The sequence below is a fragment of the Saccharopolyspora antiqui genome (assembly GCF_052246905.1).
Taxonomy (GTDB): domain Bacteria; phylum Actinomycetota; class Actinomycetes; order Mycobacteriales; family Pseudonocardiaceae; genus Saccharopolyspora.
Genome location: NZ_JBQQBO010000005.1, coordinates 167,753 through 224,016, shown reverse-complemented (window position 1 = coordinate 224,016; position 56,264 = coordinate 167,753). Strand labels below are relative to the sequence as shown.

The 56,264-nt window shown below is 69.0% G+C and carries 56 protein-coding genes, 1 tRNA gene, 1 pseudogene and 1 riboswitch (2 of these 59 running past the window's edge); of the genes and pseudogenes, 31 read left to right on the top strand and 27 right to left on the bottom strand.

Features of this window, described 5'->3' with window-relative positions:
- Together ACTWQN_RS11565 and ACTWQN_RS11560 are read left to right on the top strand one after the other, a co-directional pair.
- Window positions 1-237, top strand: partial view of an FHA domain-containing protein gene (locus tag ACTWQN_RS11565; protein WP_443203395.1) — the 3' portion only. The gene continues 564 nt to the left of window position 1, outside the view; the window shows 237 of its 801 coding nt (coding positions 565-801); its start codon lies off the left edge, out of view; its stop codon occupies window positions 235-237.
- Between the two features lie 120 nt (window positions 238-357).
- Window positions 358-777, top strand: a complete 420-nt coding sequence (locus ACTWQN_RS11560) for a hypothetical protein (protein ID WP_443203394.1) — start codon at window positions 358-360, stop codon at window positions 775-777.
- Between the two features lie 146 nt (window positions 778-923).
- Here ACTWQN_RS11560 and ACTWQN_RS11555 read toward each other — a convergent pair whose 3' ends face one another.
- From ACTWQN_RS11555 to ACTWQN_RS11535, 5 genes are all read right to left on the bottom strand, one after another.
- Window positions 924-1,721: an SAM-dependent methyltransferase gene (locus ACTWQN_RS11555; protein ID WP_443203393.1), complete on the bottom strand. Its 798-nt coding sequence runs from the start codon at window positions 1,719-1,721 to the stop codon at window positions 924-926.
- 288 nt (window positions 1,722-2,009) lie between these two features.
- On the bottom strand, window positions 2,010-2,204 hold the full coding sequence (locus tag ACTWQN_RS11550; RefSeq protein WP_443203392.1) for a DUF418 domain-containing protein: 195 nt from the start codon (window positions 2,202-2,204) through the stop codon (window positions 2,010-2,012).
- A gap of 156 nt (window positions 2,205-2,360) precedes the next feature.
- Entirely contained in the window at window positions 2,361-4,076 is a 1,716-nt protein-coding gene (locus tag ACTWQN_RS11545) for an NB-ARC domain-containing protein (RefSeq protein ID WP_443203391.1), read from the bottom strand.
- A 59-nt stretch (window positions 4,077-4,135) separates the two neighbouring features.
- The gene (locus ACTWQN_RS11540) at window positions 4,136-4,324 is read right to left on the bottom strand and encodes a hypothetical protein (protein ID WP_443203390.1); all 189 of its coding nucleotides are present in this window, start codon (window positions 4,322-4,324) and stop codon (window positions 4,136-4,138) included.
- On the bottom strand, window positions 4,321-5,268 hold the full coding sequence (locus tag ACTWQN_RS11535) for an SDR family NAD(P)-dependent oxidoreductase (protein ID WP_443203389.1): 948 nt from the start codon (window positions 5,266-5,268) through the stop codon (window positions 4,321-4,323). The genes ACTWQN_RS11540 and ACTWQN_RS11535 overlap by 4 nt, the downstream gene beginning before the upstream one ends.
- A 173-nt stretch (window positions 5,269-5,441) precedes the next feature.
- Here ACTWQN_RS11535 and ACTWQN_RS11530 point away from each other — a divergent pair, with 173 nt between their 5' ends.
- A complete protein-coding gene (locus ACTWQN_RS11530) occupies window positions 5,442-6,032 on the top strand; it encodes a TetR/AcrR family transcriptional regulator (RefSeq protein ID WP_443203388.1) in 591 nt (196 codons plus the stop codon).
- A gap of 102 nt (window positions 6,033-6,134) precedes the next feature.
- Window positions 6,135-6,665, top strand: a complete 531-nt coding sequence (locus ACTWQN_RS11525) for a DinB family protein (protein WP_443203387.1) — start codon at window positions 6,135-6,137, stop codon at window positions 6,663-6,665.
- 23 nt (window positions 6,666-6,688) lie between these two features.
- Here ACTWQN_RS11525 and ACTWQN_RS11520 read toward each other — a convergent pair whose 3' ends face one another.
- A complete protein-coding gene (locus ACTWQN_RS11520) occupies window positions 6,689-7,273 on the bottom strand; it encodes a TetR/AcrR family transcriptional regulator (protein WP_443203386.1) in 585 nt (194 codons plus the stop codon).
- 79 nt (window positions 7,274-7,352) lie between these two features.
- On the opposite strand from ACTWQN_RS11520, the gene ACTWQN_RS11515 reads away from it, so the two are divergent.
- On the top strand, window positions 7,353-8,237 hold the full coding sequence (locus ACTWQN_RS11515) for an NmrA/HSCARG family protein (protein WP_443203385.1): 885 nt from the start codon (window positions 7,353-7,355) through the stop codon (window positions 8,235-8,237).
- Between the two features lie 117 nt (window positions 8,238-8,354).
- Here ACTWQN_RS11515 and ACTWQN_RS11510 read toward each other — a convergent pair whose 3' ends face one another.
- From ACTWQN_RS11510 to ACTWQN_RS11500, 3 genes are read right to left on the bottom strand one after another with little or no spacing between them, the layout of a single operon-like run.
- Window positions 8,355-9,842, bottom strand: a complete 1,488-nt coding sequence (locus ACTWQN_RS11510; RefSeq protein ID WP_443203384.1) for an aromatic amino acid ammonia-lyase — start codon at window positions 9,840-9,842, stop codon at window positions 8,355-8,357.
- An 18-nt stretch (window positions 9,843-9,860) separates the two neighbouring features.
- On the bottom strand, window positions 9,861-10,454 hold the full coding sequence (locus ACTWQN_RS11505) for a cysteine dioxygenase (RefSeq protein WP_443203383.1): 594 nt from the start codon (window positions 10,452-10,454) through the stop codon (window positions 9,861-9,863).
- Entirely contained in the window at window positions 10,451-11,557 is a 1,107-nt protein-coding gene (locus ACTWQN_RS11500) for an amidohydrolase family protein (protein ID WP_443203382.1), read from the bottom strand. The genes ACTWQN_RS11505 and ACTWQN_RS11500 overlap by 4 nt, the downstream gene beginning before the upstream one ends.
- 122 nt (window positions 11,558-11,679) lie before the next feature.
- On the opposite strand from ACTWQN_RS11500, the gene ACTWQN_RS11495 reads away from it, so the two are divergent.
- Entirely contained in the window at window positions 11,680-12,684 is a 1,005-nt protein-coding gene (locus ACTWQN_RS11495) for a LacI family DNA-binding transcriptional regulator (protein ID WP_443203381.1), read from the top strand.
- A 100-nt stretch (window positions 12,685-12,784) separates the two neighbouring features.
- On the opposite strand, the gene ACTWQN_RS11490 is transcribed toward ACTWQN_RS11495, so the two are convergent.
- Window positions 12,785-13,159: a nuclear transport factor 2 family protein gene (locus tag ACTWQN_RS11490; RefSeq protein ID WP_443203380.1), complete on the bottom strand. Its 375-nt coding sequence runs from the start codon at window positions 13,157-13,159 to the stop codon at window positions 12,785-12,787.
- A gap of 134 nt (window positions 13,160-13,293) precedes the next feature.
- Between ACTWQN_RS11490 and ACTWQN_RS11485 the strand changes: the two genes are divergently transcribed.
- From ACTWQN_RS11485 to ACTWQN_RS11475, 3 genes are all read left to right on the top strand, one after another.
- Window positions 13,294-14,217 carry a DUF5996 family protein gene (locus ACTWQN_RS11485; protein ID WP_443203379.1) on the top strand — a complete coding sequence of 308 codons (924 nt, stop codon included), beginning with the start codon at window positions 13,294-13,296 and terminating at the stop codon, window positions 14,215-14,217.
- A gap of 517 nt (window positions 14,218-14,734) precedes the next feature.
- Window positions 14,735-15,607: a M28 family peptidase gene (locus ACTWQN_RS11480; protein WP_443203378.1), complete on the top strand. Its 873-nt coding sequence runs from the start codon at window positions 14,735-14,737 to the stop codon at window positions 15,605-15,607.
- 76 nt (window positions 15,608-15,683) lie between these two features.
- Window positions 15,684-17,090, top strand: a complete 1,407-nt coding sequence (locus ACTWQN_RS11475) for a M1 family metallopeptidase (protein ID WP_443203377.1) — start codon at window positions 15,684-15,686, stop codon at window positions 17,088-17,090.
- 127 nt (window positions 17,091-17,217) lie between these two features.
- Here the strand turns inward: ACTWQN_RS11475 and ACTWQN_RS11470 are convergent, their stop codons facing one another.
- Together ACTWQN_RS11470 and ACTWQN_RS11465 are read right to left on the bottom strand one after the other, a co-directional pair.
- The gene (locus tag ACTWQN_RS11470) at window positions 17,218-19,590 is read right to left on the bottom strand and encodes an ABC transporter permease (protein WP_443203376.1); all 2,373 of its coding nucleotides are present in this window, start codon (window positions 19,588-19,590) and stop codon (window positions 17,218-17,220) included.
- Window positions 19,591-19,595: 5 nt separating this feature from the next.
- Entirely contained in the window at window positions 19,596-20,288 is a 693-nt protein-coding gene (locus tag ACTWQN_RS11465; RefSeq protein WP_443203375.1) for an ABC transporter ATP-binding protein, read from the bottom strand.
- Window positions 20,289-20,421: 133 nt separating this feature from the next.
- Between ACTWQN_RS11465 and ACTWQN_RS11460 the strand changes: the two genes are divergently transcribed.
- From ACTWQN_RS11460 to ACTWQN_RS11450, 3 genes are all read left to right on the top strand, one after another.
- A complete protein-coding gene (locus tag ACTWQN_RS11460) occupies window positions 20,422-21,555 on the top strand; it encodes a sensor histidine kinase (RefSeq protein ID WP_443203374.1) in 1,134 nt (377 codons plus the stop codon).
- Entirely contained in the window at window positions 21,552-22,199 is a 648-nt protein-coding gene (locus ACTWQN_RS11455) for a response regulator (protein ID WP_443203373.1), read from the top strand. The genes ACTWQN_RS11460 and ACTWQN_RS11455 overlap by 4 nt, the downstream gene beginning before the upstream one ends.
- 131 nt (window positions 22,200-22,330) lie before the next feature.
- Window positions 22,331-22,696: a hypothetical protein gene (locus tag ACTWQN_RS11450; RefSeq protein ID WP_443203372.1), complete on the top strand. Its 366-nt coding sequence runs from the start codon at window positions 22,331-22,333 to the stop codon at window positions 22,694-22,696.
- Between the two features lie 68 nt (window positions 22,697-22,764).
- Here the strand turns inward: ACTWQN_RS11450 and argG are convergent, their stop codons facing one another.
- Both argG and ACTWQN_RS11440 read right to left on the bottom strand, forming a co-directional pair.
- Window positions 22,765-24,213 carry an argininosuccinate synthase gene (argG, locus tag ACTWQN_RS11445; RefSeq protein WP_443203371.1) on the bottom strand — a complete coding sequence of 483 codons (1,449 nt, stop codon included), beginning with the start codon at window positions 24,211-24,213 and terminating at the stop codon, window positions 22,765-22,767.
- Between the two features lie 120 nt (window positions 24,214-24,333).
- Entirely contained in the window at window positions 24,334-25,050 is a 717-nt protein-coding gene (locus ACTWQN_RS11440; protein ID WP_443203370.1) for a winged helix-turn-helix transcriptional regulator, read from the bottom strand.
- Window positions 25,051-25,140: 90 nt separating this feature from the next.
- Between ACTWQN_RS11440 and ACTWQN_RS11435 the strand changes: the two genes are divergently transcribed.
- From ACTWQN_RS11435 to ACTWQN_RS11425, 3 genes are all read left to right on the top strand, one after another.
- Window positions 25,141-25,446: a hypothetical protein gene (locus ACTWQN_RS11435; RefSeq protein ID WP_443203369.1), complete on the top strand. Its 306-nt coding sequence runs from the start codon at window positions 25,141-25,143 to the stop codon at window positions 25,444-25,446.
- A 107-nt stretch (window positions 25,447-25,553) separates the two neighbouring features.
- On the top strand, window positions 25,554-26,024 hold the full coding sequence (locus ACTWQN_RS11430; protein ID WP_443203368.1) for a DUF6632 domain-containing protein: 471 nt from the start codon (window positions 25,554-25,556) through the stop codon (window positions 26,022-26,024).
- A gap of 118 nt (window positions 26,025-26,142) precedes the next feature.
- On the top strand, window positions 26,143-26,463 hold the full coding sequence (locus ACTWQN_RS11425; protein ID WP_443203367.1) for a GYD domain-containing protein: 321 nt from the start codon (window positions 26,143-26,145) through the stop codon (window positions 26,461-26,463).
- Window positions 26,464-26,788: 325 nt separating this feature from the next.
- Here the strand turns inward: ACTWQN_RS11425 and ACTWQN_RS11420 are convergent, their stop codons facing one another.
- From ACTWQN_RS11420 to ACTWQN_RS11405, 4 genes are all read right to left on the bottom strand, one after another.
- Window positions 26,789-28,648 (bottom strand): alkyl/aryl-sulfatase, encoded by a 1,860-nt coding sequence (locus tag ACTWQN_RS11420; RefSeq protein WP_443203366.1) that lies wholly within the window; start codon window positions 28,646-28,648, stop codon window positions 26,789-26,791.
- 557 nt (window positions 28,649-29,205) lie between these two features.
- Window positions 29,206-29,277: transfer RNA gene (locus ACTWQN_RS11415), tRNA-Val, on the bottom strand.
- A 105-nt stretch (window positions 29,278-29,382) separates the two neighbouring features.
- Complete coding sequence (locus ACTWQN_RS11410) at window positions 29,383-29,847, bottom strand: peroxiredoxin (protein WP_443203365.1); 465 nt, start codon at window positions 29,845-29,847, stop codon at window positions 29,383-29,385.
- A gap of 129 nt (window positions 29,848-29,976) precedes the next feature.
- On the bottom strand, window positions 29,977-30,411 hold the full coding sequence (locus ACTWQN_RS11405) for a DUF3052 domain-containing protein (RefSeq protein ID WP_443203364.1): 435 nt from the start codon (window positions 30,409-30,411) through the stop codon (window positions 29,977-29,979).
- Between the two features lie 294 nt (window positions 30,412-30,705).
- Between ACTWQN_RS11405 and aceE the strand changes: the two genes are divergently transcribed.
- A complete protein-coding gene (gene aceE / locus ACTWQN_RS11400; RefSeq protein WP_443203363.1) occupies window positions 30,706-33,474 on the top strand; it encodes a pyruvate dehydrogenase (acetyl-transferring), homodimeric type in 2,769 nt (922 codons plus the stop codon).
- Between the two features lie 100 nt (window positions 33,475-33,574).
- Here the strand turns inward: aceE and ACTWQN_RS11395 are convergent, their stop codons facing one another.
- Window positions 33,575-34,216 carry a nicotinamide mononucleotide transporter family protein gene (locus tag ACTWQN_RS11395; RefSeq protein WP_443203362.1) on the bottom strand — a complete coding sequence of 214 codons (642 nt, stop codon included), beginning with the start codon at window positions 34,214-34,216 and terminating at the stop codon, window positions 33,575-33,577.
- A gap of 97 nt (window positions 34,217-34,313) precedes the next feature.
- A riboswitch (FMN riboswitch) is annotated at window positions 34,314-34,447 on the bottom strand.
- Between the two features lie 215 nt (window positions 34,448-34,662).
- Here ACTWQN_RS11395 and ACTWQN_RS11390 point away from each other — a divergent pair.
- Window positions 34,663-34,896, top strand: a complete 234-nt coding sequence (locus ACTWQN_RS11390) for a DUF3263 domain-containing protein (RefSeq protein ID WP_443203361.1) — start codon at window positions 34,663-34,665, stop codon at window positions 34,894-34,896.
- Between the two features lie 18 nt (window positions 34,897-34,914).
- On the opposite strand, the gene ACTWQN_RS11385 is transcribed toward ACTWQN_RS11390, so the two are convergent.
- Together ACTWQN_RS11385 and ACTWQN_RS11380 are read right to left on the bottom strand one after the other, a co-directional pair.
- Complete coding sequence (locus ACTWQN_RS11385; RefSeq protein ID WP_443203360.1) at window positions 34,915-35,793, bottom strand: peptidoglycan recognition protein family protein; 879 nt, start codon at window positions 35,791-35,793, stop codon at window positions 34,915-34,917.
- A gap of 136 nt (window positions 35,794-35,929) precedes the next feature.
- Window positions 35,930-36,661, bottom strand: a complete 732-nt coding sequence (locus tag ACTWQN_RS11380; protein WP_443203359.1) for a mechanosensitive ion channel family protein — start codon at window positions 36,659-36,661, stop codon at window positions 35,930-35,932.
- 222 nt (window positions 36,662-36,883) lie between these two features.
- On the opposite strand from ACTWQN_RS11380, the gene ACTWQN_RS11375 reads away from it, so the two are divergent.
- From ACTWQN_RS11375 to ACTWQN_RS11350, 6 genes are all read left to right on the top strand, one after another.
- A complete protein-coding gene (locus ACTWQN_RS11375) occupies window positions 36,884-38,098 on the top strand; it encodes a PucR family transcriptional regulator (protein WP_443203358.1) in 1,215 nt (404 codons plus the stop codon).
- Between the two features lie 187 nt (window positions 38,099-38,285).
- Window positions 38,286-39,206, top strand: a complete 921-nt coding sequence (locus tag ACTWQN_RS11370) for an ACP S-malonyltransferase (protein ID WP_443203357.1) — start codon at window positions 38,286-38,288, stop codon at window positions 39,204-39,206.
- On the top strand, window positions 39,203-40,183 hold the full coding sequence (locus tag ACTWQN_RS11365) for a beta-ketoacyl-ACP synthase III (protein ID WP_443203356.1): 981 nt from the start codon (window positions 39,203-39,205) through the stop codon (window positions 40,181-40,183). Before ACTWQN_RS11370 ends, ACTWQN_RS11365 begins: the two co-directional genes overlap by 4 nt.
- Window positions 40,184-40,249: 66 nt before the next feature.
- Entirely contained in the window at window positions 40,250-40,489 is a 240-nt protein-coding gene (locus ACTWQN_RS11360; RefSeq protein ID WP_242188891.1) for an acyl carrier protein, read from the top strand.
- A complete protein-coding gene (locus ACTWQN_RS11355) occupies window positions 40,486-41,730 on the top strand; it encodes a beta-ketoacyl-[acyl-carrier-protein] synthase family protein (protein ID WP_443203355.1) in 1,245 nt (414 codons plus the stop codon). The genes ACTWQN_RS11360 and ACTWQN_RS11355 overlap by 4 nt, the downstream gene beginning before the upstream one ends.
- 129 nt (window positions 41,731-41,859) lie before the next feature.
- Entirely contained in the window at window positions 41,860-43,308 is a 1,449-nt protein-coding gene (locus tag ACTWQN_RS11350) for an acyl-CoA carboxylase subunit beta (RefSeq protein WP_443203354.1), read from the top strand.
- Window positions 43,309-43,398: 90 nt separating this feature from the next.
- Here ACTWQN_RS11350 and ACTWQN_RS11345 read toward each other — a convergent pair whose 3' ends face one another.
- Window positions 43,399-43,968, bottom strand: coding sequence for a hypothetical protein (locus ACTWQN_RS11345; RefSeq protein WP_443203353.1), 570 nt, complete (start codon window positions 43,966-43,968; stop codon window positions 43,399-43,401).
- Window positions 43,969-44,113: 145 nt separating this feature from the next.
- On the bottom strand, window positions 44,114-44,590 hold the full coding sequence (locus tag ACTWQN_RS11340) for a DUF3145 domain-containing protein (protein WP_443203503.1): 477 nt from the start codon (window positions 44,588-44,590) through the stop codon (window positions 44,114-44,116).
- Between the two features lie 427 nt (window positions 44,591-45,017).
- Here ACTWQN_RS11340 and ACTWQN_RS11335 point away from each other — a divergent pair, with 427 nt between their 5' ends.
- Window positions 45,018-46,307, top strand: coding sequence for a hypothetical protein (locus ACTWQN_RS11335; RefSeq protein WP_443203352.1), 1,290 nt, complete (start codon window positions 45,018-45,020; stop codon window positions 46,305-46,307).
- Between the two features lie 92 nt (window positions 46,308-46,399).
- Here ACTWQN_RS11335 and ACTWQN_RS11330 read toward each other — a convergent pair whose 3' ends face one another.
- The 3 genes from ACTWQN_RS11330 to ACTWQN_RS11320 all read right to left on the bottom strand — a co-directional run bounded on the left by ACTWQN_RS11330 (window position 46,400) and on the right by ACTWQN_RS11320 (window position 48,752).
- Entirely contained in the window at window positions 46,400-47,074 is a 675-nt protein-coding gene (locus ACTWQN_RS11330) for a hypothetical protein (protein ID WP_443203351.1), read from the bottom strand.
- Window positions 47,075-47,178: 104 nt separating this feature from the next.
- Complete coding sequence (locus tag ACTWQN_RS11325) at window positions 47,179-48,213, bottom strand: hypothetical protein (protein ID WP_443203350.1); 1,035 nt, start codon at window positions 48,211-48,213, stop codon at window positions 47,179-47,181.
- Window positions 48,210-48,752 carry a SigE family RNA polymerase sigma factor gene (locus ACTWQN_RS11320; RefSeq protein ID WP_443203349.1) on the bottom strand — a complete coding sequence of 181 codons (543 nt, stop codon included), beginning with the start codon at window positions 48,750-48,752 and terminating at the stop codon, window positions 48,210-48,212. Before ACTWQN_RS11320 ends, ACTWQN_RS11325 begins: the two co-directional genes overlap by 4 nt.
- A 319-nt stretch (window positions 48,753-49,071) precedes the next feature.
- Here ACTWQN_RS11320 and ACTWQN_RS11315 point away from each other — a divergent pair, with 319 nt between their 5' ends.
- From ACTWQN_RS11315 to ACTWQN_RS11295, 5 genes and pseudogenes are all read left to right on the top strand, one after another.
- Window positions 49,072-49,896 carry an LLM class F420-dependent oxidoreductase gene (locus ACTWQN_RS11315; protein ID WP_443203348.1) on the top strand — a complete coding sequence of 275 codons (825 nt, stop codon included), beginning with the start codon at window positions 49,072-49,074 and terminating at the stop codon, window positions 49,894-49,896.
- A 195-nt stretch (window positions 49,897-50,091) separates the two neighbouring features.
- Window positions 50,092-52,236, top strand: a complete 2,145-nt coding sequence (locus tag ACTWQN_RS11310; RefSeq protein ID WP_443203347.1) for a carbon starvation CstA family protein — start codon at window positions 50,092-50,094, stop codon at window positions 52,234-52,236.
- A complete protein-coding gene (locus ACTWQN_RS11305; protein WP_443203346.1) occupies window positions 52,233-52,442 on the top strand; it encodes a YbdD/YjiX family protein in 210 nt (69 codons plus the stop codon). The genes ACTWQN_RS11310 and ACTWQN_RS11305 overlap by 4 nt, the downstream gene beginning before the upstream one ends.
- 215 nt (window positions 52,443-52,657) lie before the next feature.
- Window positions 52,658-53,088 (top strand): annotated as a pseudogene (locus ACTWQN_RS11300) (DUF5753 domain-containing protein).
- 24 nt (window positions 53,089-53,112) lie between these two features.
- Window positions 53,113-53,328 (top strand): DUF397 domain-containing protein, encoded by a 216-nt coding sequence (locus tag ACTWQN_RS11295; protein WP_443203345.1) that lies wholly within the window; start codon window positions 53,113-53,115, stop codon window positions 53,326-53,328.
- Between the two features lie 96 nt (window positions 53,329-53,424).
- Here the strand turns inward: ACTWQN_RS11295 and ACTWQN_RS11290 are convergent, their stop codons facing one another.
- Window positions 53,425-54,057 (bottom strand): LysE family translocator, encoded by a 633-nt coding sequence (locus tag ACTWQN_RS11290; RefSeq protein WP_443203344.1) that lies wholly within the window; start codon window positions 54,055-54,057, stop codon window positions 53,425-53,427.
- A gap of 464 nt (window positions 54,058-54,521) precedes the next feature.
- Here ACTWQN_RS11290 and pobA point away from each other — a divergent pair, with 464 nt between their 5' ends.
- The gene (pobA, locus tag ACTWQN_RS11285) at window positions 54,522-55,694 is read left to right on the top strand and encodes a 4-hydroxybenzoate 3-monooxygenase (protein ID WP_443203343.1); all 1,173 of its coding nucleotides are present in this window, start codon (window positions 54,522-54,524) and stop codon (window positions 55,692-55,694) included.
- Window positions 55,695-55,759: 65 nt separating this feature from the next.
- Window positions 55,760-56,264, top strand: the 5' portion of a protein-coding gene (locus ACTWQN_RS11280; RefSeq protein ID WP_443203342.1) for a class I SAM-dependent DNA methyltransferase. It continues 194 nt past the right edge of the window; 505 of the gene's 699 nt are visible here — the first part of the coding sequence; it begins with the start codon at window positions 55,760-55,762; its stop codon lies beyond the right edge, outside the window.

The following is a 56,264-nucleotide window of genomic DNA, read 5'->3' as shown; positions in this document are numbered from 1 at the left end:
ACGGCCCTGCAACTCGCCGAACTGCAACCGGCGGCCGGGTGGACGGCCAAACGCGTCGAGCACAACGTCGTCGCGGTCCGCACCCGGCTGTCCAAGGACGGCGTGGCGGGACTCACCCGGGACGAAGTCGGCGAGCCGGTCGGAAACAGCTTGAACCACAACCTGATTCGCGAACTGATGACCAGCACCACCCTAGTGCCACCGGATCTGCGCCTGCTCGACCAACTCGACGACTGATCAGCACACCAGCGTTTGGATGGCTTCGAGCGCGTGTTCCGCGAACTCCGCGCCGGGAGGGGTCCCGGCTGGCAGCGGTACACAAGTACGCGGAAGGTTCCCAATGCCAAGGAGTTACCGATGACCTCCCCGCAGCCCGCAGAACTGGCACCGAAGATCGTCAAGCCCATCCGGATCGTGATGTTCGTGCAGGCCGTGCTCGGCCTGGTGGCCGCGGTGTTCGTCCTGCTGCTGATGCTGTCGGACGACAGCGCCTTCGAGGGCGGCAACACCGTGATCGGCGTCTTCATGGTGCTCTCGATCGTGGCGGCCGCCGCGCTGCTGTTCTGCGCCATCATGCTGCCCAGCCGCCAGCCCTGGATCCGCGTCACCGTCATCGTCATCGAGGCGATCACGACGATCGACGGGCTGGTGACCCTGGTGTTCGCCATGAACCCGCTGGCGGCGCTTCGCGTGGTGTTCGGCGTGCTGGTGATCCAGGCGCTGCTCCGGCAGGACGTGCGGGCGTGGTTCGCCGAGCCGCAGACTCGGCTGCACTGAACCCGCCAGCTGGACCTGCCAGCTGGGCCTGCCAGCTGGGCCTGCCAGCTCGCTGAATGTGGCCGCACCGCGCGACGAAGCCCGCTGACCGGGACGAATCATCGCCAATCGCGACGCGACAGCAGGTCTCGATGCCGCGGCGGGCGCTACGGTTTGCGTGCGACGGCGGCGAGCAGTCGGCCAGCTTCCGGGTTGTCCTCCGCGTCGACGTTCCTCGCGTGCAACCAGGACGGGATCGGGACCAGTCCCGGTTCGAAGACGGTGAAATCGCCGAACAGCTCGATGATTTCGGCCTCGGCACGCGGGAAGACGTTGTTCTGGGTCTGCTGCATGAGCTCGGCGATGTTCTGCGTGGCGGTGTCCAGCGTCAGGTGCGTCATCGCCAGGAAGCTGCTCGGCGCCAGGATGTCGCGGTAGCGCCGCATCACCTGGAACGGATCCTTTTCCGGGGAGACGTAGTGGAACAACGTGACCGCGAGCAGGCCGACGGGTTGGGAGAAATCCAGCAGGCGCTTCGTTTGCGGCGCGTCGAGCACCCGGTCCACGTCGCAGGCGTCGGCGTGCACCATCGTCGCGCGGTCGTTGTCGGCGAGCAGCATCTCGGTGTGCGCCACCGCCACTTCCTCGTAGTCGACGTAGACCACGCGGGTGTCGGCGTCCGCTTCGTGCGCCACCTCGTGAACGTTGCCAGCGGTCGGAATTCCCGAGCCCAGATCCAGGAACTGCCGGATTCCGCTGCCGACCATGAGCCGCACCGCTTCCCGCAGGAAGGTCCGGTTCAGCCTGGCCATCGGGCGGGTGTAGGGATGCGCGGTCATCAGGCGTTCGGCGAACTCCCGATCCACCGCGAAGTTCTGCGCCCCGCCGAGCAGGTAGTCGTAGATCCGAGCCACGCTCGGCACGGTCACGTCCACGCGCTCGGGCAGCGACTGCGGCGTCCCCATGGCACCGGTCCTTCCTGTGATGTCGCGAAGCCCGTGGTCGCCGGGCGAACAGCATCCCGGGCACGGCCGCAACGGCGTTCGACCGGTCCGCAGCGTAGTACCTGGGGCACCACGCGTCAGCACGGTCCCAGCAGTACTGACCGAAATGGGCCGCACCAGTGGATTTGACCGACGAAGGACTCCCAACCTTCGCAATCCAGGTCTGCGGACGGCCCCATCCCGGTTCGTCAGCGGTTGCCGGTGCGGCCGGTCCGGCAGTGCTCGGGCCAGTCGCATCAGACGGCGAGGTCAGGCGGGTCGGCGGCGCAGCGTGACCCGCTGCCACCAGGTCACGCATCGCCAAGCCCACTCCAGGGGACCGTAGCCGAACCGCTTCAGCCACCAGCGGGAGAAGAGCCACTGGACGACGAGGATCGCGGTGGCCAGCAGCAGCATCCGATCGAACCCGGTGGACCGCGGGTAGAGCCCGATCCGCCAGGCCAATCACTGCGCTCGAAGATCAACCGATCGGCCAACAATTTCCGGCCGTTCGGCCAGGAGCACCGTTGCTGGGCCGCGCGGACCCGATCACGGGCAGCGCCGTCAGCTGGCGGCACCGACGATCATGATGCGGTCCGCTCCACCGGCTCGCGGTCGTGATCAGGAGGACTCGGCGGTGCGGCGCAGCAGCATCGTCGTCGCCGTCATGAGCGCGGCGGCGGAAATCGCTTGTGCGAGGACGAAGAACACCCAGGCGGCCGATGTCGACTCGGTCCCCCAGAAACCGCTGCCGAGGTAGGTGAACTGCGGACCGAGCAGCAGCGAACCGAGCAGGAACAGCAATTCCGGCGCGACGTAGGCCACGACCACCGAGGTGACGAAGGTCCGCTGCGCTTCGTCAGCACCTTCGGTCAGCACGGCGGCGACGCACAGACCTCCGATCGCGACCACCGGCAGCAGCGCCCCCAGCGCACCGATGCCCTCCATGATGGTGATGCTGCCGTAGTCGACGGGAATACCGGCGAACAGCAGGATGAACTGGACGGCGGCCGCGCCCAGCACGACGTAAGCGAGCGGGTGTCGGCTGGGCGGCACGATCCGCGTCGGGCGAGGCACACCGCGCCACGGCGCCAGCCGCATCGCGAGCACCACGGCGAAGATGCTCGCCGCGAAGAACTCCAGCCAAACCCAGACGTCCGCCGACTGGCGGATCGAACCGAGGGCGACCACGAGGACGTGGATCGCGCTCGCGGCGGCCAGCCCCGAACCGATCACGCCCAGCCCGCCGGTGCGCTCCATCAGTACGACCCCGGCGAACAGCACGGCCGATCGAAGCGCGAAGTACCCGATGCCGAGGAAGCTGGCAGCGACGATCATGTCGGTGGAGACGACCAACAGGGTCGCCGCGACCGCCACCGCCGCCGCGAAGAGCACCTTGGGACTGCTCAGCCAAGCCAGCTTGCCGACCCGGCTCCGCCAGTCCCGCTCGACCGGTGGCGGCTGCGATCGCCCGTGCGACCAGGCGAGCACCGCCGCCAGCCGCGCGGACAGGTTGCCGACATCCGACGAGCCGACCACCTCCCGCAACTCCCCGACCAGCGTGGCCAGCGGGACATCCGCGGCGTGCGCCGCCACCACGCTCAACGCGTGGGGCAGTCCCGCGCACAACGCGACCAGCTCATCCGCCGCCTGCTGCTCGGCCGCCGATCGATCCGCGCCCAGGCGGCGTTCGAGCAGTTCACGCGCCTCGCCGGGGTTGAGCGCGTCCAAGGTGAGCGAGCGGGCGCCCTCGGCGATCAGCCCGGTGAGCTGGCTGCGGCTGGTCACCACGACGAACGACGTCGAGCCGCCGGGCAGCAGCAGCCGCACCTGCTCGACGTCCTTGGCGTCGTCGAGCACCACGAGCACCCGCTTGGTCGCCAACAACGTGCGATACCGGGCGGCCTGGGCGGCCACATCCGACGGGATCTTGGTTTCTCCCAGCGCTTCCAGGAAACCCCGGAGCACATCGCCCGGTCGCACCGGCCAGCCGGAGGCCTCGGACCCCCGCAGGTTCACGTACAGCTGGCCGTCGGGGAACTGCTGCGCCACCTGGTTCGCCCAGTGCACCGCCAACGCGGTCTTGCCGATGCCGGGGGCCGCCTCGACGGCCGAGATCACCACCACGCGGGCGGCATCCCGCAGCATGGCGTTCAACGCGGCCAATTCGTCCGCCTGACCGGCGAAGGAGCCAACGGCCGGTGGCAACTGCCACGGCACCACCGGCTCCTGGGCCTGGCCGCCGAAGTGGAGATCGCCGTGCACGGCGCCCACCTGCGCGACCGGACCGTTGACCGTGCCGCTCTGCTCGTTGCGAGTCCCCGACTCATCATCCACGAGCAGCCCACCCCCATCCACCAGGCCCGATATGACCTTTCCGAGTGATCTTAGCGCCTTCACCCGGACTGGTTCGGCGTTCCGCTGTGGCTGGTGGAAGCGGCGATCTCGCGCGAGATCGCCGCTTGCGATGGGGAAAAGACGGCGGTGTCGCGCGAAATCGCCCGGCTTCGCACGGCGATGACATGCACGGCGCCGGATGGCGAGCGGCGTCTCGTGGTGGACTCCGCGACCGGGCGTTGGGTCACCCGGCCAGCGTGTCGTGCGAGACCTGCCACAGCCGGGCAGCAGCCTCCGGGTCGAGTGCGTACTCCGCGACGCCGTGGCGGGTTCCCGGCTGGTGCGGCTCCGCCTCGTTGCAGTCCTCGAAGTACCGGCCGCCCACTGCGTCGAGCAGCTCGGAGGTCGCGACCAGAACGGACGTGGCGGCACCCTGTTCAGGCGTCTTCCACTTGACCGCACGCGAACCGCCGGACTGCGCGCGCATCCGATCCAGTTCCGCGTCGTCGACGTAGCGCTGGAGGTTGGTCCGGATTCCACCGGGCATCAACGCGTTGACGGTGATCCCGTCGTCGGCCCACCGCTTCGTCGCCGCCACGGCGAAGAGCACGTTCGCCGTCTTGGACTGCGCGTAGGCGGCCCACGGATCGTACGGGCGCTGCCGGAAGTGGATGTCGTCGAAGACGACCGGCGAGCGCAGGTGCGCGCTCGAACTCACCGACACGACGCGAGCGCCGTTCGCCGCGGCCAGTGCCCGGTGCAGTCCGGTGGTCAGCGCGAAGTGGCCGAGGTGGTTGGTGGCGAATTGCAGTTCCCAGCCCTCCGGCGTGCGCATCTCGGGAGACGCCATCACTCCGGCGTTGTTGACCAGGATGTGCAGCGGGCCGTCCCAACCGGCGACGAACAGCGCGACGGATGCCTGGTCGGCGAGATCCAGCTTCGAGGTGAAGACCTTGTCGTTGCCGGTGGTCGTGATGATGTCTTCGGCGGCGCGCTTGCCCGCGTCCAGATCCCGGACGGCCAGCGTTGTTTCCGCGCCCGCCGAAGCGAGCGCCCGAGCGGTCTCGATGCCGATCCCGGACGCCCCGCCGGTGACTATGACGCGGTTGCCGGTGAGATCGACACCGGCAATCACTTCGGCAGCGGTCGAGTCGACGTCGAACGGAGTGGCGATGGGTGTGTTCGCAGTCATGCTCTTCCTGTCGTGCGTTGCGTGGCGGCCCCAGGGGCCGCATTGGTTCGAGAAGAAACGGAGGGTCCTCCGTTCGCGATCCAATATAATCGGAGCACCCTCCGATTAGCAAGCTCGTACTCTTGAGACCTGCCATTCGGCCACGAGGCCGACCGGACCGAAGAGGAGGAGCCGTGGCGACCACCGGAGCCCGACGGCTGCGCGCCGACGCCCAGCGCAACCGCGACCGGCTGCTCGATGCCGCCGTGCGGCGGTTCTCCGAGAACGGTTTGGACGCGACGCTCGATGCGATCGCCAAGGACGCGGGCGTCGGCATCGGCACGCTCTACCGCCACTTCCCCACCCGGGACGCGCTCGTCGAGGCCGCCTACCGCAACGAACTGGCGAAGCTGTGCGACGCCGCGCCGGAACTGCTCGCGGCCATGCCGCCGGACCAGGCGATCCGGACCTGGATGGACCGCTTCGTCGACTACATGATGACCAAGCACGGCATGGCCGATGCGCTGCGCGCGGTCATCGCTTCCGGCGGAAACCCCTACGCGGAAAGCCGCGACCGAATGGTGGCGGCGATCGGGACGCTGCTGCGGGCCGGGATCGCGGCCGGAACCGTGCGGCCGGACATCGAAGCGGTCGACGTGCTGGTGAGCATCAGCGGTCTGTCCCTCGCGGCGGGTCAACCGGCGCAACGCGACCAAGCCCGCCGCCTGCTCGACCTGCTGATGGACGGCCTGCGCTACCGCGCGACGGGCGAGCCCGAGCACTGACCAGCGGACCCGGCACCGCGAAACCCGCCTCCACAATGGACAGCTGGCCGAGGCGTCGAAATTCGCTTTCGGAACAAAAGGACCGCGTGACACGATCTGGCCATGTCCGCATCTCGTGGTGAACTGCTGCGCTGGCAGTTCGATCTGACCTGGTCGTTGTTCGAGCTCCACTTGGAGCAGTTGCGGTCCGGGGACTTCCGGTGGGAGCCCGCCGCGCTCTGCTGGACGGTGCACCAGGATGCGGACGGGACGTGGGTGCCGGATTGGGCGGAGTCCGAGCCCGATCCGATCCCGGTGCCCACGATCGGCTGGATCACCTGGCACATCGGCTGGTGGTGGAGCGTCACCCTCGACCACGCGCAGGGCCGGACACCGCGCGACCGAACCGAGATCAGGTGGCCCGGCGACGGCACGGCGACCATCGAGTGGTTGCGCGGTCTTCGAGCGGAGTGGCTGGCGGTGCTGGATCGGCTCACCGATGCCGAACTGGACGCCACCGCACCGTTTCCGTGGCAGAACGACCCGGAGATGACGGTGACCCACATGATCGGCTGGGTGAATTCCGAACTGATGAAGAACGTCGCCGAGATCGGCCAACTCCGACTGCTGCGCGCCGCTGAGACTCGCGACTGATCGTCCTGGTAGGAAACAGGATTTCACTCACGGGCGGGCATCGGGCGAAGGCCGTCGACGGCGTAGCCGACCAGGCGCTCGGCCTGCTCCGGCGGTAGTTGTTCGCCAGCCCACGCGACGGCGTTGATGAGCGCGAACAGGTCGGTGGCCGGGACGTCCGGGCGGACGGCTCCCGCCTGCTGCGCGCGGGCGAGAACTCGTTCACCGGCCTGGATGAGCGCCTGGCAGGCTGCGTGGAGTTCGGAATTCTCATAGCCCAGGCCGCTCATCATCGATGCGGCAAGACCCCGGTAGGTGTTGGTGTGGGCCACCGCCGCGTGCGCCCAGGCGACCAGCGCTTCCAGCGGCGACGGGTGGTCCAGCAATTGCCCGGCTTTCTCCGCCAACGCCTCGACCTGTTCCCGCAGCAGCGCTTCCAACAGGGCGTGGCGGGTCGGGAAATGGCTGTAGAGCGTGCCGATCGCCACGCCCGCGCGCCGTGCGATGTCTTCCAGCGAAGCCTCCGTGCCGTGCTCGGCGAACGCCTCCCTCGTCGCACCTAGCAGCCGATCGCGGTTTCGGCGCGCGTCCGCGCGCATCCGCCGCTGCGGTGCATGCCCGTTGGCCATCAGCACCCTCCTTGCTAAGTCGAGGACACCTCATTATATTTCCCGAGGCTCCCTCATGTTAACTCCCTCGGAGGACCTCGTGGACGAAGCAACCAAGACCATCCTCGTGACGGGTGCGACCGGGCGACAGGGCGGTGCGACCGCCAGACACCTGCTGGCTGACGGCTGGCAGGTGCGCGCCCTCGTCCGCGCCATCGACCGACCCGACGTCCAGGCGCTGAGCGAGGCCGGTGTCGAATTGACCGTCGGCGATCTGGACGACCCCGATTCACTCGCGGCGGCCGCCGTCGGCGTGCACGGCGTCTTCGGCGTCACTCCGGATGGCGCGGATCTGGAACTGGAGGTCCAGCGCGGCCGCAGGCTCGCCGAAGCCGCCAGAACCGCAGGCGTCGCGCACTTCGTCTTCGCCTCGGTCGGCGGCGCGGATCGCGACGCCGACATCCCGTACTGGCGCAGCAAATGGCGGATCGAGCAGCACATCCACGAGCTGGACCTACCGGCGACGATCTTGCGCCCGGTCCGGTTCATGGAGAACCACACGATTCCGGGGCTCCCGCTGGGCGGCATCCGCGACGGCGTGCTCCTGCACCTGTTCGGGCCGGACGTCCCGGTGCAGCTGATCGCGGCCGACGACATCGGCGCCTTCGCGGCACTGGCGTTCGGCAATCCCGAGGAGCACATCGGCCGGGCGATCGAAATCGCCGGTGACGAACTGAGCTCCACCGAGACCGTCGCGCTGATCGGGCAGGCCATCGGCCGCGAGATCACCTACCAGCAGGTTCCGGGCGCGGCCTCGGGGCTCAGCGACCGGGCCGCCCGCGCATTCGCCACCGAGCGGATCTGGCGCGCCGACATCCCGGCCCTGCGGGAAATCCACCCGGACCTGCTGACCTTCCCCGACTGGTTGCGACGCGGCGGTGCGGCGCGCATCGAGGCGGTGATCATCGCAGCCGCCAACGAATAGGCCGAGCCCGGATTGCGGATCAGGGCTCGGTAATGCGGGCTCGCAAGTGAAAACCCTGGTTCTTACCGGAAAAGCCACTCACGAGCCTCAGCACCGGGTGCGCGACGCCCGGGACCGCTAGCGGGTCGAAGCGAGTTCGTCGATGAGTGCCGCGGCGGCCGTGACGTCGTCGGACAACGGGCGGTCCTCGGTATCCGGGTCGAGCACCTGACAGGCCCGCTGGTAGATCGCTTGGACCGGTTGCGCTGGACTCGGCGTGCTCCCGCGCAACCGGTGGGCGCGAACCGCGGCCACGAGTTCGCAGGCCAGTACGAGCCGATAGGCCGCTGCCGCGCGCTGGGACTGCTTGGCCGCCTGCGAGCTGAAACTCGCGTGCTCCTCGGCCCCTCTGGACAGCACGATGTGGCCCAGGGTTGCCGGGAACGCGGCGGCCCGCAGCTCGGCGAGGGCGGAACCGGCGCCGTATTCGAGCAGCATGATTCCCGAACTGCCCGCCGGGCCGGACGCGAGGAACGGGCGCAGCCCGGTCAGCTCCGGTTCGGTGAGCATCGACAGCCGCCCCGCCGACAGTTGCGCGGTGGACAGCACCGCCAACCGCAGCCGATCCAGGGCGAGGGCGAGCTGGGCGGTGTGGAACCCGCCGTGGTGGCGTACCGCGGCCTCGGTAGTGATCAGCGGATTCTCGCTGGCGGCGTTGAGTTCCACGGCCAGCACCGATTCGACGTCGGCCATCGCCTCCAACGCCGGACCGTGCACCTGGGGCAGGCACCGCAGCCCGAACGGGTCCTGCACGCGGCGGCCGGAAATCACCTCGCCGCCGAGCAACGCCAGCAGCTCGGCGGCGACCCGCGACGCACCGGTGTGCGGGCGCGCGTCGTGCACCTCCGGTGCGAACGGCTCGGTCGAGCCGTCGACGGCGAGCAGCGTCAGCGCGGCGACCCCGACCGCCACGTCCAGCAGCCCGCGCACCGCGTCCGCCGCCAGCGCCGCCTGGCCGATGGTCAGGGCATTGCTGCTGATCAGGGCGAGGGCGTCGCCATCCGCCACGGCGACCGGCCTCGGTGGTGGGCCGCTGCCCGCCCACCTGCCCTCGCCCGCGAGCGCGAGACCGAGTTCGGCGAGCGGTCCGAGATCGCCGGTGCCGACCGCGCCGTGCTCGTGCACCTCCGGGTAGGCCCCGGCGTTGAGCGCGGCCACCATCGCCTGAGCGATGGCGGGTTGCAGACCGGCACCGCCGCGCAGCACCTGGTTCACGCGGACCGCGAGCATCGCGCGCACGTCCCGTTCGGGCAGCGGGTTCCCGATCCCGCTGGCGTGGCTGCGCAGCAGCCGCATCCCGTGCGCCGCGTTCCCGACCACCGCCTCCGAATGGTTGGCGCCCACACCTGTGGTGCGCCCGTACACCGCTTGCTCCGGCACCTGCCGGGCCGCCCGCCAGCAGCGCTGGAGCCGATCCAGCCCAGTGGGCGAAATACCGACCGCGACGTGCCCATCCGCGATCCGTTGAACGTCCACAATGGTCAATCGGGTTCCGTCGAGGAGCACCACGTCGCCTCCGGCGAAGTCGCCGGGCAGTACCGGGGCCGCACCCTGAACCACGGTCATGACGCCTCCCGCCAAGCTCTAGACGACCACCTTCGAGGACTCCTCGGTGTCGTCGATGGGACGCAACTCGTCGGCGTAGGACACCGAAACGCGCCGGAGCACACCGCCGGTCACGGCGTACTGGCCCATCCGCCACAGCGGCGGGGAGTAGGCGTGGATCGACACGCTGTTGCGCGCCTTGCCGGTGAGCCGGTGGATGTGATCGGGCCCGAAGCCGAACACGTAGCCCGCCGGAACCTCGGTTTCCACGCTCGGCCGCTCCACCGCCAGGTTGTGCTCGACCAGCGCGCCCCGGGTGACCGCGACGGCGAAGGAGGAGATGTCGTGGTCGTGCCAGCCGGTGTCGTTCTCCGGCGTCCAGCACAGCAGCCAGACGTCGACGTGCGCGTCCCGGTGCAGTGACACGTAATGCCGCTTGTCGTCGCTGAAGGCGACGTGGTCCTGCCACAATTCGGGCCGACCCGCCAGATCCGCGACCAGTCCCCGCAGCTCGGCTTGGTCGAGATCACGACCGGGCAGCGTCTTCAGCGTGCAGTCGACGTGCACCTCGTGCACCCGACTCGCCCGCCTCGCAGGCACGGCGTCGACGACCAGCGGCGGTTCGGCGATCACGGCAGTCCTCCTTCTAAGTGTCTGTATTTGGTCTTGTATTTGAAGCGGCGCAGCCGCTTAGCCCACCCTCGAAACCGGCACCGCCGCGGGTTCTCAGACGTCGTCTCGGGAGGACAGCCTCGACGTCGTGTATCGGCATACATGAGTCGGGGATCCCGGAGCGAGACGGCGTCTGAGGTTCCGCTACCCGCACCGCCATGCAAAACGAGTTCAGAAACAGGCATTAACAACCGGCGGGGATTGGTACAGCGGATGGCTCTGGCGGCGGCGGCGCCCAGTCCTGGGTCGGTCGGGTCGGCGTAGGGCCGGTCGCTGCCGAGCACGACCGGGTCGATCCCCAGCACCCGGATCAGCGCGTCCAGACCGCGCGGCCCGTAGGACGAGGTGTCGACGAAGACGTTCGGATCGATGCGGTCGAAAACCCCGCCCCTGGCCACCAGGCGCTCGTGGTGCACGGGCGCCAATCCGGCCCCGGCGGCGAAGCAGATCCGCAATTCCGGGAGCAGCGCACGGCCCGCGGCGTGCCAGGCCCACCACGCCGCCTGCAGCTGCGCCACGTAGTCGACCACCGGCGGCCACCAGCCTGGCAAGCCTTCGGCGGTCGCTCTGCCGGGGTGCACCAGCACCGGTCGACCGCGCTGCTCGCACACCGCGAGGAGTGCGGCGATGCGGTCCAGATCGGCGGGAGTCCGCATGGCGTCGGCCGGGATCTGCAGGCCGACGCAGCCCATGTCCAGCGCATCCCGCACCTGTTCGGCATCGGGTTCCAGCACGTTGGCCGCGGCCCACGTGCGGAACGGCGGCGGCAACTCCAGCGCCCCGCGATGCCAGACGTCCAGCAGCGGCGCGGCCTGCTCCGGGGGCAGCCATTCAACGCCGAGCGGACTGGACAGCGACACGAGCGCGGCGGCCGTGCCACCATCGGTTTCCAGTGCCGCCCGCTTGGTCGGCTCGTGATCAGCCGGATCGACCTCGAAGGGCGGCTCGCCCGCCAGGTGCAGCGTCCAGCCGCGCAGCATCGGTGGATCCGCACGGACGCGCAGCGCCTCGACGAAGCCTTCGGGCCACAGGTGCTGGTGCACATCGATGATCGAGTCGGACAACACCACGTCCTTTGTGAAGCGGTTCAGTGAATGGCTTCAGTGAATCGCATCAGCGCGTTCTTGGTCAAGTGCCGAGTGCGCCGTTCCAACAGCTGGACTGGTCAACGCGCTAGGCTTTTCAGGTGCAACGCCGCAAGCGCCCCACGATCAAGGACATAGCGGCGGAGACGGGCCTCTCCCCCGCAGCGGTGTCCTATGCGCTCCGCGGCCTGCAAGTACCCCCGGAAACCCAGCAGCGGGTGCGCGACGCCGCCGACCGCCTCGGCTACGAGGCCGATCCGGTCGCCCGCGCCCTGGCCAGTGGCCGCACCGGCATGGTCGGAGTGCTCTGCAGCTCGCTGGAAGACCTCTGGCAGCAGAACTTCGCCACCACCCTCGGCAGGCGATTCCTCGCCGCGGACCGCAACACCCTGTTCATGGACTCCGCCGCCGACCCGGCGCGCGAAGCCCTGCTCACCAAGAACCTCCTCGACCAGCGGGTCGACGCGCTCGTCACGATCCCGGTGGACCCGACCTCCCAGCACTGGGCCGAAGCCGCCGAGCGCACCATGCTCGTCGCGATCGGCGATCCGCTGCCGGGTGCCGCCACCGCCGCCGAGGTGGTGTTCGACAACAGCCTGGGCGTCGCCGACGCGCTCAAGACGCTCAGCAACGCCGGGCATCGGGAGATCCTGGTGCTGACGCCGGGTCCGCGCCTGCTGCGGCAACGACCGGCGGAGAAGATAGTCCAGGACGTCGCGCGCGAGCTGGACATGGACCTGCACGTCATGGCCTGTCCGAACGATCTGACCGGCGCGGCCGAGACGGCGCACGCCGCACTCATCGGCACGCCGCGGCCCACCGCCGTGTTCTGCCTCACCGACTCGATGGCCTACGGCGTGTACGAGGCCGCCCGGGGCCTCGGACTGGCGGTCCCAGCCGATCTGTCGGTCCTCGGCTACGACGACCACCCGGTGTCCCGGCTGCTGACACCGGCGCTGTCCACCTACCGCTGGGATGTGCAGACGGTCGTCGACGCGGTGGTGGAACGCGTGCTCAAAGCGGTCGAGAAGAACCGGCGCAGCCGCCGGAAGCTGATCACACCGGAACCGAAGCACCGCGACTCGGTGACCGAACCGCACCGCTGAGCACCCGCGGTGCCAGTGCCCGGCGATTTCGCGCGAAATCGCCGCCCGCTCCCCACGGAGGCGCCGATTTCGCCGTGAAATCGGCAAAAACCGCCCCCGCTCAGTGGATGTCCGAAGGGCCCCAGTAGGCCCACATGCGCGCGATCCGGCATGCGTCGTTGATCTCGAACACATCCACCGAGTTGACGCTGCTGGTCTTCCCACCGATCGTCGCACTGACCACGATCGGCAACGCGACGAACGTGTCCTCGTGGCTTCCCCTGGGCTCGCCGGGTTCGACGCGGGACTGGTAGTTGTCGACGATGTTCCGGTAGTAGTCGCGCAGCGCGTCGTGGCCAGCGACTTTCCCGGTGCCGACCGGGTCCTCGATCACGGCGTCCGGTTCGAACAACTCCAGGATGCCCTCGACATCTCCGGCGGTGACTCGCTCGCAATAGGCGATCGCGACTTTCTTGCGCTCCTGCTCGCTGGGCATGCGGCGAGTCTCGCCGATCTTGATCACGAAACGGTCGCTTCGGTCGGGGACGTAATGCCCTAGATAGCCGACTGTTGCAGGCAGAACATGGAACGAGGTGTGATTTCCGCCGCCTGGAGGGTTTTGGAGTCGCGATGACGGGTGTTCGGGAACGGGTCGGCGCGCTGGACGAGTGGCCGCAGCTGAGGGTCGAGGACTGGACCGGCACCCGCGACACCCTGCACATGTGGACCCAGATCGTGGGCAAGATCCGGCTGGCGCAGGAGCCGATGGTCAACCACTGGTGGCAGGTTCCGCTGTACGTCTCGGCACGCGGCCTGACCACCTCGGTGATCCCCCATCGCGACGGTCAGTTCGACGTCGAGTTCGACTTCTGCGACCACCAGCTGCACATCCGATCCAGCAGCGGTGCACAGCGCCGCATCCGGCTGGAAGCGAAGCCGGTCGCGGAGTTCTACCGGGAAACCATGGCCGCGCTCCGCTCCCTCGGCTTGGAGGTCTCCATCTCGACCATGCCCCGGGAGGTCGAGCACGCCACCCCGTTCGAAGAAGACACCGAGCACGCCAGCTACGAGCCGGAAGACGCGCACCGGTTCTGGGGACAGCTGCTCGCGGCCAACCGGGTGATGACCGAGTTCCGGGCTCGGTTCAAGGGGAAGGTCAGCCCGGTGCACTTCTTCTGGGGCTCGATGGACTTGACGGTCACCCGGTTCTCCGGACGAACCGCACCACCGCATCCGGGCGACGCCCCCAACCTCGGGCACTGGGTCATGGTCGAGGCCTACACGCACGAGGTCAGCAGTTGCGGTTTCTGGCCGGGCGGCAGCGAAGAAGGAACCTTCTACTCCTACGCCTACCCGGAGCCCCCCGGGTACGCCCGGCACCCCGTGCAACCGGATGCCGCTTCCTACAACGCCGAGTTGGGCGAGTTCCTGCTGCCTTACCAGAACGTGCGCACCGCGCCGGACCCCGATCAGACCCTGCTGGCGTTCCTGCAGACCAGCTACGACGCGGCCGCCGAACACGGCGACTGGGACCGCCCCCTCCTGGAGGGCTGACCAGGCAGCTCGGCGTCTTCAGGTTTTCGGGCACGCGCGGCTGCTCGTGGTCGTAGCGCGCGCCCGGCATCCGGATCGTCGGACGCGCACGTGCTGGCGAGCAAAACGTCGTAGTCCGCCCGGTTTTTCCGGCATAGGCGCCGGTCATGCGGCCCCACTCGTCCCGGGGAAGGGTTTCGACCTCGTTCAACGCAGGCGAGGTCCTGCACGGCATTGCCGCGGATCTCCGCCGGACCCCAGTTCTGGGTTCCGCGCACCCCGAAGCGGGCGGCGTCGATCTCACCGCGCCGGTAGGCGCTCCAAGCCTCGGCAGTAACGAGTCCTCGAAGTCCAGCGGCTGACCGCTGTGCTCACATCGGCCCAGAAGGCTTGGCAGGTCGAAGCTCGGGCGCACCGGACCCATACGAAACCCTCACAACTTCCTGACATCGCGGTGCCAATCTTCCGGCCATGACGGATGCGCGGTGCCGATCCGCACCGCGCTTGAAAGACCAACCGCGGTAAGGAGTTCGTTCGCATGACGATGCGAGTGTGGCGCTGGTGCGCGCTGACCGCACTGACGTTGCTGATGCCCTGCTCGGTGGCAACACCCGCCGCGACCGCCGCGACGCGGGACGTCCCGACGGCGTCGGCGGCCGACATCATGCCGCACCTGGTTGCGTTGCAGGAGATCGCGGATCGCCACGGCGGGAACCGGGCCCACGGCACCGGCGGATTCGCCGAGTCCCTGTCGTACGTGCGCGGTGTGCTGGACGGCGCCGGGTTCATCACGCAGGTGGTGGCCTTCGACCACAACGGCCAGCCCGGGTACAACCTCATCGCCGACTGGCCGGGCGGCGACGAGAGCGACGTCGTCTTCCTCGGCGCGCACCTGGACAGCGTCGCGCAAGGGCCGGGACTGAACGACAACGGCTCGGGTGCGGCCGCGATCCTCGCGACGGCCGTCGAGGTCGCGAACACCGATGCGCGGCCGAACAGGCACCTCCGCTTCGGCTGGTGGGGCGCCGAGGAGGAAGGCCTGGTCGGATCGGCGAACTACGTGCGGGGCCTGGATCAGTCCGAAGTGGACAACATCGGCGTGTACCTCAACTTCGACATGGTGGGCACCAAAACACCGCAGCAATGGCTGCTCGTCGACGACGGCGCTCCCGCGTCGGACGCCTTCCGGAAGTACTTCCAGGACAGCGGAATCCCCACCTTCGACGTGGGCGTCGGCGGTTCCGACCACGTCTCCTTCGACGCGCGCGGCATCCCGGTTTCCGGTTTCAGCACCGGGCTGGACGCCTGCTACCACGAGAGCTGCGACCGGATCGACAACATCGATCCGGCATCGGAGGAGACCAGCACCAACGCGATCATCCACACCGTGTGGGAACTCGCCGGTGCCTGACGGCCTCCGGCCGGGTGCTGGACCGAAAACGCCTGGTCAGATCACGAGAATGAGCTTCGACAGAGGGACAGCGAAGATGAGACATCGTCGAAAGCCAACCGGGTTCGCGGTCGTCGCGGTCGCCCTCAGCTGCGCACTGGTGGCGAGCACCGCCGCGGCGTCGGCATCCGACGGCGGTGGCGGCCTCGGCGACCCGTACTTCCCGGAGGACGGCAACTCCGGTTACGACGTCCAGCACTACGCGGTCAACGTGACCTTCGATCCCGCCAAACCCGACCTGCTGATCGGCGACACCACCGTCACAGCGGTGGCCACCGACGACCTGAGCCGATTCCACCTGGACCTCGTAGGTTTCACCGTCGAGGACGTCGCCGTCGACGGCACTCCGGCGAAGGCCGTGGCGCGATCCGGGGCCCACGAACTCGTGATCACCCCCGCGCAGCGCGTGCCGCGCGGCGCGCCGTTTCTGGTGCGGGTGCGCTACTCAGGGCAACCAACCGGTCCCGGCTGGCGCAAGCTGACCGGCGGCGGCGCGTACGCCTCCGGGGACCCGATCCATTCGGCCACGTCGTGGTATCCGGCCAACGACCACCCGTCCGACAAGGCCACCTTCCAGGTCGCCGCGACCGTGCCGGAGGGCTGGGCGGTCATCGGAAACGGGTTGCCCGGCCCGGAAACCAGCGCGGATGGCATGCGCACGTTCCGCTGGCACCAGGACGAGCCGATGTCCACCTACCTGAGCACGATCGCCATCGACAAGTTCACCGTGCACACCTCGACGCTGGCCGACGGCACCCCGGTGTTCGTGGCCTACGGGACGGGCACCACGCCCTCCCCCGACGAGGCTCTCTACCCGGAGATCATGGCGTTCCTGTCGGAGAAGTTCGGTGACTACCCGTACTCCTCGGCCGGTGCCATCGTGGTGTCGCCCGAGGAAGGCGGCGGACCGCTGGCGTTGGAGACGCAGAGCAGGCCGACCTACCAGGGCACGTTCTTCGACGCGTCGATGGTCCACGAGAACGCCCACCAGTGGTTCGGCGACAGCGTGACCATCGCCGACTGGCGCGACGGCTGCGTGGACGAGTGCTTCGCCCAGTACGCCAACCAGTTGTGGGACGAGCACCAGGGCGCCGACCTGGACCAGGACTTCTACCGCACCACAGTGGAGGAGAACCGGAACAACCCCGAGTTCTGGGGCACCAAGCTCTACGATCCGGGGCCGGGCAAGGAACTGGATCCGGCCCTGTACTTCAAGGGCTCGTTGATGCTGCACGCATTGCGGCGCACCGTCGGCGACGACGCCTTCTTCAGCACGCTGCGGCAGTGGCAGCGCGACCGCCAATACGGCAACGGCTCCTGGCTGGACTTCGAGACCCTGATCCAACAGGTCTCCACCCAGGACCTCAGCGCCTTCTTCACCGCATGGGTCCACAGCGAACAGATCCCACCCGACCAGTACCTGTACCCAACACCACTGCGCTAGCAAAACCACCCCACCACCGAGCGTCGAAACCGAGGTGAAGGGCACCTTTCACCAAGTAAGTTGGCGAAAGGTGCCCTTCACCTCTCCCCCGAACGGGGAATCGTGCGCCGCTGTTCGCGTCGCGCGTTCAGTCCGCTCGCATCGCCGCCACCGGGCTCGCTCGCGCAGCCCGCCACGCGGGCACGAGGCCGGTGACCATGGTCAGCGCGATGAGCGCGACAGCCGCCACCAGCAGTGCGGGAACGGGGATTTCCAGCGGGGCGCCCAAGCCCAGCGCCAGCACCGCGAGCCAGGCGTGCGGCACCCCGATGAGCAACCCGAACAGCCCGCCGATCACGCCGTACACGCCCGCTTCAGCCACGGTGATCCCGCCTAGCGTGGTCCGGGTGATCCCGATGGCCCGCAGCATCCCCGATTCGCGCCGCCGTTCGACCACCGACAGCGCCACCGTGGTGCCGACGCCGATGATCGAGATCAGCAGGGTCAACGCGAGCAACGCCAAACCCAGTGCGGTCAGCACGTCCACGAGATCACTGCGCTCGGCGCGCTCGGCGGCGAGCACCCGGACCTGGACATCCCCGCCCGCGACGCCCCGCACCACGGCCTGCGCCTGCGAATCACCAGCGGTGACCAGCGCATGGGTGGCGCTGGCGCCGACTCCGAGCGCGTCCAGGTCGCGGTGGTGCAGCACCACGCCGGAGTCGCCGAGGGACTCGCCGACGACCACGGCCGCCACCGTGGCACGAACCGCGCCGAAGTCGATCTCCTCGCCCACCCCGACCTTCAGGGATTGCGCGTAGGCCTCGGTGACGACGGCATCGCCCGGTCCCAGCGCGTTCAGCGAACCCCGGACCGTGCGCAGCTGGTCGAACAGCGGCAACGCGTGGATGTCCAAATCGGACACCTCGAAGTTCATCTGTTGGCCGTGCACCACGGCATCCCGGCGAACCGTGCGGTAGGCGATCACCTGCCCGATCTCCGGTCGACCGCGCAGCCGCTCGACCAAGCCGTCCGGCAACGGCTGCAACTCCTCGGCACCGGTGAGCTCGACGTCAGCGGGATAGGCCGCGGCCACCTGGGCGTTGTTGTAGGAGCGCACGGTCTCCCCGGCGACGAGCAGACCGGCCAGCAGACCCGTCCCCAACGCGACCACCGCGGACACCGTGGCGGCCCGGCGCGGCACGCCACCGACACCCCGCACCGCGAGGCGCACCGTCGGGCCGAGCGGCGCGAGCACGGTGCCCAAGCCGCGCAGCACGGGGCGCAGCAGGATCGGCCCGAGCGCCAGCAACGCGGAGAAGACCAGCGTTGCGCTGGTGATGGTGAGCAGCAGGAAATCCAGCGTCGTGCCGCCAGGACGGTCGGTGCTGGTGATGCCGTCGAGGAACATCCTGGTGATCACGAACCCGGCCGCCGCCAGCAACAGCAGCCCGAGCCCGACGCGCAGCCGACCCGCCGACCGGGATTGCCGGTCGCCGCTGGAACTGCGCAGCGCTTCCAGCGGCGACACCCGCGTCGCGGCCAGCGCGGGAACCAGCGAGGCGAACATCGTCAGCACCGTCGAGGCGAGCAGGACGGCAGGCGCTGCCAAAGCGGACCGCCCCGGTCCGCCGATCCCGACCAGCGCCGGAACCAGCTGTCCGAGCCCGAGTGCGACCAGAACGCCGACGGTTCCGGCGGCGAACCCGGTGACCGCGCCCTCGGCGACCAGCGCCCGCAGCAGCTTCCGGCGCGGGGCGCCGACGGTGCGCAGCAGCGCGAGTTGGCGGATCCGTTGCGTGAACACGATGCGGAACGTGGAGATCGCGACCAGCAGCGCGGCGATCACGGCGACCACCACGAACGCGGTCAACACCGCGAGCAGCTGCTCGGCCCGGCTCTCCGCGTTGCTGATCGCCGCTGCCCGCGCCTCGTCAGCGGTGACCGCGCCGTACAGGTCGACCGGACCGTTCGCAGTGATGTCCACTCTGGACAGTTCGGCGGGCACCAGGGAAAGCACGCCGTCATCGGTGCTGTACACGGCGGCGCCATCGCTGGAGGGCGCGTCGACGGTGCCCGTCACGGTGACCGTCGTGGTGCCCAGCACGACGCGCGAACCGATCGGCAGCGCCACCCGCTGGGAGACCGCGATCTGGTTCCCCGCGGTGGGATACGAGCCGTTGGTCAGCCGCACCCGGCTCAGCGGGCCGACGCCGGGGTCGGCGGTCAACACGACGCTGGTGCCGCCGATCGTGATCGGCTCGGAGATCCGCCCGGTGGCCTCGGCGACACCAGCGGTGTGCCGGATCTCGCGGAGCAGCGCGACCGGATTGCCCGGCGGCGACGGCACGACGAGTTCGGCACCAGGCGGGATGTCGGTGACGGTGGACAGGGCGACCGTCTTCGCGATGTCCTGCGTGAGCAGCGCCGCCATCGCGAAGAAGGCCGCGACGGCGATCGCGAGACCGGTCAGCACCAGGCGCACCGGCCTGCGCAGCACCCCGCGTAGCTGTGTCGCCACGAAACTCACCGCAGCACCCCCGCCCCTGCCAACCGCCCGTCGGCCATCGCCACCACCCGGTTCGCGCACTCGGCGGCGACCGGATCATGGGTCACCATCACGATGGTCTGGCCGAACTCCTGGACCGCCGCGCGCAGCAGGTCGAGGACCTGGGCACCGGATCCGGAGTCGAGGTTGCCGGTGGGTTCGTCGGCGAAGATCACCTCGGGACGGCCCAGCATGGCCCGCGCGATGGCGACCCGCTGCTGCTGACCACCGGAGAGCTCAGCGGGCAGGTGCCGCAACCGGCCGCCGATGTCCAGCATCTCGACCAGGTCGGTGAACAACCGGCGATCCACGCGCCGCCCGGCGAGCTCGGCTGGCAGCACGATGTTCTCGCGAGCCGTCAGCTGGGGCAGCAGGTTGAACGACTGGAAGACGAACCCGACCCGCGCCAACCGCAGGCCGGTCAGCTCGCGGTCGGAGAGCTCGGTGAGATCGACGCCGCCCAACAGCACCTGTCCCGAAGTGGCGGTCTCCAACCCGGCGAGGCAGTGCATGAGCGTCGACTTGCCGGAGCCGGACGGCCCCACGATCGCCGTCAGCTCCGCCCGGCCGAAACTGACGCTGACCCCGTCCAGCGCGCGGACCTCGGTGGTCCCGGACCCGTAGACCTTGACCAGGTCGACGGCCACGACCGCGGTGGTGTGTTTTGACATGGCCCGAGACTGCCGGTTCGCAGCTGCGCCGCACCTCTACCGGTGGTCTGGTTCGGCTCTGCCTTTCGGCCGACCCCGCAGGGACTTTCGGCCGACCGCGCGAGCGCCACTCGGCTGGCTAGGCTGCGCCGATATGCGTTGGCTGCGGATATCCGCTTGGTTGGTCTCGGTGGTCGCATTGGCCGCCGCGGGATTGCTCGACCACCGGGTCGGCACGTTCACCGGTGACCTGCTCGGATTGGTCCACCTCGGGGTCGGCCTGCTGGCCGTGCTGGTGGCGCTGGCCGCTCCGGGACTGGGTTCCGTCCCGCTGCCGGTGGGTGCCTTCCTGGTGAGCGCGGCGATGCTGGTGTCGAACGTGCTGACCGGCCTGGACGGCGAGCACGGCGCGCCGCTGGGATTCGCCGCCACCGCAGCGGCGCTGGGGCTGCTGGCCATCACCGCCTGGCGCGGTCACCGGGTGCTGGCGGCCGTCGCGGTGCCGCTGCTGGCGGTGGCCGTGGTGACGCAGCCCCTGTTCGGTGATCCCAACGAGATCTTCGTGATCTTCGCGCTGGCGATGGCGCTGGGCTCGGTGGTCATGATCGCGGCGGGTGTCTCGGCGCGGTTGGTCGCGCTCAGCAGGCACCGCCAGGCCGTGGCCATCCGGTTGGCGCAGCGCGCCGAATTCGCCCGGGACCTGCACGACTACGTCGCCCACCACGTGACCGGCATCGTGCTGCACGCCCAGGGCGCGCGGGCCGTCGCCGCCAAGCAACCGCAGCTGGTGGCGCCCGCGTTGGAACGCATCGAGCAGGCCGGTGTCGAGGCGATGGACACGATGCGGCGGATGGTCGGCTTGCTGCGCGAAACCGACTCGACCGCCGAACCCGCCCCGCTGGCGACGGTCGCCGACATCCAGCGCCTGGTGGCGGAGTTCGACTCCGTCAGCGGCCCCTCGGCGCGGCTGGACCTGCAGGGCACGTTCGACGACGTGCCAGCCGAGGTCCAGGCCACCGCGCACCGGGTGGTGATGGAGGCGCTCACCAACGTCCGAAAGCACGCCGAGGGTTCCGGCGAAGTCGAGGTGCTGGTGCGCCGCAGCGATGACTGGATCAGCGCCAGGGTGTCCAACGACGGCAGGTCGAAACACGGTTCAGGCGGCGGATTCGGCCTTCGCGGGCTGACCGAACGCGTGACCGCGCTGGGTGGCAGGATCGACGCCGGGCCTGGCGCGGCAGGCGGATGGGTCGTGGAAGCGGGCTTGCCTGCCGGGAGGAAACGATGACGATCCGGGTGCTGATCGCCGACGACCAGGCCATGATCCGCACCGGCATCGCGATGATCCTGGCAGCCGAGGACGACATCGAGGTCGTCGGCGAGGCCGTCGACGGCGTGCACGTCGTGGAGATGGCCGCGCGGTGCCGCCCCGACGTGGTGCTGATGGACATCAGGATGCCCAGGATGGACGGGCTGGACGCGCTGCGGCGCCTGACCCGGCCGGGCACGGTCGACCCGCCGAAAGTGGTGGTGGTGACCACCTTCGACAGCGACGAGTACGTCTACCGGGCCCTGCACGGCGGCGCATGCGGGTTCGTGCTCAAGGACTCCGGCGCCACGCTGCTGATCGAGGCGATCCGCGCGGCCGCCTCCGGTGCGGCGCTGGTGAGCCCGGCGATCACGGTGAAGCTGCTGCGCCGCCTCAGCTCACCCACCCCGTCCGCCGCGGCGACGGCCGAACTGTCCGCGCGCGAGCTGGACGTGGTGCGGCTGGTGGCCGACGGGATGACCAACGCGGAGATCGCCAGCGAGCTGTTCATCTCGGTCGGGACGGTCAAGACCCACCTCGGCAACGTGCAGAGCAAGCTGCCCGCCCGCAACCGGGTCGAGATCGCCATGTGGGCGTGGCGGTCCGGACTCCTCGGCCGATAGTCGTAGCCAGCCGCTCGGGAACCGGACCTTCGGAGGAACCGGGCGCGCGGCACGGCGAACAGGATGGTCGGCGTCATCCAGTCGCCGCCGCTTCCCGGCTGGCGCCAATTCCCCGTTGTCGAGGAGAAAACGTGCCGCACCCACTCGCCGTCGCCGCAACCGTGCTGACCACCGGCGCGCTCGTCCTGTCGGGATGCTCGATGCGGACACCCGAGGAAACCGCCTACGAGATCCGGGTCGTGCTGGGCGGACCCGACGGCGCCACCGGCACCCTGGAAACCACGACCACCGGCAGCAAGGGGCCTTACCCGGAGCAGGTGACGCTGCCCTACGACCAGAAGTCGGCGCCGATGGGAGGGCCAGCGAGCTACGTGATCACCCCCGCCGATCCGGCGGTGACCATCGACTGCACGGTGTCCGTCGAAGGCGAGGTCAAGGTGTCGACGAAGGGCCAGCCCGGCAAACCCACCAGGTGCGATCTGAACATCGGCCGCTGATCACCCGCCCCTCGGCCCGGCGGGGCGCGACGGCCCCGCGCCCCGCCGGGCCGATCGAGAGAACCCGGTCAGTCGGTGCCGGACTCCATCGCGGCTCGGTCGAGGCTCTCGTCGTCACCGGAAACCTTGCCGCGCGAGGCGATCGCCTGGGCACCGCCCTGCGGCATCGCGCCGATCAGCCCGGTCGAGGCCGCCTGGGCGGCGCCGATGAGTGCCGGATGGGTGCTGCCGCCCATGCCGAGCCCGGCGTACTGCTCAAGCTTGGCGCGCGAGTCGGCGATGTCGAGGTTGCGCATGGTGAGCTGGCCGATCCGGTCCACCGGGCCGAAGGCCGAGTCCTCGGTGCGCTCCATCGACAGCTTGTCGGGGTGGTAGCTGAAAGCCGGGCCGGAGGTGTCCAGGATCGAGTAGTCCTCACCGCGCCGCAGCCGCAGCGTCACCTCGCCGATGACCGCCGTGCCGACCCAGCGCTGCAACGACTCCCGCAACATCAGCGCCTGCGGGTCGAGCCAGCGGCCCTCGTACATCAGCCGACCCAGCCGCCGTCCCTCGTTGTGGTAGGTCGCCAGGGTGTCCTCGTTGTGGATCGCGTTGACCAGCCGTTCGTACGCCGCGTGCAGCAACGCCATCCCGGGCGCCTCGTAGATGCCCCGGCTCTTGGCCTCGATCACCCGGTTCTCGATCTGGTCCGACATGCCCATGCCGTGCCGTCCACCGATGGCGTTCGCCTCCATGACCAGGTCGACCGAAGTGGCGAACTCCTTGCCGTTGATCGTCACCGGGCGGCCCAGGTCGAAGCCGATCGTCACGTCCTCGGCGGCGACCTCCGCCGCCGGATCCCAGAACCGCACGCCCATGATCGGGTCCACGGTCTCGATGCTGGTGTCGAGGTGCTCCAGGGTCTTGGCCTCGTGGGTGGCGCCCCAGATGTTGGCGTCGGTCGAGTAGGCCTTCTCGGTGCTGTCGCGGTAGGGCAGGTCGTGTTCGAGCAGCCACTCCGACATCTCCTTGCGCCCGCCGAGCTCGGACACGAAGTCCGCGTCGAGCCAGGGCTTGTAGATGCGCAGGTGCGGGTTCGCCAGCAAGCCGTACCGGTAGAACCGCTCGATGTCGTTGCCCTTGAACGTCGATCCATCGCCCCAGATCTGCACGTTGTCCTCAAGCATCGCCCGGACCAGCAGGGTTCCCGTGACGGCGCGACCGAGCGGCGTGGTGTTGAAGTAGGGGCGCCCAGCCGAGCGGATGTGGAACGCACCGCAGGTGAGCGCGGCCAGGCCCTCCTCGACCAGCGCCGCGCGGCAGTCGACCAGGCGCGCGATCTCGGCCCCGTACGCCAGCGCGCGGCCGGGCACCGAGTCGATGTCGGGCTCGTCGTACTGGCCGACGTTGGCGGTGTAGGCGCACGGGACGGCACCCTTGTCGCGCATCCACGCGACCGCGACCGAGGTGTCGAGGCCACCCGAGAAGGCAATGCCGACGCGCTCGCCGATGGGCAGAGAGGTGAGAACCTTGGACATGAGACCGAGTATGCACTTTGATGCATGATCATGCAAAACCGGGTGACCGGAGAGCCGCACCCCACGATGCAGGCGCCTCGCCAGCGGTCGCGACCACCACCCCTGTTCACCCGGAATCGATCAACGCTGGACCGACGCGGGCAGCGGAGCCGGATCAGGCAGGGGAAAGAGGTCGAAGAACCGCTCGACGATGCCCGCGGGCCCATCGATCGTCATGACTCCGGAACGCAGAACGTCTGCGAGCTGGCGTTCTTTCCGGAGCAGCGCGCCGAGCGCCGGTGGATCGGTATCGATCGTCGCGTCGGCACCATCAGCCTCGCCTCGGGCGAGTTCGATCCGGCCGCCCGCCACGTGGACGCGGAAGATCTCCTCGCCGACCCGGAGGGCGATGGTCGCCGCCAGCCCTTCTGCCGCCTGCGGGTCGAACAACGCTCCGAGGGAGAGCACGAGGGAGTCGACGCCGATCCGCGCGTCATGGCGCAACGTGGGTGAGCGGCTGCCCCAGCGGCCGAGCTGGGTGACGATCGGTTCAAGATCGGCTCCCCACTCGGTCAGCTCGTAGATCCAGGAGCTGGCGGGCGGCGGAAGCTTGCGGCGTCTTACGACACCGGCCTCCTGGAGTTCCCGAAGCCGCTGGGTGAGGACATCCGCGCTGGCGCCGGGCAAGCCCGCGCGCAGGTCGGTGAAGCGTTTGGGACCGAGCAGGAGTTCGCGAACGAGCAGCAGGGCCCAGCGCTCGCCGATCAGGTCAAGGCCGTGCGCCACCGCACAGCCGTCATCGTACTTCCGCCTGCCTGTCATGAGTCGGATCCTAACAGCAGAAATCAGATAATCCATCTTTCTAGTTGGTTTTTCCGACCAAGTAGTTGTAGTGTCCTACCTTGCCTCGCCGCGCTGCGCAGCGGGCATCCATCAGGAAGGACTTCCATGAGCAAGACGGTGCTGGTGCGCTATCAAACGCGCGCCGAGACAGCCGAGGAGAACCAGCGGTTGGTCGAGGAGGTGTTCGACCAACTCGCGAGCGACGGTCCAGATGGACTTCGGTATGCGACGTTCCGGCTGGCGGACGGCGTGACCTTCCTCCACGTCGCGGTCTTCGACGGCGCCGAGGACGCGTTGTCCGACTCGGCGGCCTTCCAGCGGTTCCAGAACGGCATCGGCGATCGCCTGGCGGGGCCGCCGCAGGTCTCCGAGGCCACGGTGATCGGCTCCTACGGATTTCCGCTCACCTGACGTCCCACCACGCACGAATGCCGCCCTGCCCAATCCCCGCCGGTCACCTGCCTGACCGCTTCAGCCGACGCCTTCAACGCGCCTTCCATCGAAAGGAGATCTCGGAAATGTTCAAGAACGAGATGAGGAGAACCAGGACGCTGGCGACGTTCCTGCGAATCTACGGAGTCTTATCGCTGGTCATATTCGTCCCGCTCTTCCTGGGATTCGTCGTTCAGACTCCCCTCCTCGCGGAGCATGGCGGGGCGCTGAACTGGCTCATCTGGAACGACGTCTCGTCCGGCCACGACCACGCCCACGTCCCGCCCATGCTGTTCGCCATCTACATCACGTGGGGCGTGTTCCTCTTGCTGGCCGCGCGCAAGCCATCGGCCTACGCGTCATTCCTGTCCTTCACCATGTGGGCCAACCTCGTCCACGGCCTGCTGATGACCGCACAGGCCGTCACGGACATCGACCACTACTGGAGCAAGTTCCTCACCGATATCCCGTTCGTCCTGGTCCTCGCGCTGGGGATCTACTTGTTGCGCCCCACCTCAACCGCGCTGCCCAAAACCGTTGAGACCAGTACCGCCTGACAGCGCCGCAAACCCCAGCACACGGGACCTTTGGACTCTTGCGGGCGGTGCGCCCCGGGGCGAGACCCTGGATTCACGACCGGAAACCGTTGCCCAGCAACCACCTGGGGTGATGACGATGGGCAAGTACCTGGTGCAGGCGAGCTACACGAGTGACGGGCTCACCGGTTTGTTCAAGGAAGGTGGCTCCGCGCGCGTGGAGGCCGTCCGCAAGATGCTCACCCGACTCGACGGCACACTGGAGTCGTTCTACTTCGCCTTTGGCGAGACTGACACATATCTCGTGATCGACGTCCCGGACAACGTCTCGGCCGCGTCGGTGGGGCTGACTGTCAGCCAGTCTGGGGCTGCCCGCACCAAGACGACCGTCCTGTTGACACCGACCGAAATCGACGAGGCGATCCGCAAGGACCTGGCGTACCAGCCACCCGGCTCGTAACCGCCCAACTGCACATCTGAAAGGTCAACTGCAACCACACGCCGTGTTCCTCACGCACTGCCCGGAGCGGATCCGCTCCGGGCACGTGGCGTTGACGGGTTGCGGTTCCTGGAGCCGAATTTGTGTCCTGGGGACCGTTGTCGGGTGCGCTCGGGCCGCTCGCGGTATTCGGACTGCTCCAGCGCGACACCACCCCAGCCAGGTGGCTACGCCGCTCGCCGGTGCCGAACTGGGTCGTGTTCGCGCCGCTGGCAAAGGTCGGTTTCATCCCAGTCATTTTCGCGGAGCAGTGCATCCGCCTGGTGGTGGCATCGGCGAGTAATCGTCAGGGAGTGACGATGGCGAAGTCCGGGTCCGGCCGGTCGAGGTACCCGAAGAGTTCGGCCAGCTTTCCGGTGCCGCCGGTGATCTCGGCACGGCCCTGTTCCGCGAGCTTGGCGGGCGCGGTGCCGCCGAGCAGGACGGCGCGCAGGTCGGCCTCGTCGAGGCAGACCTCGACGTCCGGTCCACCGACTGCGGGCCCGTGGCCTGCGACGTGGGTGAGCACGCCGTTGCGCAGCCGCATCGTGACGCGGTCGCCATCTCGGACGTTCCAGCGGACGGTGATGTCGGCGTTCCAGCTGCGCGGCCCGTCCACGCGTATGGCGAGCGCGTCGAACAGCTGCTCCAGCGTCAGGGCGCTGAGCACGTCGGGGGACGCGGTGACGGTGGGCGTGCCGACGGAGCCGTGCCGCAGTTCGTAGGCGCCCATGAGGTAGAAGTTGCGCCACGGCCCGTTCTCGCAGCCGTAGCCGAGCTGCTCCAGGGCGTCCGCCTGCAAGGCGCGCGCCTGGGCGTGGTCGGGCTGCGCGAACAGCACGTGGTTGACGACCTGCACCACCCAGCGGAAGTCGCCCTCACCGAAGGACGTGCGGGCACGTCGGACGACCTCGTCGGCACCGCCCATGAATTCCACGTACCGGCGCGCGGCCTCGACCGGCGGATGTTCCCACAAGTGGGCGGGGTTGCCGTCGAACCAGCCCATGTACTTCTGGTACACGGCCTTGGTGTTGTGGCTGACGGAGCCGTAGTAGCCGTGCGCGTGCCAGGCCTTTTCCAGCATCGGGGGCAGCTCGATCTGTTCGGCGATCTCCAACGGCGTCATGCCCTCGTTGAGCATGCGTACCGTCTGGTCGTGCAGGTACGCGTACAAGTCGCGCTGCTCGGACAGGAATCTCACCATTCGCTCGCGGCCCCAGACCGGCCAGTGGTGAGAGGCGAAGGCGACCTCCGAGGTGGCACCGAACAGTTCGATGGCCTCGGTGAGGTAGCGCGCCCACTCGTGCGGGTCGCGCACCTCTGCGCCGCGCAGGGTGAGGAGGTTGTGCAGGTTGTGGGTGGCGTTCTCCGCCATGCACAGGGCCGCGTGGTCGGGGAAGTGGATGTTGAGTTCCGCTGGCGCCTCGGTGCCGGGGGTCAGCTGGAAGACCATGCGGATGCCGTCGACGATCTCCGTCTGCCCGGTACGGGTGATATCGACGGTGGGCGGGATGAGACCGACGGTCCCGGTCGACGTCGTCGGGCCCAGACCTGCGCCGATCTGGCCCTGCGGTCCCTTGTCCAGCGCTGCCCCGTACATGTAGGCGGCGCGGCGAGCCATGGCCGTACCGGCGTAGATGTTCTCGTTCACGGCATGCGTCAGGAAGCCCTGCGGGGCGATCACCGGCACACCGGCTGCGACCTCCCGCCCCGTGATGACGCCGCGCACGCCGCCAAAGTGGTCGGCGTGACTGTGGGTGTAGAGCACCCCGGTGACCGGACGGTCGCCCCGAATGCTGCGGTACAGCCCCAGCGCCGCCGCAGCGGTCTCGGCGGACAACAGCGGGTCGATGACGAGGATTCCCTGATCGCCTTCGATCACGGTCATGTTGGACAGGTCGAAGCCGCGGACCTGGTAGATGCCCTCGACGACCTCGAACAAGCCGTGTTCGCAACACTGCCGGCTCTGCCGCCACAGGCTCGGGTTGGCGGTCGCCGGGCACGTCCGGGCGAGGAAGCCGTACGCCTCCAGGTCCCAGACGACACCGCCGTTCGCGTCGCGGATCAGCGGCTCCTGTGCGGTACCCAGGAAGCCGCGACGAGCGTCATCGAGATCGGTGGTGTCGTCGAACGGAAACCGCGTGCGCACCGCCTCGTTGTTTGCCACGATTCCCGGCTCCGCCGGTTTGGGATCGCAGTGGGACATCGCATCCTCCCCCGAAGACAGTTCCGGACAACCGTCGCACGGACGCGGTCGGTGCCACTGTCGCCCGCGCATCCGAGGCGCGCCACCGGATGCGCTCCGGAACCGACAGAACGCCAGGCGACACCGCGCCGCGAACCGGCAGAGGCGTGTCAGGCCGAGCCGACAGGCAGTACGCCACCTGAACCGCCGCAGCATCCGTGGTTCCGCGGAAACGTTCTTAAACGAGGCCGCGATCTCTTCACCTCAACGAGGAGGCCCCAGAACTGTGCAGCCCGCAGAAGACCATTGGCCGTCGAGAACTTGCAGGCCTCCAACAGCTGATCCAGCCGCCGAACCGTCGAGGTGCAGATCTCGACGGTGTCGACGAACTCGCTCCAGCACGTCAAGACCTCGCCGAAGTCACAGACCAGACCGTCCTATTACTTCCACATTCGGCGCAGTTATCGCGCCGCCGCGCGCCGCGACAATGAAAGCAACCGACGCAGAACCACCATTCCCACTGGTCACGCCATCCGAGGTGGGCGCAGTAGGGTTCGAACCTACGACCCCTTGCTTGTAAGGCAAGTGCTCTTCCGCTGAGCTATGCGCCCTGTTGGTGGCCGACCCGTTCAGCCGATCGGATCACCTCAGCCACCCTACCGGGGTTTTGGGGTGTCCTCGGCACCTGGTCGGCCACCGCCGCCTTAGGCGGTGCGTCACGCCGTGAGCTCGGCCAGGGCCTTCTTCCAGACGTTCTGGTCCCGGGCTTCGCCCGGCTGGTTCACCTCGGCGAAGCGGACCTTGCCTTCGGTGTCGATCAGGAACGTGCCCCGGTTGGCCATCCCGGCCTTCTCGTTGAACACGCCGTAGGCCTTGGCGACCTCGCCGTGCGGCCAGAAGTCCGACAACAGCGGGAAGGTGTAGCCCTCCTGGTCCGCCCACGCCTTGAGCGCGAAAGCCGAGTCCACCGACACTCCGATGACCTGGACCTTGTCGTTCTGGAACTCGCCGAGATCGTCCCGGACCTGGCAGAGCTCGCCCTGGCAGATCCCGCTGAACGCGAACGGGTAGAACACCAGCAGCACGTTCTTCTCGCCCCGGAATTCGGCCAGCGAGACCTTCTGCTTGTTGTAGTCCGACAACGTGAAGTCCGGTGCCTGTGCACCGACCTCAACCGCCATGAGTGCACCCTTCTGCTCGACATGACCTTGTCATCGCCGAACCTACACCGACCACACCACCGTGGGCACCGATGAAAACACCGATGCCCACGGGGTGGACGGTGCACACAGCGACTTGCGACCAGCCGGTCAGCGCCGGGCCTTGGCCCGGCGGTAGGCCAACCTGGTTCCCATCCAGCCTTCGCTGAGGCTGACATTCGCCGTCTGGGCCAGGTTCGCCGTCGATGCCGCCTCTGCGATATCGGCCGGTTCGACGTAACCGTCCCGGCCGGTCTTCGGGGTCAGCACCCAGATGACCCCGTCATCGGACAGCGGCGTCATGGCATCGAGAAGCGTGTCCGTCAGGTCGCCATCATCTTCGCGCCACCACAGCAGCACGACATCGACCACTTCGTCGGCATCTTCGTCGAGCAGATCGCTCCCGCAACGCTCCTCGATCGCGGCCCGGACGTCGTCATCGACATCCTCGTCCCAGCCGAGTTCCTGGACAACCATCTCCGGCTCGATGTCGAGCCTCTCGGCGACGTCGGCTTCGCCTTTACCGGCGTCTCCCGCGGCGACCACGGTTTGCTCACTCCTCCAATGCACCGGTGCGACGACCGTTCGGCGCCGCACACCTTCCAGATCTGGCCGATAGCGAACACTGCCAACCGCTACCGGCGCAACTGCTGACGGCACGACACGCCGTAGCAATGCGTTGAGATTCGACTGTAGACCGGGTAGCACTGCGCCAACAGCCTGATGCGCGCAGCTCGTGCCGCCGATGTACGCATCGGCAGCCGAGATGGGGGACCATGAGAGTGTCGGACATCACTGTCGACCACCCTGCCACACGCAAGACGTAGTCGAGGAGTTCCCTTGTCCCCGCTCAACAACGACGCCGACACCGTCCCCACCCAGCGGGTGCGGGTCATCCGGGACGGTCTCGCCTCCCACCTGCCGGACATCGATCCGCAGGAAACCGAGGAGTGGCTGCAGTCCTTCGACTCGGTGCTGTCGGCCAACGGGCAGCAGCGCGCCCGCTACCTGATGCTGCGGCTGCTCCAGCGCGCCCGCGAAAGCGGCGTCGGTGTCCCGTCGCTGACCAGCACGGACTACGTCAACACGATCCCCACCGAGCAGGAGCCGTGGTTCCCCGGCGACGAGGAGACCGAACGCCGGTACCGGGCCTGGATGCGGTGGAACTCCGCGATGATGGTGCACCGCGCGCAGCGCCCCGGCATCGGCGTGGGCGGCCACATCTCGTCCTTCGCGTCCTCGGCCAGCCTGTACGAGGTCGGCTTCAACTGGTTCTTCCACGGCAAGGACCACCCCGGGGGCGGTGACCACCTCTACATCCAGGGCCACGCCTCCCCCGGCATCTACGCCCGCGCCTTCCTGGAGGGTCGGCTGTCCGCCGACCAGCTCGACGGATTCCGCCAGGAGTACTCGCACGCCGGGCCAGGCGGCGGTCTGCCGTCCTACCCGCACCCGCGGCTGATGCCGGAGTTCTGGGAGTTCCCCACCGTGTCCATGGGGCTGGGCCCGATGAACGCGATCTTCCAGGCCCGGTTCGACCGCTACCTGCACGATCGCGGCATCAAGGACACCAGCCAGCAGCGCGTCTGGGCGTTCCTCGGCGACGGCGAGATGAACGAGCCGGAGTCGCGCGGACTGCTGCACGTCGCGGCCAACGAGGGTCTGGACAACCTCACCTTCGTGATCAACTGCAACCTGCAGCAGCTGGACGGCCCGGTCCGCGGCAACGGCAAGATCATCCAGGAGCTGGAGGCGTTCTTCCGGGGCGCCGGCTGGAACGTCATCAAGGTGATCTGGGGCCGCGAGTGGGACGCGCTGCTGCACGCCGACCGCGACGGAGCCCTGGTGAACTTGATGAACACCACCCCGGATGGCGACTACCAGACCTACAAGGCCAACGACGGCGCCTTCGTCCGGGAGCACTTCTTCGGCCGCGACCCGCGCACCAAGGAGATGGTCCGGCACCTCACCGACGACGAGATCTGGGGCCTGCGCCGCGGCGGCCACGACTACCGCAAGATCTACGCGGCCTACAAGGCGGCCACCGAGCACTACGGCCAGCCGACCGTCATCCTGGCCAAGACGATCAAGGGCTACGGGCTGGGGCCGCACTTCGAGGGCCGCAACGCCACCCACCAGATGAAGAAGCTGACCCTGGACGACCTGAAGCTGTTCCGGGACAGCCTGCGGATCCCGATCAGCGACCAGGACCTGGACCCCTACCTGCCGCCGTACTACCACCCCGGCCAGGACTCGGCGGAGCTGGAGTACCTGCAGGAGAGGCGGCGGCAGCTGGGCGGCTACCTGCCGGAGCGTCGGGTGAAGGCCAAGCCGCTGGTACTGCCCGGCGACAAGGTCTACGAGGTGATCCGGCGCGGCTCCGGCAGGCAGGAGGTCGCCACCACGATGGCGTTCGTCCGACTGCTCAAGGACCTCGCCAAGGATCGCGAGATCGGGCCGCGGATCGTGCCGATCATCCCGGACGAGGCCCGCACGTTCGGGATGGACTCGATGTTCCCGTCGCAGAAGATCTACAACCCGCTCGGCCAGCTCTACACGCCGGTGGACTACCAGCTGATGCTGGCCTACCGGGAGAGCGAGCAGGGCCAGATCCTGCACGAGGGCATCAACGAGGCCGGGTCGACGTCGTCGTTCACCGCGGCCGGGACCAGCTACGCCACGCACGGCGAGCCGATGATCCCGGTCTACATCTTCTACTCGATGTTCGGCTTCCAGCGCACCGGCGACAGCTTCTGGGCCGCCGCGGACCAGATGGCCCGCGGATTCGTGCTCGGTGCGACCGCCGGACGGACCACTCTGACCGGTGAAGGCCTGCAGCACGCCGACGGCCACTCGCAGCTGATCGCCGCGACGAACCCGGCGGTGATCGCCTACGACCCGGCGTGGGCGTTCGAGGTGGCGCACATCGTCAAGGACGGATTGCGGCGGATGTACGGCGAGGACGCCGAGAACGTCTTCTACTACCTGACCGTCTACAACGAGCCCTACCAGCAGCCCGCCGAGCCGGACGACCTGGACGTCGCCGGGTTGTTGCGCGGTCTGTACCGGTACCAGGCCGCGCCCGGCGGCACGGGGCCGCGTGCCCGGATCCTCGCCTCGGGCGTGATCATGCCGCTGGCCCTGCGGGCGCAGCAGATGCTGGCCGACGAGTGGGGTGTGCGGGCCGATGTCTGGTCGGCGACGTCGTGGTCGCAGCTGCGGCGCGAGGCCGAGGCCGCTGACCGGCACAACCTGCTGCACCCGGAATCCGAGCCGCAGGTGCCGTACGTGACTCGGGCGCTGGCGGAGGCCGCCGGGCCGGTGGTCGCGGTCAGCGACTGGATGCGCGCGGTGCCCGACCTGATCCGACCGTGGGTGCCCGGCGACATGGTCAGCCTGGGCGCCGACGGGTTCGGGTTCTCCGACACCAGGCCCGCGGCCCGGCGGGTGTTCCTGGTGGACGCGGAGTCCACAGTGGTCGCGACGCTGGCCGCGCTGGCGCGCGCCGGTGAGGTGGACAAGTCCACGGTCGTCGAGGCGACCCGCCGGTACCGGCTGGACGATGTCCAAGCCGCTGGTCCGCAGACCTCGGACCCCGGCGTCGCCTGACACCGCTCGCAAGTGCGCACCCGGGTGACGGAAATGAGTGAAGGGCACCTTTGACCGAGTAAGCCGGTCGAAGGTGCCCTTCACTTCTCCCCCGGACGGGTCAGATCGCGGCGGATCTGCGGGTTCGTTGGACTTTGGCGGTGCGGTTCCAGCTCCACCAGCCGTGGACGACCAGGGCGGCGAAGATCACGTAGATCGCCGCGCTGAAGTACAACCCGGAGGCGATCTGCAGCGGCACGCCGACCGCGTCAACGGCCAGCCAGACCAGCCAGAACTCGACGAGACCGCGTCCCTGCGCCCAGAACGCGACCAGGGTGCCGACGAAGATCCAGGCGTCCGGCCACGGCGCCCACGAGGCGTCCAGCGCGGCGAGCAGCAGCGCGAACGCGGCGGTACCGGCCACCAGCGCGGCGGTCAGCACGAGCCGTTCCACGCCGCTGGCCTTGCGCACCGCGACGCCGTAAACCGGGTCGCTGCGGCGGTTCCAGGCCCACCAGCCGTAGATGGAGATCAGCAGGATCATCACCTGCCGGACGGCCAGTCCGCCCAGGTGCGCGGAGGCGTAGACGGCGAACAGCAGGACCGTGGCGGACACCTGCACCGGCCAGGTCGCCAGCGTTCGGCGTTGCGCGAGGAAGACCACGGCGAGCGCGCACAGCTGCCCGACCAGTTCCGCCCAGGAGATCTGTTGGCCCAGCACGGTGATCCCGTTGCCGAGCACCCATTCCGCGACAGCCCGCACGCCCGCTCCTCCCGCCGGCCACGAACGCACCGGGGTACACGAGCAGCTGAGCCGACGACCGTCGACGTCGCACGCCGACGGCCCGCTGCGGCCGCCCGTGCGCTGCCTCCCATCCGGACTTTCACCGTCGGTCCCGGAATTTCACCGGATCGGCCGACATCTGCGATTTGCAGGTGCCGGTTCGCGGACTTTCACCGCCGGTTCGGATTTCCACCGAGCCCCGGAGCGCACGATCTCTTCTTCGATCCAGTAAACATCGGGCGGCCGAAGATCTGTTCCAGCGGCGACACGTGGGTTGGATCACAAGCCTCGCGTCGTGAACGAGGATTCCGGCAAGAACCGGATCAACCGCTCACGAGCGAGCAACAGACCGGATGGCCGATCGAACACGCGTGCCCCTATCGGTAGACTCGATCGACAGCGATGCGCGAAGGAGGGGACGTCGGATGAACGACATCGACCGCGCCATCCTCGCCTTCGAGCAGGAGCACTGGCACTACCAGGGCAACAAGGAGCGGGTCATCCAGGAGCGCTTCGGGTTCTCCCCGACCCGCTACTACCAGCGGCTGAACCGGCTGCTCGACGAGCCCGAAGCGCTGCGGCAGCAGCCGACCCTGGTCAAACGCCTCCAGCGGCGCCGCGACCAACGAGCCCAACACCGCGCCGTGCGAGACCGCTAGTCCGGCGCGGCGCCGCCGTCACTGCTGGGGGCGCTGGGCGTACTGCTCGGGAGTGAGCTGCCTGTCCTGCTGGATGCGGACCAGTTCGGCCAGCAGCGGCGCGGCCTGATCCGGCGGCAGGGCCTGGAACGCCGCCTTGATCGCCTCGCCGTCGAGACCCTGCGCCGGAGCTGCCGAACCCTGCTGCCCCACCAGTCCGTTGACCAGGTCGACGAGCATCGCGACGATCGTGCGCGGCCCGACCTCGGTCTGCCAGCCCTGGATCTCGCCCTGCGGCCCGCGAGGGCCGAGCAGTTCGTGCTCCAGACGCCGCAGAATCGCGTCCTGTTCCGGGGTCATGTCGTCCTCCTGCTTCTTGCCGAGTTCGGCGCGGAACTGGTTCATGTCCACGTGACCGGGGTCGATCTTGCCAGTGACGCTGGTCTCCTTGTGGCCGCGCGCGGCGTCCATCTGACGGCCCAGGTGGTTGAGCACTGCGGTGGTGGCCCGCAGCGCCGCGCTGTACTGCTCCGGGCTCGGCCCCTGGTCCACGCCCTGGTAGTCCCATTCGAACCCGACGTAGAGGGTGTTGCCGTCGCCTGCCGGGTTCGGGCCGGAGGCCTTCGCCTTCCCGGCGTGGTTGGCCCGCCCGGCGGCGATGAGGTGCACGACACCGTCGAATCCGATCACGGCGTGGCACAGCGGTCCGGCCAGGTCGGGGCGGCCGTTGATGCACAGCTGCACGCTGGGCGCGGGGTTCTCGTAGGACGCGGGGGTCGCGGTGTGGTGTTCGAGCACACCGACGGGTGCTGGTTGCGGTCCCGACGTCGCGGTCCGATCCCGCCAGCCATCGGTTTCGACCACTGTCAACCCGGCGGCGCGCAACACGTCCGCGAGCCAGACGAGGGGCAAGGCCACTGCTGATCACTCTCCCGGCTTGATCCGTTCCCTCATGGTGTCGTGATCGAGCGTGGACGACCACGGCCAAGTGCGTGAAAAAGGTCGGGACTCACCCACTGGGTGAGCCCCGATCACCGATCTGCGCGACACGCGATCACGCGTCGCCCTTCACTCGGACATCGTCGGCACCAGGCTTCGCGCCGTTCTTGGCGGCGTCCGGCGAACCTTCGGCGAATTGAGCCTCGGCGGTGTCCAACCACCGGCCCCAGCGCTGCTGCATGGGCTTGATCAGACCGCCGCCGACCCCGACGACGATCACCCCGGCCACCGCGGTCAGCGCCGCGATCAGCACCGGCGTGGTGACGGTGAGCGCGATGCCGATCTGGTTCAGCGCGGCGATCGCGCCGAGCGCGACGATGAACCCGAAGGTGATCTTGGCCAGCACCGGGCCCATCGCCCGGCTGCCCAGGGCGCTGCGCACCAGGTCGGCGACCACCCGGCCGATCGCCGCGGCGACCAGCACCAGCACGATGGCCACCACGATCCGCGGCACGAACAGCACCACTGTGTCGATCAGGTCCTTGATGGCGGTCGGCCCGAAAACGCCGAGCGCGAGCTGGATGAAAATGAGCAGGATGAAGTAGTAAACGAGTTTCACCAACACCCCGGCCACGTCGATGTTCGATTTCGACGTGAGGTCACCGAGGCCGGATTTGGCCAGCAGTCGATTGAATCCGAGCCGGGCGAACACGATCTGGACAGCCTTGGCGACCGCCTTCGCGATCAGCCAGCCGACCAGCGCGATGATGAGGAATACGACCAGTTTCGGGACGAATGTCGCGACCGCGACCCAGGCCTGCGCCAATCCCTGCTGGAGAGCTCCCACTTTTTTCTCCTCGACAAGAAGAATGCGAATTCACGTTGTGCGGAGATCGTTTCCTGCTGGTACGACGGGCAGCAAACGTGACAGGCACCCCGAAAGTGCGGTTAATTACCTCGATCAGATGACACCATCAATTCCTGGATGTTGCTCCCGGATCGCGGTGCGCCCACCCGCTCGGCGGCTGCTGCCCGCCGGGGCTGATCGGTGGCGTGCGATTCTGGAGGCATGAGTACCGAACGCGCAGGTGAGCGGGATGCCGGTACGCAGCGGCAGATCTCCGCGAGCACTCTGCGCCGCCTCGAACGGGGCTCCGGGGGGCTGGCCAGCGCCAGCGCCAGCGCGATGGAGCAGCGGCTGCCGTGGTTCCGGCGGTTGCCCGCCGACCAGCGGGCCAGCGTGCTGTTGGTGACCCAGACGGGGGTCGCCAACTTCGTGGCGTGGCTGCAGGACCCGACCGAGGCGATCCGGTTGACCGCCGAGGCGTTCCGCGCCGCGCCCCGGGATCTGTCCCGGTGGGTCAGCCTGCGGCAGACCCTGGACCTGGTGCGGGTCGCGATCGACGTCTTCGAGCAACGCCTGCCCGAACTGGCCGACGAAGAGCACGAACGCACCGTGCTGACCGAGTCGATCCTGCGCTACACGCGGGAGATCGCCTTCGCCGCGGCCACCTCCTACGCCGCCGCCGCGGAGGCGCGCGGCGCGTGGGACGCGCGGCTGGAAGCGCTGGTGGTGGACGGCATCGTGCGTGGCGACGCCGAGGAGTCGCTGCTGTCCCGCGCCGCCGCGCTCGGCTGGGAGCCGTCTTCGGAGGCGACCGTGCTGGTCGGCAACGCGCCCTCCGACGACCCGCCGACCATCGTCTACCAGGTGCGCAGCCGCGCGGCGCGAGTCGGTTGCCCGGTGCTGCTCGGCGTGCAGGGCAGTCGGCTGGTGGTGGTCTTCGGTGGTGCGGACGACGAACGCGCCAACCAGGAGGCGGCGAAGCGGCTGACCGAGGCCTTCGACGACGGTCCGGTCGTGGTCGGGCCGACGGTGCCGAGCCTGGCCGAGGCGCACCGGTCGGCCGGCGACGCGATGTCCGCGCTGCGGGCCGTGGTGGCCTGGCCGACCGCGCCGCGCCCGGTACCGTCCGGCGATCTGCTGCCGGAGCGGGCGTTGGCCGGCGATCCGGAGGCCGAACGGCAGTTGGTCGAGTCGATCGTGCTGCCGCTGGTGGACGCCGGTGGCTCGCTGATGGAGACCGTCGACACCTACCTGGAGGTCGGCGGCGTGCTGGAGAACTGCGCGCGGCAGCTGTACGTGCACCCGAACACCGTCCGGTACCGACTGCGCCGGGTCGCGGAACTCACCGGCCGCACCCCGTCCAACGCCCGCGACGCGCACGTCCTGCGCGTCGGCCTGGCGGTGGGCAGACTCGCCAAGGCCCGAGGACTTTGGTGATCACCCTTGGTAACCGACCTTCGCCAGTGTTCACTGATCAGTCACCAACCGGACACAGCCAACAACGATTTGCGCCATCGCAGCGCCCCGTCACCGCCTGGCTTGTAGACACTCCACAACTTTGTGGTCCGGACTTCGTCTCTGTCGACATCACGTCGATCGCCTCGGGGCGTGTTCAGTAGCAAGGGTGATCGCGCTTCTAGCCCCCGGACAGGGGTCGCAGACCCCAGGGATGCTCAGCCCCTGGCTCGAACTGGACGGCGTCGCCGAACGCCTCGGCGCCTGGTCCGAGCTCACCGGCCTGGACCTGATCCGCCTCGGCACCACCGCCGAGGCGGACGAGATCAAGGACACCGCGGTCACCCAGCCGCTGGTGGTGGCGCTTTCGCTGATCGCCGCCGACGAACTGCGCCGCCGGGTGACGATCCCGGCCGACACACCCGTCGCCGGGCACTCGGTCGGCGAACTGGCCGCCGCCGCGGTGGCCGGTGCCCTGACCTTCGACGACGCGGTCGCCCTGGCGGCAGTGCGCGGCCGGGAAATGGCCGCGGCCTGCGCGCTGGAGCCGACCGGGATGTCCGCCCTGCTCGGCGGCGACCCGGACACCGTCGTCAACCACCTCGACCACCTCGGACTCGACCCGGCGAACCGCAACGGTGCGGGCCAGATCGTCGCCGCCGGTCGGCTGCCCGCCTTGGCGCAGCTCGCCGAGGAACCGCCCGCCGAGGCGCGGGTCCGCCCGCTGCCGGTGGCCGGTGCCTTCCACACCCGATTCATGGCGCCCGCCCAGGAAACCCTGGCCCAGCACGCGGAGAAGGTGACCGCGACCGACGCCGCGCTGCCGCTGCTGTCCAATGCGGACGGTGCGGTGGTCACCGATGCCGCCGAGATCCTGCGCCGCCTGGTCGCCCAGGTGACCAGGCCGGTGCGCTGGGACAGCTGCATGGCGACGCTGGCCGACCGCGGGGTGACCGCAGTGGTGGAGTTCCCGCCCGCGGGCACCCTCAGCGGGTTGGTGCGCCGCGAGCTCAAGGGCGTCAAGGCCGTTGCCCTGAAGACCCCTGATGACCTGGACAAGGTCACCGACCTGCTTGGGAGCGACGCGTGACCCGACCCCGCATTGCGCAGACCGCCACACCGGCAGCCACCAGGCTGATCGGCTTCGGCAGCACGCAGGGCAACCGAATCGTCACCAACGACGATCTGGCCAAGTTCGTGGACACCAACGACGAGTGGATCCGGCAGCGCGTCGGAATCGTGCACCGGCGACTGGGCGATGATGGCCAGACCGTGGTCAGCATGGCGGTCGAGGCCGGTGCCAAAGCCATCGCCAACGCCGGTCTGGCACCGTCCGATGTGGACCAGGTGATCGTGGCGACCTGCACCATGATCGGCGGCATCCCGAACGCCGCAGCCCAGGTCGCCGACCAGATCGGCATCAAGGCCAAGAGCGCCTACGACCTCAACGCCGCGTGCGCCGGATTCGTCTACGCGCTGTCCACCGCATCCGATGCGGTGCGCTCCGGTTCGGCCCGCAACGTGCTGGTGATCGGGTCCGAGCGGTTCCAGGAATGGCTGGACTGGGACGACCGCGCGAACTGCATCATCTTCGCCGACGGGGCCGGTGCGGCGGTGGTCGGTCCGGCCGACGAACCGGAAATCGGCCCGGGCGTGCTGGGCAGCGCCGGAGATCTGGTGGACACCATCTACCTGCGCGACGACAAGTACATCTACCAGGAGGGCCAGGCGGTCTTCCGGTGGGCCACCACCCAGATCGCCCCGGTGGCGATCCGCGCGGTCGAGGCGGCCGGACTGCAGCTCTCCGATGTGGACGTCCTGGTGCCGCACCAGGCGAATCTGCGGATCGTCGAGGCCATCGCCAAGAAGCTGCAGACCAAGGGTGCCCGTGACGACCTCGTGGTCGCGCGTGACATCGTCTACTCCGGCAACACGTCGTCGGCGTCCATCCCGCTGGCCATCGACCACATGCGGGCGGCGGGAGAGATCCCCAGCGGTGCCGTGATGCTGCTCGTGGGCTTCGGAGCTGGGCTGTCCTACGCCGCCCAGGTCGCCATCTGCCCCTGAGTCAACCCAAGCTGCCGCGGACCAGCGGTCCGCGGTGAGAACGCAAGAACGAGGAAGGAACTACCCGTGTCGAACGAGGAAATCACCACCGGTCTCGCCGCCATCGTCGAGGAGGTCGCCGGTGTCGACGCCGCCGACGTGACCATCGACAAGTCCTTCGTCGACGACCTCGACATCGACTCGCTTTCCATGGTGGAGATCGCCGTGCAGGCGGAGGACAAGTTCGGGGTCAAGATCCCGGACGACGAGCTGGCCAACCTCAAGACCGTCGGTGATGCGGTGGACTACATCACCAAGAACGCATGACCACCGATGTCGTGATCACCGGGCTGGGCGCGACGACACCGCTCGGCGGTGACGTCGCGTCCACCTGGGACGGACTCGTCAACGGCGCCAGCGGCGTTCGCCGCCTGGAGGTCGACTGGGTGGACCGGTTCGACCTACCGGCCAAGATCGGCGCACCACTGCTGGTGGAGCCGAGCGAGGTGCTGCCCCGCGTGCAGCTGCGCCGGATGGACCGCTGCGAGGCGATCGCCGTGATCGCCGCCCGCGAGGCCTGGGCGGACGCCGGTTTCGAACTGCCCACCGACGACACCGAATCGGTCGACCCGGACCGGCTCGGGGTGTCGCTGGGCACCGGCATCGGCGGCCCCCTGACCCTGCTGCACCAGGACGACCTGCTGGAAAGCGACGGACTGCGCAAGGTCTCGCCGCTGACCGTGCCGATGCTGATGCCCAACGGGCCAGCCGCGATGGTCAGCCTGGACGTGCGGGCCCGCGCCGGGGTGCACTCCCCGGCATCGGCCTGCGCCTCCGGTGCGGAGGGACTGGCCAGGGGTTGGGACATGATCCGGCAGGGCCTGGCCGACGTGGTGGTGGCCGGTGGTGCGGAGTCCTGCATCCACCCGATCACCGTCGCCGGTTTCGCCCAGGCCCGGACCCTGAGCACCCGCAACGACGACCCGGAACGGGCCTCCCGCCCGTTCGACGTCGACCGCGACGGGTTCGTGCTTGGCGAAGGTGCCGGGGTGATGATCCTGGAGAGCGCGGAGCACGCCAAGGCGCGCGGCGCGCGGATCTACGGTCGGCTGGCGGGTGTGGGCATCACCTCCGACGCCTACCACATCACCGGTAGCCACCCGGACGGCATCGGCCAGGTCAACGCGATGCAGCGGGCGCTGCGGACCGCGGACCTGCAGACGTCGGACATCGGGCACGTCAACGCGCACGCGACGTCCACTGTGGTCGGTGACGTGGGCGAAGCGAACTCGGTGCGCAAGGCGATCGGCGACGGCGCGGTGGTCACCGCGCCGAAGGGATCGCTCGGCCACTTGGTCGGCGGGGCCGGTGCGGTGGAGAGCATCATGACGATCCTCTCGCTGCAGCACGGCATCATCCCGGCTACCCGGAACCTGGAAACGATCGACCCGAAGGTCGAACTCGACGTGGTGGCCGACAAGCCGCGGCATGTCGAGCAGACCGCAGCGATCAACAACGCCTTCGGCTTCGGTGGGCACAACGTTGCGCTCGCCTTCGCCAAGGCATGACAGTCGGCGCAGCGGACGGGCCGAGCGTCGCTTGGCCCGTCCTTTAGCGCTCTGCGGTACGACAACAGCCGTGCGGTCGCGCCCGTCGGCGGCACCCACCGTCCTGACATCGAACCTCCGGAGGAACCGATGACCGCACTGGCTACCCGGCTGGAAAGTGAGCAGGCACAACGAGATCCACGTGATCCCGAGGTGCGGTTGGACCAGCTGCTCGACTCGGAGTCGATGGAGCCGCTGCACCCCCGCGACAACAGCGGGATGTACGCGGTGCGCGGCCGCATCGACGGCACGAAGGTGATCGTCTACTGCAGCGACGCCACCAAGATGGGCGGGGCGCTGGGCTCCGAGGGCTGCGGGCACATCGTGGACGCCATCGACATGGCGGTGCGCGAACGCTGCCCGGTGGTCGGCGTGTGGCACTCCGGCGGGGCGCGCATCCCGGAGGGCGTGGAATCGCTGGACGGCATGGGCCAGATGTTCGCGGCGATGATCCGCGCCTCCGGTCGGGTGCCGCAGATCTCCGTGGTGGTGGGCCCGGCCGCCGGTGGCGCCGCCTACGGTCCGGCGCTGACCGATGTGGTCATCATGTCCCCGGCCGGTCGGGTGTTCGTCACCGGCCCGGACGTGGTGCGCAGCGTCACCGGTGAGGAGATCGACCAGGAAGGTCTCGGCGGCATCTCGGCGCACGGCGAGAAGTCCGGTGTGGTGCACGTGGTCGCCGACGACGAGTCGGACGCCTACCTGCGGGCGCGGCGGCTAATCGGGCGGTTCGCCAAGCCGGGTCTGTTCGACCTGCACTCGGTGCAGGACGAGGACGACCTGCGGGCGCTGCTGCCGGAACGCCCGCAGCGCGCATACGACATCAAGCCGTTGATCCGCGGCATCCTGGATGAAAAGGACGACGGAGCTGGCAACATTTCGGCGGACTTCGAGGAACTGCAAGCGAAGTGGGCGCCGAACATCGTGGTCGGTCTCGGCCGGCTCGGGGGCCGCAGCATCGGTGTGATCGCCAACAACCCGCTGCGCAAGGGCGGCTGCCTGGACTCGCTGTCGGCGGAGAAGGCCGCCCGGTTCGTGCGGATGTGCGACTCGTTCGGCGTGCCGCTGCTGGTGCTGGTCGACGTGCCCGGCTACCTGCCTGGGGTCGGCCAGGAGTGGGGTGGCGTGGTGCGGCGCGGCGCGAAGCTGCTGCACGCCTTCGGCGAAGCCGTGGTGCCGCGGGTGACGCTGGTGACCCGCAAGTCCTACGGCGGCGCCTACATCGCGATGAACGCCCGCTCGCTGGGCGCGACCACCGTGTTCGCCTGGCCGGAGGCCGAGGTCGCGGTGATGGGCTCCAAGGCCGCGGTCGACGTCCTGCACCGCAAGAAGCTGGCCGCCGCACCCGAGGACGAGCGGGAGGCGTTGCAGGCCAAGCTCACCGAGGAGCACGAGCGGGTCGCGGGCGGGGTCGGCCGAGCGATGTCGATCGGCGTGGTCGACGAGGTCATCGAACCGTCCACCACCCGCCGCCGGATCGCCGAAGCGCTCGCCGCCGCCCCAGCGGGCCGCGGTTCGCACGGCAACATCCCGCTTTGATCAGCCCGCTTTGATCAGCTGAGCGACGAGAGGTCTCGTGAGCGGTTGCTCGCGGTTCGCACCGCGGCGATCGCTCGCGAGACCTTGTTGCTAACAGCGCCTGAGCAGTGCGCTGTTGGGCAGTTTGCTGGTGTCCAGCCGAAGTCCGCTGCTCGTCCCGTCGTCCGGCACCAGCGGATACACCACGTTCCAGATCACGCACGTCGCCGGGAGTTGCGGCGGTGCGTCCTCGATGCCTTGGTTGCTGCGGAAGGTCAGCATCACCAGCAGTGAATCGTCCGGGCCCGGGTCTATCCGCTGCACGGTCCATTCGGAGTCGTGGGTGGTGTCGTAGTCGCGCAACCACTCGTCCCGCGGCAGTTCCTGCCATTTGGCCGGGACCACGGTGTCCTTCCAGCGGTCGTAGTCCGCTTTGTTGATCGAGTCGAAGTGCTGGTCCAGCAGGGCCAGCACCGCTTGGTGATCGGGATGCGCCACGGCGTCCGGGGTGTAGACGATGCCCAACGGAGACGTGACCGGGGCGGCGAGTGGGTTCGGTTGGCGCTGCTGCTGGGCCTGCGCGTCGCGGTAGACGTACCGGGCCAGGTAGACCCCTCCGCCCGCAGCGCAGAGCAGCACGACAACCGCGAGCGGCAGACCCCATTTCAACCAGGAACGCACGGCTTCAGCTTCGCACACCGCGATCAGCGCCAGCAGGCGCTACGGACAGCTCGCGCCGAACCGAAGCCACCGCCCGCTCCGGCGCGAGCCGCAACCGGCGCTGTTCTGGACGCTCAGCCGACCCTGTTCTCAGCCGACCCGGTTTTCAGCCGACGCGGTGCAGCCAGGTCACCGGAGCACCATCGCCCGCGCGGCGGAACGGTTCGAGGGCGTCGTCCCAGGCAGCACCGAGCAGCTGGTCCACTCGGTGGCCGAACGCCTCCGGCCCCTTCGCGTTGGCGGCCAGCGTCCGCAGCTGGTCCTCGCTGACCATGATGTCGCCATTGGCGCTGGTGCTGGCACGCCACAGGCCCAGTCCGGGCGCATGGCAGAACCGCTGCCCATCCACCCCCGGGCTGGGGTCTTCGGTGACTTCGAAACGCAGCATCGGCCACGCGCGTAGCGCGGTGACCAAACGCGCGCCGGTGCCCGGCTCGCCCGACCAGTTGCACTCCGCGCGGAGCTGACCTGGGGCTGCCGGTTGTGCCGTCCAGCGGAGTTCCGTCCGGGTGCCGAGTGCGCCAGAGATCGCCCACTCGACGTGCGGGCAGACCGCAGACGGCGACGAGTGAACGTAGACCACACCGGAGGTGGGGCCACGGTCGCTGCCACGGGTGCTCACTGCTGACCTCCGCTGTTCGACGAGGAACGTCTTCCCCTACGACCTCGCGTACAGGCGATCAACAGGTGCGGCGCCATTCTGCATTGCGGACAGAGCGCTCCGCCACCAGAAGGTTGTCATTCACCCCGGATCACAGCGTGCTCGGCACCCTGCCCGGTATCCCCCGCCGACTGCTCCGAATAGTGGTAATCGCAGATCCGGGGCGTTGTCACGGGTTTTCGCGTCGCTCGAAGGCACCAACGCGGCAGCGGCGGACGAGTGGCGGATACCACTCGATCGGAGGAATGCAAGAACCCGGCGACAATACTTGACCGCCCCTACTAACGTCTTTGATCGAACAGGTGCGTGATCGCCGGGAGCGCGACGCCCGCGGATATTGGAGGTCGTCATGCGACTGGTGCGGCTCGGTGCGCAACCGACTCAGGTCGGCACCGACATCCGGGCGGCCATCTCGGCCTGGGGCGCCGGTGGTGCGGTGCTCGGCGGGGTCGCGGTGTTCGGCTGCCGTCCACCGGGCAGTCCGCGCCCGCTGGACGCGGTGATCGTGCTGCCGCGCGGGGTGCTCGTGGTGCTCGGGATCGACCTGCCCGAACCCGCGCTGAAGGTCGACGCGCCGCTGCAGACCCCGTGGACGGTCGACGGCTGGCCGCTGGTGCGCACCGAGGGCGCGGTCAACCCCGGTCTGGAAGGTCTCGAATCCGCCGCCGCGCTGGCCCGCAGCCTGCAGTCGCGCGGGCTGGAACCGCTGCCGGTGGCCGCGATCGTGGTGGTCGGTCCGTATGCCGGGCAAGTCACGCAGCCCACCACCGACCTGCACCGGGGGGTGCGGGTGGTTTCGCCCAACACGACGGCCATCCTCGCGGCCGCCCGCGAACTGGCCACCTACGAACGCCCCTGCCCGATCGAACCCGCGCAGCGGTTGTTACGGGTGCTCGACGAGGACTGCGAGCTCACCGGCACCGATCTGGCCGACGAGGGTTTTCCCGAATCGGACGGCACGGATCTGGCCACCGTGGACACCATGCTGATCCCGAAGTACACCGAGAAGGGCACTGCCGGACCGTCGAAACTGCGCTTTTCCCTTCGCCTTCCCGCGCGTTTTCCGCTGCGGTTCGCGCTGCGCGCCAAGCTGATCGCGGCGGTGGCCGCGCTGGTGCTGGTCTGCGCCGTCGTCGGGATCTGGTTGACGGTCGATCGACCGGCCGCCAGCCCGCCGCCGCGCGCCGCGCCGATCCAGCGGGTCGACGGCGTCGAGTTCGTGCAGAAGGTGGCCACCCGGGAGGTCGGGTGCGTCCGGCATTCCTTCGGCGACGTGCAGCGCTGGTTCGAGCAGCGGCCGTGCCGGAGCCTGACCCGCGCGGTGTTCGACACCCAGGTCTCCGGGCGGCCCGCCGCGGTTTCGGTCGCCATCATCGAGCTGCCCGACCAGCAGGCCGCGAGCGCGCTGCGGGAGCTGGCCGATTCGGCCGGTACCGGTGGGGTCACCGATCTGATCACCGAGGGCCTGGGCTGGCCGGGCGGTCCGGGCGGGTTCGACAACGCTGCGCAGGCCGTGCAGCAGGACGGCAGCCAGGTGCGCATCGTGCAAACCGTCTGGCGGCAACGCGCCTCCGCACCGGACGACGTGGGCCTGCGCACCCTGGCCGAACGAGGCCTGCGCCTGACACCCCAACCCTGACCGGACCTCGCCGCACCACAGGGTGATGGGTGAGGGGCACCCGTGACCAAGTAACTGGGTCACGGGTGCCCCTCACTCCGCATTCAACGGGGTCACGGTTGCTGCTCGGGGGCTGGGACGTCGTCCGGTTTGGCTTGCTCGGGGATTCTTGGCCTGCCGCGCTGGCCGGGCGCGCGGGAGTACGGTGCCTTGGTGACGTAGGGGTTTCCCAGGCGGGTCAGGAAGAACGCCGGGGCGAACAGCGGAACGACGGCCGACAGCGCGGCCGCGGTGACACCCGCGCGCACCACGTCGCGCGGCAGCAGGGTGTTCCGGCGGTCGACGAACCGGCCGCTGGTCAACGCCGCCAGCCACAGCACGACCACGAAGCCCGCCATGGTCACCACCGCCAGCAGGATCGCGGGCTGGTAGCCGAGCCGCTCGGATCCCAGCATCACCGCGATCCAGCCGAGCAGCGCGGGCAGTTGGCCGCGCTCGGTGGTGGCCGCCCACAGCAGGCCGCCCAGCACCGCGAAACCGCCGCCGCTGCGCTGCCAGGTATCGGTGAGGCGATCGGCCCACGCACCGCCGGTGAGCCCGAGCCGCCCGGCGAGCTGGCCGAGCACGCCAAGCGCCGTGGGTCCGTCCGGCGCGGCGACGAACTGCCCGACGATCCAGGCCAGCGTCCACAGCGACACCACGAACGCGACCGCCTGCTGCCACCGCGGCCGACGCAGCGCGGCGTGGTACAGCCGCGCCAATTCCCGTTGTTGCGCCTGCACATCCACCCCTGTCCTCGGCCACCGGAGGGCCGTTGATGATCGTCCGGGCGCCGCGCTGAGCAGACCCGGCATTGATCAGATCAGGGGCGTGTCCGCACTGCGGAGCGTGATCAGCTCCAGAACGTGCCGGGCCCCTGGATGCAGACGCCGTCGGCGGTGCAGGCCGGTGGGATGGGGTGGACCGCGGAGCCGTCGACGAGCCACTGCCCCTGCCCGTCGGTGGACACCAGGAAGCGGCCCAGGGGATCCGCGGACAGTCGAGTCGTGCCCGCGACGAGTCGAGGCGTTCGAAACGGCACCCCGGCGCCGATCTTGCGCCCGCTGTCGGCGGCGAAGGTCGCCACCTGCACCTGCTCAGCGGTGCAGTCGACCGGTTGCAGCGCGGCGATGTCGCGCCCGGACCAGGCGATCGCCACCGGCCCGCAGGCCGCGTCGGGCACCGCTTCGACGTGTCCGGCCAGCGAGTTCGCCTCCGGCGCGAGCAACAGCACCAGGGCCCGTTCGCTGCCGGGCTGCCCGGCCAGCACCGCCAGCCGACCGTCGTCGGCCAGCGCCAAGTCGTCGACCCGCAATTCGGGCGGCATCGGGATCCGCCTCTGCTGCTGACCGTGCAAGACCACCACGGCGTCCCCGTCGAGGTAGGCGATGCGTCCGCCACCGGCGGCCAGCAACCGGCCGTCGCCGACTTCGCCGGGCAGCACCCGCTGCCCACCCTGCGGCGACACCTCAACAACCCGACGTCCATCCATAGTGGATGCGACCGTGTAGATGCGGTCGCGGTCGGCGGCCAGGACCGCCGGGTCGGCTCCGGAAACACGGGCCACCTCGCGGTTCTCCCGCCCGGAGGGCACGTCGAACGACGCGATCACCCCGGGCCGGGGCGCGGCGAGATAGCTGTCGGGCCGCACGCTGACCGGCTCGGGCGCCGGTTGACCGGGCATGGCCACCATCGCCACCACGAACGCGACCGCCGCCAAGCCCGCCGCGACGACCACCGCGACCAGCGGACGACGCGGCGATCTTCGCCGCCGCGTCTGGGCCAGCAGCCGGGGCAGCGCGCCAGGCCGCGGCTCGACGTCCGCTACCAACCGGTGCAGCTGCGCGCGCAGCAGCTGCACGTCCGGATCGCTGTTCCCGTCCCTCACACCCGCTCCCCCAACAGACCCGACAGCCGCGACACACCACGCGAGCAGTACGACTTCACCGCTCCCGGGCTGCAACCCATCACCTCCGCGGTGCGGGCCTCGCTGAGATCGGCGTAGTAGCGCAACACCACCGCCTCCCGCTGCCGCCGGGGCAGTTGCGCCAGCGCGGCGGCCAGCACGGCGCGGTCGATCCCGCGGCCGGTTTCATCCGGCTGGCTGTCCCGGGTGGCGAGCTTCGGCTGGTACTTCTTGGCGATCATCCGGCGCCGCAGCATCGAGCGGGCGCGGTTGAGCACCGACTGGCGCAGGAAGGCCAGCGCCTTGTCCGGGTCGCGCAGCCGAGCGCGCGAGTCGAAGACCCGCACGTAAGCGTCCTGCACGATGTCCTCCGCGCTGGCGCGGTCGTCCACCAGCAGGACCGCGATGCGCAGCAGTTGCCGGTAATGCTCCTGGTAGAGGTCGGTCAGCTTGCTCGTCAGTTCATCCATTGCCGCCAGCCCGTCGCCCGGCCAGGCGGTCGCGGGCAATGCGATCGACACCGTCACATCTCTGCACGACGCCCAAGACCCCCTCCATGGTTGCGGCCGGATTTCACTTGTTATAAATCGGCAGCGCCCAGCGGCGGCGGAATTTTACCGGCGCGCCCGACGTCGATGATCCCGTAGCGGCTGCGGCGCATTCCCTGCGCCCGGATGGATCATGCCCGGTCAGGCCCATCGCAGTACCGCCCGGCGCGGGCGGGACAGGAGACGGCGTGGGCACCGATGCCGCCGAGCACCCGGGGGCCCGACCGAAATCTTGCTGTCCACCGCTCGGCGGGGTAGGTCTGTGGTGCAGGCACGCCTAGGGAGGGAACCGATGGAGTTCGGTATTTCCACGTTCATCACCGACGAAGGAATCGCGGCGGCGGATCTCGGCCGAGCGCTGGAAGAACGCGATTTCGACGCGCTTTTCATCGCCGAGCACACGCACATCCCGGCGAGCCGCGAAACGCCCTACCCCGGCGGCGGGGACCTGCCCCGGATCTACTACCGCACGCTGGATCCGTTCGTCGCGCTGACCGCGGTCGCGGCGGTCACCGAGCGGTTGGTGGTGGGCACCGGCATCGCGCTGGTCATCGAGCGGGATCCGATCACCACCGCCAAGGAGGTCGCCAGCCTGGACGTGATCTCCGGCGGCCGGGTGGCCTTCGGGGTCGGCGCCGGTTGGAACCGCGAGGAGATGCGCAACCACGGCACGGATCCGGCAACTCGGGGCGCGCTGATGGACGAGCGGATCCGGGCGATGCGGGAGATCTGGACCGCCGAGACGGCGGAGTTCCACGGCCAGTACGTCGACTTCGATCCGATCTACGCGTGGCCGAAGCCGGTGCAGCAGCCGCACCCGCCGATCTACGTCGGCGGCGAGAGCGAGCGGGCCATCGCGCGGGTCGCCGAGTACGGCGGCGGATGGTTGCCGCGCGGCGGCACCAAGAACCTCGGCGATCTGGTCGCGAAGGTGCGCGACCGGGCCGGTTGGCGGGTGCCGGTCAGCGTCTACGCGGCGCCGCGCGATCCGGCGGTCATCGACTCCTACGCCGCGGCCGGGGTGGATCGCGCGCTGTTCTACCTGCCGACTCACCCGCGCGACGAATCGCTGCGCAGGCTCGACGAAATGACCGAACTCGCCAAACGCCACAGCTGATCCGGCCGCCCCGCCCGGACACCTTGCTTACATCCTGGTTACTTCCGGGCAATGGGCTGGACAATCGGGACACACGAGCAGATCCTCGGGACTGCTGTGCCCTAGTCGGCCCGCACAGCGCGACGCAGCGAATGGAGTCCGGGGACGGTGGCTACGACAACGGCGCCGAGCGCTGGGGCGGCTCGGAAACGCAGGATGAGTCCCAAGGAAATCGCCATCTGGGCGTTGGTGGCGATCGTCGGCGCGGTTTCCTGGGGCGTCATCGCGCTCGTGCGGGGCGAGGAGATCTCCGCTGCCTGGCTGGTGTTCGCGGCCCTGGCCTCCTACGCCATCGCCTACCGCTTCTACGCGCGGTTCATCACCTATCGGGTGCTGAAGGTCGATGACACCCGCGCGACACCGGCGGAGCGGCTGAACAACGCCACCGACTTCCAGCCGACGGACCGCCGGGTGCTCTTCGGCCACCACTTCGCGGCGATCGCGGGGGCGGGTCCGCTGGTGGGCCCGGTGCTGGCCGCGCAGATGGGCTACCTGCCGGGCACCATCTGGATCATCGTCGGCGTCATCTTCGCCGGTGCCGTCCAGGACATGGTGGTGCTGTTCTTCTCCACCCGCCGCAACGGCCGCAGCCTCGGGCAGATGGCCCGCGAGGAGATCGGTCCGATCGGCGGGATCGCGGCGCTGATCGCGGTGCTGGCCATCATGATCATCCTGCTGGCGGTGCTGGCGCTGGTCGTGGTCGGCGCGTTGAAGGGCTCGCCGTGGGGCACCTTCTCCATCGGCATGACGATCCCGATCGCCCTGTTCATGGGCTTCTACCTGCGCTACCTGCGACCGGGCAAGATCGTCGAGACGTCGGTGATCGGCGTGGCGCTGCTGCTGTTGAGCATCGTCGCCGGTAGCTGGGTCGCCGACTCCGGGTTGGCCGCGGCGTTCACGCTCTCCGCCAACGAGCTGACCCTCGCGCTGGTCGTCTACGGGTTCATCGCCTCGGTGCTGCCGGTGTGGATGCTGCTGGCGCCGCGCGACTACCTCAGCACCTTCATGAAGGTCGGGGTGGTCGTCCTGCTGGCGGTGTCGATCCTGATCGCGATGCCGATGATGCAGACCGAGGCGATCACCGACTTCGCCCTGAACGGGCAGGGCCCGGTGTTCTCCGGCTCGCTGTTCCCGTTCGTGTTCATCACGATCGCCTGCGGCGCGCTGTCCGGCTTCCACTCGCTGGTTTCCTCCGGCACCACGCCGAAGATGCTGGAGAAGGAGTCGCAGGTCCGGGTCATCGGCTACGGCGCGATGCTCACCGAATCGTTCGTGGCGATCATGGCGCTGGCCGCGGCGTGCATCATCGAGCCCGGCCTGTACTTCGCGATGAACATGCCCTCCGCCGCGCTCGGCGACACCTTGCAATCGGCCTCGCAGGCGGTGGCCGGTATCGGCTTCCAGATCACCCCCGACCAGTTGGCCGCCGCCGCGGCGGCGGTGGACGAGGAGACGCTGGTCGGCCGAAGCGGTGGCGCGCCGACGCTGGCCGTCGGCTTGTCCGAGGTGTTCTCGCAGGTCATGGGCGGGGATGCGATGAAGGCGTTCTGGTACCACTTCGCGGTGATGTTCGAGGCGCTGTTCATCCTGACCACCGTGGACGCCGGAACCCGGGTGGGCCGGTTCATGCTGCAGGACACCGTGGGCAACGTCTGGAAGCGCTTCGGCGACGTCAGCTGGAAGCCGGGCAACTGGATCTCCAGCGCGGTGATCGTCGGGGCTTGGGGCTACTTCCTGTGGGCCGGGGTGAACGACCCGCTGGGCGGCATCAACCAGCTGTTCCCGCTGTTCGGGATCGCCAACCAGCTGCTGGCGGCGGTGGCGCTGGCGGTGGCCACCACGATCCTGATCAAGTCCGGCCGGGCGAAGTACGCGTGGGTGACGCTGGTGCCGCTGGCCTGGGACGCGGCAGTGACCTTGACGGCCAGCTGGCAGAAGATCTTCTCCGCCGACCCCGCGATCGGCTTCTTCGCGCAGCGCGCGGCCTACCAGGCGGCGCTGGACGCCGGGCAGACCAGCAAGGGCTCGGCGCACACCGTCGAAGCGATGCAGAAGGTCGTCGTCAACTCCACTGTGGACGGTGTGCTGAGCGTCCTGTTCGCGGTGCTGATCCTGATCGTGCTGGTGGACGCGATCCGGGTCTGGATCAAGGCGTTGCGGGCAACCGCGCCGCTACCGGCCACCGAGGCCCCGCACGTGGAGTCGCAGCTGTGGGCACCGGCCGGGCTGATCCCGACCGCCGAGGAGCGCAAGGTCCAGAAGGAGCTGGCAGCGGCCGGGAAGGTCGAGGCGAGCACATGACGACCACGCCGATCATGGCCAGGCTGCGCGGCACCGCCCGCACAGCCTGGCAGATCGTGCGCGGCGTGGTCGGCGAGAACGCCTACGAGCGCTACCTGAGCCACCAGCGCCAACACCACCCCGACGAGGAACCGCTGTCGGAGCGCGCCTTCTGGCGCCGCCACGTGGACCGCCAGGACGCCACACCGGGCTCCCGCTGCTGCTGACCCCCCACGGCGCGACAGCGGACCGCGTTGCGTGTCCGAATTGGTCAAATCCGACCTCGGCGAAAAACCGCTCTGGAAGGCGTGCGTCGGCGGTACGGGCTCGTGAGTGAAAACGCTGATCGACGCCCGGCCTGCTCCCAGGTGGTGCAGTTCTGCGCCATCCGGGAAAGCGCCCCGCCGAGGACGCCCTGATTCGCGGAATCAACCCGGATATCGTGGAAGATGAGGTGGAACGCCGGGTAGCCGCCCGCCTCGCTCGCCAACAAATCCTTCGGCGGGCCGAACCACCGCAACTGCACGTGATTCTCGATGAGGGGCTGCTGGAACGACCGGTCGGCGCACCACGGGTGATGCGCAATCAACTTCGTTTCCTCGCCGAGGTGGCGGAAGAACCACACATCACAGTGCAGGTCCTGCGCAGAACGGTCGGTGCGAGCCCGCGTTGGAAGGCCCCTTCTCGATCCTGACTCTGCCAGACCCGATCCCTGACGTGGGGTACTCAGAAGGTCCAGGCCGCGCGGTCTACATCGAGGATCGGGAACTCGTACGCGCCTACACGCTTCGCTTCGGTATCCTCACCGAGCAGTCGCTGTCGCAGACCGAATCGGTGAACAAGCTCGCCGAAGCTGCGGAGAGCTACCGGTGACGTGCGATCGAGGAGGGCACGGGGATGCTCGACGAGCACGCCTTACCCACTGCGGGGTGGCGCAAGAGCAGTTACTCCGGCGGAGGCGGTGTTGGAGGTGGCAATTGTGTCGAGATCGCGACGGTGATCGACGGTCGGATTGCCATCCGCGACAGCAAGAATCCCGATGCAGGCGTCCTGTTTTTCACCCGCGCCCAAGTCGCTTCCTGGATCAAAGGCCTCAAGCGCAACGCTCTATGAACGCTGCTAACTGTTCGATGTCAGCCGTTTGACTCGTGAGCTCGTTCTGCCCAAGGAGCTCACGAGTCGCGTGGGAACCCTGCGTTTTGCACGCGGCTAGCGGAGTTCTTCGGTTGCCAGGCGGAGGGCGAGGCCGCCGAAGAGGAGGGCCGCAGCGCGGTCGAGCCAGCGTTGGATGGACCGGCGGCGCAGCAGCAAGTCCGACAGCCAGCCCGAGGTCAGGCCGACCGAGGCGTCCACGCTGATGCCCACCACGACGAACAGGCCCCCTAGGGTGAGCAGTTGGACCGGCACCGGCCAGGCCGCGTCCCAGCTGATGAACTGCGGGAAGAACGCCAGGTAGAAGAGAATCACCTTGGGATTGGCCAGATTCGTCAGCACCGCCAGGGCGTAGATCCGCCGCAGCGACCTGACCGGCACCGCCTGCGCTTCCGACACCGGCACCACGGATGACCGCAGCGCCTGGAAGGCCATGTAGAGCAGGAAACCGACACCGGCGATCCGGACGATCTCGAAGGCGGCGGGCATCGCGTGGAACATCGCCGTCAGGCCGAGGGCAGCGGCGATGGTGTGCACGGCGAGCCCGGTGGACATCCCCACGGCCGCCACCACGCCGCCACGGGCACCGGAGGACATGCCGTTGGCGAGGATGAACATCATGTCCGGCCCCGGCACGATGCTCATCAGCGCGGCCGCGCCGATGAACGCGAGTACAACAGCGGGATCCATCTCAGCCTCCGATGTTCGCGGCGACCGGGCACAGCAGCTGGTGCAACGGATTTGTTGTCAGTTGGGAACCTCACATCCGTCGTGAGCGGCCCGATGCCGCTCGGGAAGTTGCCAGCAGAGTACGTCCCCGGACAAGTGCACCGGCGCCCTGCCGCGGCGGAACCCGGCAACCAGGGCGGTTCCGCGCGGAGCCGGATCCGGCGGCGATCCCTTCCCGACGCCGCCACCTGCCGCCCGACATGCTTGATCACCTCCACATCCTGAGTACCCGACGTCACACGGCCGGCTCGCGACGACGCTCGGGTTCCGGCGAAATACCAGGTCATCGGGCAGTTCCCGGCGGACCGGGCGCATCGCGAAACCGCGCCAGCCGCCGCGCTGGCTTCCATTCAGCGGAAGCAGCCGAGTTGCGCGCGGCTCGTCGGCATCAACAGTGAGGTGTCCAAGCCTCGAAGGGAGCGGCATTGCGTACTCAGGTTGCGATCGTGGGCGGCGGGCCCGCCGGACTGCTGCTGTCCCACCTGCTCCACCTGCAGGGGATCGACTCCGTCGTGCTGGAGCGGCGCAGCCAGGAGTACGTCCAGCAGCGGGTGCGCGCCGGGGTGCTCGAACAGGGCACCGTGGACCTGCTCCGGGATGTCGGTCTCGGCGACCGGATGCTGGCCGAAGGCGACGTGCACGGCGGCGTCCACCTGCAGTTCGACGACGAGCGCCAGCACATCCCGTTCCAGGAGCTCACCGGCCGGGCCATCACCGTCTACGGCCAGCAGGAAGTGGTCAAGGACCTCAACGATCGCCGCCGCCGGGACGGTGGTCAGGTGCTGTTCGAGGTCTCCGACGTCAGCGTGCACGACGTGACCACCGAGCAGCCGTTCGTCCGCTTCACCCACGATGGCGTCGACCACGAGCTGCGGGCGGATTTCGTGGCCGGTTGCGACGGTTTCCACGGCGTCTGCCGGGAGACCATCCCGCCTTCGGTGCGGACCGTCTACGAGCGCGTCTACCCGTTCGGCTGGCTGGGCATCCTGGCCACCGTAAGCCCGTCGTCGGACGAGCTGATCTACGCCAACCACGCCAACGGCTTCGCCCTGCACAGCATGCGGTCGGCCACGCTGAGCCGCTTCTACCTGCAGTGCGCCCCGGACGAGCCGATCGAGTCGTGGCCGGACGCGCGGATCTGGGACGAACTGCAAACCCGGCTCGGCAGCCCCGGCTGGACGCTGCACGAGGGGCCGATCATCGACAAGGCCGTCACCGCGATGCGCAGCTTCGTGGCCGAACCGATGCGGCACGGCCGCCTGTTCCTGGCCGGCGACTCCGCGCACATCGTGCCGCCCACCGGCGCGAAGGGCCTCAACCTGGCGGTGTTCGATGTGGACAGACTGGCCGCGGCGATCGGGGACTTCTACCGCAGCGGCAGCACCACCGGCATGGACGAGTACTCCGCGACCTGCCTGCGCCGGGTTTGGCGGGTCCAGCACTTCTCCTGGTGGATGACGTCGTTGACGCACCACTTCGGCGGTCCGGACGCGGCCTTCGAGCGCCGCTTGCAGCGCTCCCAGTTCGACTACCTCCGCACCTCGCAGGCCTCCGCGACCACCCTGGCCGAGAACTACGTCGGCCTGCCGACCCGCTGAGCTCCTGTCCTCACGACGCGGAAAATCGGTTTCGACGCGATGGTTGCGGCGCAATAATCAGCCCAATGGAGTTCAATGCCTTCGACGCGCGCGGCTACCGCACCGTGGACGTTCGCACCGGGTACGGCGAATGGGTCGCCAACTACGAGCAGACCGTCGAGGACGCGATGGACATCTCACTGCTGGACCGGCTCAAAGAGCCGTCCTGGGCAGGTGTCACTCGTGCCGCCGACCTCGGCTGCGGCACGGGCCGAACCGGACAGTGGTTGCGGGACAAGGGAATCCCGGCGATCGACGGGGTGGACCTGACGCCGGAGATGCTCGCCGTCGCACGACGCCGGGGCGTCCACGACCGGCTGGTGGAGGCCGACGTGGCGGCCACCGGGCTCCCGGACGGCGCCTACGACCTGGTGATCTCGTCGCTGATCGACCAGCACCTCGACGACCTGCGCCCGCTGTACCGGGAGGCGTGGCGGCTGGCCGCGCCGAAGGCCGCGTTCGTCCTGGTGACGTTCCACCCGCACTTCATCATGACCTCGGGCATGCCCACCCACTACACCAACAGCACCG

Bases quoted from the DNA above. Each gene is read 5' to 3' on its own strand.
- ACTWQN_RS11560 (WP_443203394.1), top strand. From the start codon at position 358: ATGACCTCCCCGCAGCCCGCAGAACTGGCACCGAAGATCGTCAAGCCC.
- ACTWQN_RS11555 (WP_443203393.1), bottom strand. From the start codon at position 1,721: ATGGGGACGCCGCAGTCGCTGCCCGAGCGCGTGGACGTGACCGTGCCG.
- ACTWQN_RS11535 (WP_443203389.1), bottom strand. From the start codon at position 5,268: ATGACTGCGAACACACCCATCGCCACTCCGTTCGACGTCGACTCGACC.
- ACTWQN_RS11525 (WP_443203387.1), top strand. From the start codon at position 6,135: ATGTCCGCATCTCGTGGTGAACTGCTGCGCTGGCAGTTCGATCTGACC.
- ACTWQN_RS11520 (WP_443203386.1), bottom strand. From the start codon at position 7,273: ATGGCCAACGGGCATGCACCGCAGCGGCGGATGCGCGCGGACGCGCGC.
- ACTWQN_RS11510 (WP_443203384.1), bottom strand. From the start codon at position 9,842: ATGACCGTGGTTCAGGGTGCGGCCCCGGTACTGCCCGGCGACTTCGCC.
- ACTWQN_RS11490 (WP_443203380.1), bottom strand. From the start codon at position 13,159: ATGCCCAGCGAGCAGGAGCGCAAGAAAGTCGCGATCGCCTATTGCGAG.
- ACTWQN_RS11485 (WP_443203379.1), top strand. From the start codon at position 13,294: ATGACGGGTGTTCGGGAACGGGTCGGCGCGCTGGACGAGTGGCCGCAG.
- ACTWQN_RS11480 (WP_443203378.1), top strand. From the start codon at position 14,735: ATGACGATGCGAGTGTGGCGCTGGTGCGCGCTGACCGCACTGACGTTG.
- ACTWQN_RS11475 (WP_443203377.1), top strand. From the start codon at position 15,684: ATGAGACATCGTCGAAAGCCAACCGGGTTCGCGGTCGTCGCGGTCGCC.
- ACTWQN_RS11465 (WP_443203375.1), bottom strand. From the start codon at position 20,288: ATGTCAAAACACACCACCGCGGTCGTGGCCGTCGACCTGGTCAAGGTC.
- ACTWQN_RS11460 (WP_443203374.1), top strand. From the start codon at position 20,422: ATGCGTTGGCTGCGGATATCCGCTTGGTTGGTCTCGGTGGTCGCATTG.
- ACTWQN_RS11455 (WP_443203373.1), top strand. From the start codon at position 21,552: ATGACGATCCGGGTGCTGATCGCCGACGACCAGGCCATGATCCGCACC.
- argG (WP_443203371.1), bottom strand. From the start codon at position 24,213: ATGTCCAAGGTTCTCACCTCTCTGCCCATCGGCGAGCGCGTCGGCATT.
- ACTWQN_RS11440 (WP_443203370.1), bottom strand. From the start codon at position 25,050: ATGGATTATCTGATTTCTGCTGTTAGGATCCGACTCATGACAGGCAGG.
- ACTWQN_RS11435 (WP_443203369.1), top strand. From the start codon at position 25,141: ATGAGCAAGACGGTGCTGGTGCGCTATCAAACGCGCGCCGAGACAGCC.
- ACTWQN_RS11430 (WP_443203368.1), top strand. From the start codon at position 25,554: ATGTTCAAGAACGAGATGAGGAGAACCAGGACGCTGGCGACGTTCCTG.
- ACTWQN_RS11425 (WP_443203367.1), top strand. From the start codon at position 26,143: ATGGGCAAGTACCTGGTGCAGGCGAGCTACACGAGTGACGGGCTCACC.
- ACTWQN_RS11410 (WP_443203365.1), bottom strand. From the start codon at position 29,847: ATGGCGGTTGAGGTCGGTGCACAGGCACCGGACTTCACGTTGTCGGAC.
- ACTWQN_RS11390 (WP_443203361.1), top strand. From the start codon at position 34,663: ATGAACGACATCGACCGCGCCATCCTCGCCTTCGAGCAGGAGCACTGG.
- ACTWQN_RS11375 (WP_443203358.1), top strand. From the start codon at position 36,884: ATGAGTACCGAACGCGCAGGTGAGCGGGATGCCGGTACGCAGCGGCAG.
- ACTWQN_RS11355 (WP_443203355.1), top strand. From the start codon at position 40,486: ATGACCACCGATGTCGTGATCACCGGGCTGGGCGCGACGACACCGCTC.
- ACTWQN_RS11350 (WP_443203354.1), top strand. From the start codon at position 41,860: ATGACCGCACTGGCTACCCGGCTGGAAAGTGAGCAGGCACAACGAGAT.
- ACTWQN_RS11335 (WP_443203352.1), top strand. From the start codon at position 45,018: ATGCGACTGGTGCGGCTCGGTGCGCAACCGACTCAGGTCGGCACCGAC.
- ACTWQN_RS11315 (WP_443203348.1), top strand. From the start codon at position 49,072: ATGGAGTTCGGTATTTCCACGTTCATCACCGACGAAGGAATCGCGGCG.
- ACTWQN_RS11310 (WP_443203347.1), top strand. From the start codon at position 50,092: ATGAGTCCCAAGGAAATCGCCATCTGGGCGTTGGTGGCGATCGTCGGC.
- ACTWQN_RS11305 (WP_443203346.1), top strand. From the start codon at position 52,233: ATGACGACCACGCCGATCATGGCCAGGCTGCGCGGCACCGCCCGCACA.
- ACTWQN_RS11295 (WP_443203345.1), top strand. From the start codon at position 53,113: ATGCTCGACGAGCACGCCTTACCCACTGCGGGGTGGCGCAAGAGCAGT.
- ACTWQN_RS11290 (WP_443203344.1), bottom strand. From the start codon at position 54,057: ATGGATCCCGCTGTTGTACTCGCGTTCATCGGCGCGGCCGCGCTGATG.